The organism is Methylibium sp. (assembly GCF_035762065.1).
GTDB lineage: Bacteria > Pseudomonadota > Gammaproteobacteria > Burkholderiales > Burkholderiaceae_C > Methylibium.
On the sequence record NZ_DASTPW010000034.1, the window covers coordinates 1 to 57,671 of the forward strand.

General features: G+C 70.0%; 44 protein-coding genes (1 of these 44 running past the window's edge). 19 read left to right on the forward strand and 25 right to left on the reverse strand.

Features of this window, described 5'->3' with window-relative positions; translation table 11 throughout:
* Positions 1 to 147 precede the first annotated feature (147 nt).
* The 5 genes from VFR90_RS08930 to VFR90_RS08955 all read left to right on the forward strand — a co-directional run bounded on the left by VFR90_RS08930 (position 148) and on the right by VFR90_RS08955 (position 3,148).
* Complete coding sequence (locus VFR90_RS08930; RefSeq protein WP_524538612.1) at positions 148 to 522, forward strand: hypothetical protein; 375 nt, start codon at positions 148 to 150, stop codon at positions 520 to 522.
* 799 nt (positions 523 to 1,321) lie between these two features.
* Positions 1,322 to 1,660 (forward strand): cupin domain-containing protein, encoded by a 339-nt coding sequence (locus VFR90_RS08935; protein ID WP_326405766.1) that lies wholly within the window; start codon positions 1,322 to 1,324, stop codon positions 1,658 to 1,660.
* 129 nt (positions 1,661 to 1,789) lie between these two features.
* Positions 1,790 to 2,173 (forward strand): hypothetical protein, encoded by a 384-nt coding sequence (locus VFR90_RS08940; protein WP_326405767.1) that lies wholly within the window; start codon positions 1,790 to 1,792, stop codon positions 2,171 to 2,173.
* Positions 2,174 to 2,325: 152 nt separating this feature from the next.
* A complete protein-coding gene (locus tag VFR90_RS08945) occupies positions 2,326 to 2,655 on the forward strand; it encodes a hypothetical protein (protein WP_326405768.1) in 330 nt (109 codons plus the stop codon).
* Positions 2,656 to 2,965: 310 nt separating this feature from the next.
* Positions 2,966 to 3,148 carry a hypothetical protein gene (locus tag VFR90_RS08955; RefSeq protein WP_326405769.1) on the forward strand — a complete coding sequence of 61 codons (183 nt, stop codon included), beginning with the start codon at positions 2,966 to 2,968 and terminating at the stop codon, positions 3,146 to 3,148.
* A gap of 22 nt (positions 3,149 to 3,170) precedes the next feature.
* On the opposite strand, the gene VFR90_RS08960 is transcribed toward VFR90_RS08955, so the two are convergent.
* Genes VFR90_RS08960 through VFR90_RS08970 form a run of 3 tightly spaced genes read right to left on the reverse strand, consistent with a single transcriptional unit; the run spans position 3,171 to position 6,109 of the window.
* Complete coding sequence (locus tag VFR90_RS08960; protein ID WP_326405770.1) at positions 3,171 to 3,599, reverse strand: BLUF domain-containing protein; 429 nt, start codon at positions 3,597 to 3,599, stop codon at positions 3,171 to 3,173.
* A gap of 3 nt (positions 3,600 to 3,602) precedes the next feature.
* Positions 3,603 to 4,346 carry a GTP cyclohydrolase I gene (gene folE, locus VFR90_RS08965; protein ID WP_326405771.1) on the reverse strand — a complete coding sequence of 248 codons (744 nt, stop codon included), beginning with the start codon at positions 4,344 to 4,346 and terminating at the stop codon, positions 3,603 to 3,605.
* Between the two features lie 11 nt (positions 4,347 to 4,357).
* The gene (locus VFR90_RS08970; protein WP_326405772.1) at positions 4,358 to 6,109 is read right to left on the reverse strand and encodes an ATP-dependent DNA ligase; all 1,752 of its coding nucleotides are present in this window, start codon (positions 6,107 to 6,109) and stop codon (positions 4,358 to 4,360) included.
* A gap of 146 nt (positions 6,110 to 6,255) precedes the next feature.
* Here VFR90_RS08970 and VFR90_RS08975 point away from each other — a divergent pair, with 146 nt between their 5' ends.
* Positions 6,256 to 7,308, forward strand: coding sequence for a glycosyltransferase family 61 protein (locus tag VFR90_RS08975; RefSeq protein ID WP_326405773.1), 1,053 nt, complete (start codon positions 6,256 to 6,258; stop codon positions 7,306 to 7,308).
* A gap of 133 nt (positions 7,309 to 7,441) precedes the next feature.
* On the opposite strand, the gene VFR90_RS08980 is transcribed toward VFR90_RS08975, so the two are convergent.
* A complete protein-coding gene (locus VFR90_RS08980) occupies positions 7,442 to 8,488 on the reverse strand; it encodes a ligase-associated DNA damage response exonuclease (protein ID WP_326405774.1) in 1,047 nt (348 codons plus the stop codon).
* Between the two features lie 135 nt (positions 8,489 to 8,623).
* On the opposite strand from VFR90_RS08980, the gene VFR90_RS08985 reads away from it, so the two are divergent.
* The 3 genes from VFR90_RS08985 to VFR90_RS08995 all read left to right on the forward strand — a co-directional run bounded on the left by VFR90_RS08985 (position 8,624) and on the right by VFR90_RS08995 (position 12,100).
* Positions 8,624 to 9,001, forward strand: coding sequence for a DMT family transporter (locus VFR90_RS08985; protein WP_326405775.1), 378 nt, complete (start codon positions 8,624 to 8,626; stop codon positions 8,999 to 9,001).
* A 1-nt stretch (position 9,002) separates the two neighbouring features.
* Positions 9,003 to 10,451 (forward strand): UbiA family prenyltransferase, encoded by a 1,449-nt coding sequence (locus tag VFR90_RS08990; protein WP_326405776.1) that lies wholly within the window; start codon positions 9,003 to 9,005, stop codon positions 10,449 to 10,451.
* 71 nt (positions 10,452 to 10,522) lie between these two features.
* Positions 10,523 to 12,100, forward strand: a complete 1,578-nt coding sequence (locus tag VFR90_RS08995) for a hypothetical protein (protein WP_326405777.1) — start codon at positions 10,523 to 10,525, stop codon at positions 12,098 to 12,100.
* Here VFR90_RS08995 and clsB read toward each other — a convergent pair.
* The 9 genes from clsB to VFR90_RS09040 all read right to left on the reverse strand — a co-directional run bounded on the left by clsB (position 12,094) and on the right by VFR90_RS09040 (position 21,604).
* Entirely contained in the window at positions 12,094 to 13,410 is a 1,317-nt protein-coding gene (gene clsB, locus VFR90_RS09000) for a cardiolipin synthase ClsB (RefSeq protein WP_326405778.1), read from the reverse strand. The genes VFR90_RS08995 and clsB overlap by 7 nt on opposite strands.
* Positions 13,411 to 13,546: 136 nt before the next feature.
* Positions 13,547 to 14,362, reverse strand: coding sequence for an endonuclease/exonuclease/phosphatase family protein (locus tag VFR90_RS09005; protein WP_326405779.1), 816 nt, complete (start codon positions 14,360 to 14,362; stop codon positions 13,547 to 13,549).
* On the reverse strand, positions 14,359 to 14,814 hold the full coding sequence (gene nudB / locus VFR90_RS09010) for a dihydroneopterin triphosphate diphosphatase (RefSeq protein WP_326405780.1): 456 nt from the start codon (positions 14,812 to 14,814) through the stop codon (positions 14,359 to 14,361). Before nudB ends, VFR90_RS09005 begins: the two co-directional genes overlap by 4 nt.
* Positions 14,815 to 14,841: 27 nt before the next feature.
* A complete protein-coding gene (aspS, locus tag VFR90_RS09015; protein WP_326405781.1) occupies positions 14,842 to 16,647 on the reverse strand; it encodes an aspartate--tRNA ligase in 1,806 nt (601 codons plus the stop codon).
* Between the two features lie 110 nt (positions 16,648 to 16,757).
* Positions 16,758 to 17,417: a DUF502 domain-containing protein gene (locus VFR90_RS09020; protein ID WP_326405782.1), complete on the reverse strand. Its 660-nt coding sequence runs from the start codon at positions 17,415 to 17,417 to the stop codon at positions 16,758 to 16,760.
* Between the two features lie 20 nt (positions 17,418 to 17,437).
* Positions 17,438 to 17,836, reverse strand: coding sequence for an FmdB family zinc ribbon protein (locus VFR90_RS09025; protein WP_326405783.1), 399 nt, complete (start codon positions 17,834 to 17,836; stop codon positions 17,438 to 17,440).
* A gap of 71 nt (positions 17,837 to 17,907) precedes the next feature.
* Positions 17,908 to 19,356 (reverse strand): high affinity choline transporter 1, encoded by a 1,449-nt coding sequence (locus VFR90_RS09030; protein ID WP_326405784.1) that lies wholly within the window; start codon positions 19,354 to 19,356, stop codon positions 17,908 to 17,910.
* Positions 19,357 to 19,466: 110 nt separating this feature from the next.
* Positions 19,467 to 21,032 carry a ubiquinone biosynthesis regulatory protein kinase UbiB gene (gene ubiB / locus VFR90_RS09035; protein ID WP_326405785.1) on the reverse strand — a complete coding sequence of 522 codons (1,566 nt, stop codon included), beginning with the start codon at positions 21,030 to 21,032 and terminating at the stop codon, positions 19,467 to 19,469.
* Positions 21,029 to 21,604, reverse strand: a complete 576-nt coding sequence (locus VFR90_RS09040) for a hypothetical protein (protein ID WP_326405786.1) — start codon at positions 21,602 to 21,604, stop codon at positions 21,029 to 21,031. The genes ubiB and VFR90_RS09040 overlap by 4 nt, the downstream gene beginning before the upstream one ends.
* A gap of 119 nt (positions 21,605 to 21,723) precedes the next feature.
* On the opposite strand from VFR90_RS09040, the gene VFR90_RS09045 reads away from it, so the two are divergent.
* The 5 genes from VFR90_RS09045 to VFR90_RS09065 are packed head-to-tail and all read left to right on the forward strand — an operon-like array spanning position 21,724 to position 27,979.
* Positions 21,724 to 23,190: an undecaprenyl-phosphate glucose phosphotransferase gene (locus VFR90_RS09045; protein WP_326405787.1), complete on the forward strand. Its 1,467-nt coding sequence runs from the start codon at positions 21,724 to 21,726 to the stop codon at positions 23,188 to 23,190.
* Between the two features lie 37 nt (positions 23,191 to 23,227).
* Positions 23,228 to 24,625: a hypothetical protein gene (locus tag VFR90_RS09050; RefSeq protein WP_326405788.1), complete on the forward strand. Its 1,398-nt coding sequence runs from the start codon at positions 23,228 to 23,230 to the stop codon at positions 24,623 to 24,625.
* Positions 24,626 to 24,683: 58 nt separating this feature from the next.
* On the forward strand, positions 24,684 to 25,592 hold the full coding sequence (locus tag VFR90_RS09055) for a 2OG-Fe(II) oxygenase (protein WP_326405790.1): 909 nt from the start codon (positions 24,684 to 24,686) through the stop codon (positions 25,590 to 25,592).
* A 31-nt stretch (positions 25,593 to 25,623) separates the two neighbouring features.
* Positions 25,624 to 26,817, forward strand: coding sequence for a glycosyltransferase family 2 protein (locus tag VFR90_RS09060; RefSeq protein WP_326405791.1), 1,194 nt, complete (start codon positions 25,624 to 25,626; stop codon positions 26,815 to 26,817).
* Positions 26,818 to 26,833: 16 nt separating this feature from the next.
* Positions 26,834 to 27,979, forward strand: a complete 1,146-nt coding sequence (locus tag VFR90_RS09065) for a WecB/TagA/CpsF family glycosyltransferase (protein WP_326405793.1) — start codon at positions 26,834 to 26,836, stop codon at positions 27,977 to 27,979.
* Positions 27,980 to 28,093: 114 nt separating this feature from the next.
* Here VFR90_RS09065 and VFR90_RS09070 read toward each other — a convergent pair whose 3' ends face one another.
* The 5 genes from VFR90_RS09070 to VFR90_RS09090 are packed head-to-tail and all read right to left on the reverse strand — an operon-like array spanning position 28,094 to position 42,202.
* Complete coding sequence (locus VFR90_RS09070; protein WP_326405794.1) at positions 28,094 to 29,065, reverse strand: glycosyltransferase family 2 protein; 972 nt, start codon at positions 29,063 to 29,065, stop codon at positions 28,094 to 28,096.
* Positions 29,062 to 29,790, reverse strand: coding sequence for a 4'-phosphopantetheinyl transferase family protein (locus tag VFR90_RS09075; protein WP_326405795.1), 729 nt, complete (start codon positions 29,788 to 29,790; stop codon positions 29,062 to 29,064). Before VFR90_RS09075 ends, VFR90_RS09070 begins: the two co-directional genes overlap by 4 nt.
* Positions 29,787 to 30,866: a glycosyltransferase family 2 protein gene (locus VFR90_RS09080; RefSeq protein WP_326405796.1), complete on the reverse strand. Its 1,080-nt coding sequence runs from the start codon at positions 30,864 to 30,866 to the stop codon at positions 29,787 to 29,789. The genes VFR90_RS09075 and VFR90_RS09080 overlap by 4 nt, the downstream gene beginning before the upstream one ends.
* A 17-nt stretch (positions 30,867 to 30,883) precedes the next feature.
* Entirely contained in the window at positions 30,884 to 37,501 is a 6,618-nt protein-coding gene (locus tag VFR90_RS09085; RefSeq protein WP_326405797.1) for an SDR family NAD(P)-dependent oxidoreductase, read from the reverse strand.
* A gap of 15 nt (positions 37,502 to 37,516) precedes the next feature.
* Positions 37,517 to 42,202 carry a MupA/Atu3671 family FMN-dependent luciferase-like monooxygenase gene (locus VFR90_RS09090; RefSeq protein ID WP_326405798.1) on the reverse strand — a complete coding sequence of 1,562 codons (4,686 nt, stop codon included), beginning with the start codon at positions 42,200 to 42,202 and terminating at the stop codon, positions 37,517 to 37,519.
* An 802-nt stretch (positions 42,203 to 43,004) separates the two neighbouring features.
* Between VFR90_RS09090 and VFR90_RS09095 the strand changes: the two genes are divergently transcribed.
* Positions 43,005 to 44,708, forward strand: a complete 1,704-nt coding sequence (locus tag VFR90_RS09095) for a DUF1996 domain-containing protein (protein ID WP_326405799.1) — start codon at positions 43,005 to 43,007, stop codon at positions 44,706 to 44,708.
* 447 nt (positions 44,709 to 45,155) lie between these two features.
* A complete protein-coding gene (locus tag VFR90_RS09100; RefSeq protein ID WP_326405800.1) occupies positions 45,156 to 46,022 on the forward strand; it encodes a DUF1996 domain-containing protein in 867 nt (288 codons plus the stop codon).
* A 26-nt stretch (positions 46,023 to 46,048) separates the two neighbouring features.
* On the opposite strand, the gene VFR90_RS09105 is transcribed toward VFR90_RS09100, so the two are convergent.
* Positions 46,049 to 46,660: a PA14 domain-containing protein gene (locus tag VFR90_RS09105; protein ID WP_326405801.1), complete on the reverse strand. Its 612-nt coding sequence runs from the start codon at positions 46,658 to 46,660 to the stop codon at positions 46,049 to 46,051.
* 72 nt (positions 46,661 to 46,732) lie between these two features.
* Here VFR90_RS09105 and VFR90_RS09110 point away from each other — a divergent pair, with 72 nt between their 5' ends.
* On the forward strand, positions 46,733 to 47,461 hold the full coding sequence (locus tag VFR90_RS09110; protein ID WP_326405802.1) for a glycosyltransferase family 25 protein: 729 nt from the start codon (positions 46,733 to 46,735) through the stop codon (positions 47,459 to 47,461).
* Between the two features lie 10 nt (positions 47,462 to 47,471).
* On the opposite strand, the gene VFR90_RS09115 is transcribed toward VFR90_RS09110, so the two are convergent.
* Positions 47,472 to 48,344 (reverse strand): lysophospholipid acyltransferase family protein, encoded by an 873-nt coding sequence (locus VFR90_RS09115; protein ID WP_326405803.1) that lies wholly within the window; start codon positions 48,342 to 48,344, stop codon positions 47,472 to 47,474.
* Positions 48,344 to 49,237, reverse strand: coding sequence for a lysophospholipid acyltransferase family protein (locus VFR90_RS09120; protein ID WP_326405804.1), 894 nt, complete (start codon positions 49,235 to 49,237; stop codon positions 48,344 to 48,346). Before VFR90_RS09120 ends, VFR90_RS09115 begins: the two co-directional genes overlap by 1 nt.
* 204 nt (positions 49,238 to 49,441) lie before the next feature.
* On the opposite strand from VFR90_RS09120, the gene metK reads away from it, so the two are divergent.
* Complete coding sequence (gene metK, locus VFR90_RS09125; protein WP_326405805.1) at positions 49,442 to 50,623, forward strand: methionine adenosyltransferase; 1,182 nt, start codon at positions 49,442 to 49,444, stop codon at positions 50,621 to 50,623.
* 156 nt (positions 50,624 to 50,779) lie between these two features.
* Positions 50,780 to 51,781, forward strand: coding sequence for a LysR family transcriptional regulator (locus tag VFR90_RS09130; RefSeq protein WP_326405806.1), 1,002 nt, complete (start codon positions 50,780 to 50,782; stop codon positions 51,779 to 51,781).
* A gap of 13 nt (positions 51,782 to 51,794) precedes the next feature.
* Here the strand turns inward: VFR90_RS09130 and VFR90_RS09135 are convergent, their stop codons facing one another.
* From VFR90_RS09135 to VFR90_RS09150, 4 genes are all read right to left on the reverse strand, one after another.
* Positions 51,795 to 52,778: an HpcH/HpaI aldolase/citrate lyase family protein gene (locus VFR90_RS09135; protein ID WP_326405807.1), complete on the reverse strand. Its 984-nt coding sequence runs from the start codon at positions 52,776 to 52,778 to the stop codon at positions 51,795 to 51,797.
* Between the two features lie 30 nt (positions 52,779 to 52,808).
* Positions 52,809 to 55,604, reverse strand: coding sequence for a phosphoenolpyruvate carboxylase (locus tag VFR90_RS09140; protein WP_326405808.1), 2,796 nt, complete (start codon positions 55,602 to 55,604; stop codon positions 52,809 to 52,811).
* 34 nt (positions 55,605 to 55,638) lie between these two features.
* The gene (sucD, locus tag VFR90_RS09145) at positions 55,639 to 56,529 is read right to left on the reverse strand and encodes a succinate--CoA ligase subunit alpha (RefSeq protein ID WP_326405809.1); all 891 of its coding nucleotides are present in this window, start codon (positions 56,527 to 56,529) and stop codon (positions 55,639 to 55,641) included.
* A 69-nt stretch (positions 56,530 to 56,598) separates the two neighbouring features.
* Positions 56,599 to 57,671, reverse strand: partial view of a malate--CoA ligase subunit beta gene (locus tag VFR90_RS09150; protein WP_326405810.1) — the 3' portion only. Its footprint extends 97 nt past the window's final position; only the last 1,073 of its 1,170 coding nucleotides appear in the window; the start codon falls outside the window, past its right edge; its stop codon occupies positions 56,599 to 56,601.

The window sequence follows — 57,671 nt, forward strand, 5'->3', positions numbered from 1 at the left end:
TCGCCGGTCTCCAGTCGTGCTGGCTCTCTCGCTTGTTGGAACCGCATGTCTACTTTTGGCGGGTGTCGCATGGTTGGCGTCGTGATGCCCAACCTTTCGCTCCAGCGGACGGCTTCGCCGCCCGCTGAGCTTGTACGTTAGATGCCAATGCTCCCAAAGTCACGGTTTGCGCAGTTGGCGGTCTGCCTTTGGGTACTGCTGTGCGTGGCCGTTCTCGCGTTCGGGTTTGTTCAGCGCGGCGTTCATGACATGCCAGTCGCGTTCGCCTGGTTCATGATCATCTTGTCAGCGCCCGTAGGTCTGCTTATCGTCGCACTGATCGGCGTCGCTACGTCCGAAGCATCTCAAGCACTTGGGCTTGCATACCATCCATTCGTCAACCTGCTGCCACTTTGGGTAGCAGCGGTGATCGGTGGTTACGTGCAGTGGTTTGTGGCGGTGCCCTGGGTCGCGCGAAAAGTTTTTCGCCGCGGCCGCGCATCTAACCCGCTGTTGCAGCGGACCGCCTCCGGCGGCCGCTGAACGCCAACGTTAGTCGCGCGTAATTCATTCATTCCACGCAAACCGCTGTGTCGCATTCAGCCGCCGCGTCTCGCCAGAAGTTTTGCGCCATCGCCGCGCCGGGCTGTCCGTCCGTTGGCGGCCAGCGGTCGGGCCGTTCTTCGGGCCCGAGTTATTTGCGTTGGTCGGGCTTGTTGCTGCACTTCGGTTCCTCGCCACATTCGCACGCCGCGTCGCGCAGCATTTCCAGCTCGGTGGGCTCGTCCGCCCCGAATAGAAATATTTTTTCCGTGGCGTCGCGCGCGTCTAACCCGGCGCTCCAGCCGATGCCTGACGGCGCGGCTGACCTTCAACGTTAGGCGTCATGGAACACCAAGCATCCGTTCGGTATGAGCTATGGCAAGAGCCCGTGAGTAACAGCCTTAGCTTCTTCGATGAAACCAACACAACCGCGCGCGGGCTCTTGCAGCCTGGCGCCAAACTCATCTGGTCATGTACGGCCTCTTCGTGGGAGCAGGCGCAGGCCAAGAAGCAAGAATACCTGAGCTGGAACCCGTATGAGCCAATGCGGTAGCTGTCGAAGTAGCGGCCCTGAACATCGTGAAAGATGTTGATTCGCTCTCCATCGAATCTTGGCGCAAGCCGCTTGTCATACTCATTCAAAGTTTCCGGTGTTTGCGCATCAATCCCAGATCTGAGCCATGCACACAATGACGCCTAACCCTTCCATCGAGCTGACATGCCCCGGCAAGCCGGGTCATGCAGCTCATGTCAAACGTTAGGCGTCGGACAAGAATCCACGCAGCGCATACTTGGAGCCATGGCAATTCAACATGCAAGCTCCGGTCAGGTCATCGATGTGCGGCCTTTTGGCTCTCGCCTGCTGAGCGAGAAGACAACCGCGCTCTTCAAGTCTGAGCAGCTTGAAGTCATTCGCCTTGTGCTTCAGGCCGGCAAGTCGTTTCCCGAACATAGCGTTGCAGGGGAGATCACTGTGCAGTGCCTAGAAGGCCAGCTTGACTTCACTGCAGAGGGAAAGAGTCACCTCCTAAATGCCGGAGAAATGCTGTTTCTCGCTCGGGGTGTACCGCACGAAGTCACCGCCATCCAAGACTCCTCTGCGCTCATGACCATCGTTCTTTCAGTTCAGTCCCGTTGAGAGATCGGCGTGTGCTCGAAGAAGCCGACGCCTAACCCTTCCATCGAGAGGACGCCACAAGGGCTACGCCCCTGCGCCGCCTCTCATGTCAAACGTTAGATATCTCAACTATCCGTTGTGGAGGTGCGAGTGGAGGTCAAAGATGTTCTTACGTTGGCAGGGCTTGCGATAAGTCTGGGCGGCTTGGTCATATCGCTGGTGAAGCTTGCCCAGGAGCAGCGTAAGGCGAATGAGTTAAAGCAAGTCGAAAATGATGCGAAAGCTAGGTCTGAGAGGCGCACAGAGTACAAGCTGCGGATATACCAGCTGCTCATCGATGATCGCTTGACATTCGACGAGCTAGTTTCTCGATTCCGTGAACACACGCCGACAACTGAGATTGACCAGCTAGAACTGCGAAAGTGCATCTATGAGATGCTCGTCGAAGGCACGCTAGTCACGTTTGAGGACAAGACATACACGGCCGACACGATGAACGAGTACGACAATGAAGATGAGGATGACGATGGGTAGCCAGCTTCGAAGTTGAGTCGGGCAGGTTTAGCTTGGGCGAACTCCAGCCATTCCATCGAAGGGATGCCCAACCAGCTACGCCGGTTGGGCATCCCTCATGTTAAACACCAGGCCTCATGATGCGCCCAGCCACTTTCCATCCGCTTGCTGTTATGAGCGCGAGCTCGGTTGTCGGCGCCGTTTCTATCCCGTTTTTCAGCTTTGGTATAACCTTCACGCCGCAGAATTTAGCGGCACATGTCCTGCTCGCCAGCCCGTTTCTTGTTCTTTTGTTCGGCCACCTCTATCTGTGCACGTCCTGGCGCAGGAACATGGCCCTTGTCCTGGCTAACCTTCTTCTATGGTGCATTTGGCTGTTTGCGGCAGCAGTCATGTGGTACTTCCAGGCCGGCTGGTATGGGGTAGCAGTTTTTACTCCTGTCATGGCAGGAATTGCGGGTTTGTTGCTGCTTGCATCGCTGCGAATCAGGGAACCAGCGTGATGCTTTGTATCTGTCAAAAGACAGCATTGAAGCAGTCGCCGCGGAGCTTTCGCGGGCGATGCGCCAAACCCGATACGCCAATGAGCATGCCGCTTGCGCATGAGCTCTGAGTGAACGCGTCCGCCCGTTCTGCCCAGCCGTTTAGCCTGAACAGTTGTCGATCATCAACATGCATCTGCAAGGTGGGCGGCGATGAAGGGTGGCGGACCGGGCCTGCGGCCTCGCCACCACGCCCACGACGACACTACCTTCGTTATCGGACCCGACGGACACAACGTCGAAGTGGTCTGTCACGCGGCGGAGGCCTGAGGTGTTCGAGCTGCTCGGCGCGCTGTTGGCCTGCTACGTTGCTCACGCGATCTGGCGGGGCCGCGTCGCAGCGAAGGCCGGCGCAGGCAGCCGCGCGGTGCTGAGGGCGGAAACGCCGGGCTACTTCTGGACCGTGATCGCGATCTACGCCGGCCTGAGCCTGGCGCTGCTGTTCGTGTTCTGAGCAGGCCCGCGCCGGTGCGGGCCTAGCCGGCGCGGCCGATGATCGACGCGGTGGCGATCAGCTCTTCCAGCAGCGCCATCGAGGCCGCGCCCGAGACGCTGAACGGCTCCAGCAGCGGCCGCTCGCCGTACTTCAGCAGCACCGAGGGGTTGACCTTGGCCAGGTTCACCTGCCCCATCGTCCAGCCGGCGAAGCGGCGCTCGCTGATCTCCTGGAAGTCGAGGATCTGCACGTCCCTGTGGCGTTCGTCCGCGAGGATGCGGCCGTACAGCGCGTTGACCGCGAAGCGGCCGCCTTCGAGCACCTGCATGAAGACATCGCCGCCGTGGCACAGCAGCCCGGTGATGCCCATCGTGGGGTTGTTCGTGCGGCTCTTGCTCATGATCGAGTCGATCAGGTCGACCGACATCGGTCCGGCGGCACGGCTGGCGTAGAGCAGGCGCACGAGCATGGCTCAGGCTTTCCGGTGGTTGACGAGCGCAAGGAATTCGCGGCGCAGGTTGGCGTCCTTCAGGAAGCTGCCGCGCATCACGCTGTTGATCATCTTGGAGTCGAGGTCGCGCACGCCGCGCCACTGCATGCAGAAGTGATCGGCCTCCATCACGATCGCGAGGCCGTCGGGGTTGATCTTGTCGTGCAGCAGGTCAGCCACCTGCGTGACGGCCTCCTCCTGGATCTGCGGCCGGCTCATGATCCATTCGGTGAGCCGCGCGTACTTGGAAAGGCCGATCAGATCGGAGTGCTCGTTGGGCATCACGCCGATCCACACGCGGCCCATGATCGGGCAGAAGTGGTGGCTGCACGCGCTGCGCACGGTGATCGGGCCGACGATCATCAGCTCGTTCAGGTGCTCGACGTTCGGGAATTCCGTGACCGCCGGCTGCCGCACGTAGCGGCCCTTGAACACCTCGTTGAGGTACATCTTCGCGACGCGGCGCGCGGTGTCGCGGGTGTTGTGGTCGTTCTGGGTATCGATCACCAGGCTGTCGAGCACGCCGCGCATCTTGGCCTCGACTTCGTCGAGCAGCTTCTCCAGCTCGCCGGGCTCGATGAACTCGGCGATGTTGTCGTTGGCATGGAAGCGCTCGCGCCGCGCGAGGATGCGCTCGCGGATCTTGACGGACATCGGCACCCCTTCGTCACCGTCGGCAGCGGGCGCCGCGGTGTCGATCGAGCGCAGGGATTCGGGGGCGTTCATGGGCGGCGAGCTTACCGCCCGGCGTCGTTGCCGCCATCCGCAGGGACACCGAGCAACGTCTCCAGCGAGGCCAGCGTGTCGGCCTCGTGCAAAGGTTTGTCGGAGCGCACGCGCAGCATGCGCGGGAAGCGCACCGCGATGCCGCTCTTGTGCCGCGGGCTGCGCTGGATGCCTTCGAAGCCGAGCTCGAACACCAGCGTCGGCCGCACGCTGCGCACCGGGCCGAACTTCTCGACGGTGTGGGCGCGGATGGTGCGGTCGATCGCGTGGAACTCGGCGTCGGTCAGGCCCGAATAGGCCTTCGCGAAGGGCACCAGCTGCAGGCCGCCCGGCTGGGCCGGCTGGCGCGCGGCGATCGCGTCAGCCACCGCCTGCGCCTCGGCCGCGTCGCGCGGCGTGCGGTTCCATACCGCGAAGCTGTAGTCGGTGTAGAGGCTCGCGCGGCGGCCATGGCCGCGCTGCGCGTAGACGAGCACGCAGTCGACGCTCATCGGATCGATCTTCCACTTGAGCCAGGTGTCGCCCTTGCGGCCTTCCAGGCCGAGGCCTTCCTGTTTGCGGCGGCCGGCGCCGTAGGCGGCGTTGCGGTGCTTGAGCATCAGGCCTTCGACCGCGCGCGCTCGTGACGCGGCGCGCTGCAGGGCCAGCTCGCGCCAGCTGTCGCCGGTGACACGCGGCGAGACGATCCACGGCCGCCCTTCGAGCAGCGCCTCCAGCCGCGCGCGGCGTTCGTGCTGCGGGCGCTCGCGCAGATCGACGCCGGCCTCCTCGAGCAAGTCGTAGGCGACGAAGCGCACCGGCAGCTCGGCCAGCAGCTTCTTGCTCAGCAGCTTGCGGCCGATGCGCTGTTGCAGCTTCGCGAACGGCTCGGGGCTCGGGCGGCCGTCGAGCCATACGAGCAGCTCGCCGTCGAGCACCGTGCCGTCGGGCAGCTCGGCGGCGCGCTCGGCCACCTCCGGATAACGCTCGGTCACCAGCTCTTCGCCGCGCGACCACAGCCAGCTCTGCCCGGCGCGCCGCACCAGCTGCGCGCGGATGCCGTCGTACTTCCATTCGACGAGCCACTGCGAAGGCGGACCGAGCCGCGGCTCGAACTCGTCGACGCCGCCTTCGACCTGGTGCGCGAGGAAGAACGGGTACGGCTCGCCGGCCGCACGCGCCGCGCCGGCTTCCGCGGGCGCGATCAGCGCGGCGAAGCGCCGTTCGTCGGGGGCGCGCTTCGCATCGGTGTAGCCCATCATCCTTTGCGCGACGAGCTTCGCGTCGAGCCCTGCCACCTCGGCCAGCGCACGCTGCACCAGCAGCTTGCTGACGCCGACGCGAAAGCCGCCGCCGATCAGCTTCACCAGCAGGAAGCGCTCGTTGGCGTCGAGCTCGCTCCACCACGCGGTGAGCCGCGCCGCCTGCTCGGCCGGGCTTGCCTCACGCAGCGGCAGCAGGCGCTGCTCGATCCAGTCGGCCAGGCCCAGGCTGCTGCGCGCGGTGGGCGGCGGCAGCACCAGCGCGACGGTCTCGGCGAGATCGCCGACGGCCTGGTAGCACTCGTCGAACAGCCAGTCGGCGATGCCGGCCTGTTCGCAGGCGAGCTGGCGCAGCAAGGCGCTGGGCGCCGTCTGCCGCGGCTTGCCGCCGGCGAGGAAGTAGGCGGCCCAGGCGGCGTCGCGCGGCGCGGCGCGCTCGAAATAGCCGCGCAGCGCAGCGACCTTCGCGAGCGTGGAGGTGCTGGCGTCGAGTTCGGCGTATAGCCGGGCAAATGAGATCAATCGGTCAGTCTCGGCAACAGCTCATCGATCGGACGGGAGGCCCACCTGGGCATTCCGCTTGCCACCGTTGCCCGCCCCTCCATTGTTTCGGTTCGTCTTGCCGCCCGACGGGAAGCCTTGCCGTACTTTCGTCGCCAGGACCACCCATGTTGACCGCCGCGCTGCCGACCTTCAACCGATTTGCCGGCCGCCTCGGCTGGCGCAAGACCTACAACGAACTCAGCGAGCGCAGCTGGACGCTCGCGCCGAGCTGCGTGCGCCACGAGCCGCCCTGCCTCTACGACCCGGCCGACCTTGCGCGCGTGGTCGGCTACGTGCCCTACTCCTCGCCCGAGCTGGAGCGCGAGCGCATGGAAGGCGGCCGCCTCGAACACGGTGCCTGCCGCGCCCACCTGCTGCGCGACGTGGCGCTGATGAACGGCCATCTGTTCCGCCCCGGCATGACCTTCATGCTCTCCGACGGCCCGGTGCCCTGGGCCGCGAGCGAGCCCGAGGAGGAGCGCGAGAGCGCGGTGCTCGCCTCGACGCACTTCGGCTTCCGCTACTTCGGCCACTGGGTCGGCGACGACCTGCCGATGCGCATGGTCGCCCGCGACGTCGGCGAGCCGGTCACCTGGAAGCAGCCGCTCACCGAGCATCAGGTCGGCTACGGCAGCCGGCTGGGGCTGGAGGTCGAGGCGCTCGGCCCGGTGCGTTTTCGCGAGCTGATCGTCGTCGACGATCGCGGCCAGAACATGGACAAGCGCCGGCGCTGGCAGGAAATGCGCGCGCGCCTGCACGGCTGGCGCCGGCCCGAGGCGCACGCCGGCGTGATGCTGGTGCGCGGGCTGACCGGCGAGCGCCGGCAGCTGCTGAACGAGGAAGCGGTCGCCGACGCGCTGGTGGCACGCGGCTTCCGCATCGCCCGCCCGGGCCAGCAAACGACGGCGGAGCTGATAGAAGCCTGCGCCGGCGCGCGCGTGGTCGTCAGCGTCGAAGGCAGCCAGAACGCGCACGGCCTGCTCAACATGGCCGACGGCGGCACGATGATCGCGTTGCAGCCGCCCAACCGCTTCGGCAACGTCTACAAGGACCGCTGCGACTGCCTCGGCCTGCGCTACGGCTTCGCGGTCGGCCATGCGGCCGAAGGCGGCGGCTTCACGATCGACATCGACGCGCTGCAGCGGCTGCTCGACCGCGCCGCCACCTTGGCGCATTGATGTCGACCACCCCCGTTGCGGCTTCGCCGCTCCCCCTCCAGGGGGCCCCGCTGGCGGACTGGCGAGGCCGGATCCGCGGCGGCTGCCAGGTTGGCGTTGTTCTTCGCATCGGATCGCGCGAGTTGCGGCGCGGCTAGCCTGTGGTCGGCTCATCCTTGTCCAGCACCTCGTCGCCGTACTCCGTCTTGAAGGCGCCGGCCTCGTAGCCCAGCTCGGCGAGCCGGCGGACCATCACCGCCTCGTAGCCGTGCGTGACGATCACGCGCGTGCAGCCGGTCGCCTCGATCGCGCGGTGCAGGCCGGGCCAGTCGGCGTGGTCGCTGAGCACGAAGCCGCGATCGACGCCACGGCGCCGGCGCGCGCCGCGCAGCTGCATCCAGCCGCTGGCGAAGGCGTCGCTGCTGCCGTCGCCCACGCTCGCGAAGCGCCGCGTCCACACGCTGCCGGCGACGCTCGGCGGCGCGACGATCAGGGCGCGCGCGAACGCGGCCTTGTCCTGCACCTCGCTGACCAGCCGGGTCGCGGGCAGGGCGACGCCGGCCTCGCGGTAGGCGCGGTTCAGCGGCTCGACCGCGCCGTGCACCAGGATCGGCCCGATCGACGCATCGACGCCGGCCAGCATCCGCTGCGCCTTGCCGAAGCTGTAGCCCATCAGCAGGCTCGGCCGGCCGGCGGCGGCGTTGGCGGCCCACCAGGCGTCGATCGCCGCGAAGATCTCGCGCTGCGGTCGCCAGCGGTAGATCGGCAGGCCGAAGGTCGATTCGGTGATGAAGCAGTCGCAGCGCACCGGCTCGAAGGGCGCGCAGGTCGGGTTGGCGTCGTGCGGGTCGTCGCCGGCGACGAAGTAGTCGCCCGAGGCGACCCAGACGCGCCCACGGTGCTCGACGCGCAGCTGCGCCGAGCCCAGCACGTGGCCGGCCGGGTGCAGGCTCAGGCGCACGCCGCGGTGCTCGATCGCCTCGCCGTAAGGCAGCGCCTGCAGGTCGATCGCCCCGAGCCGCGCGCGCAGCACGCCGGCGCCGGGCTCGGCCGCGAGGTAGTGGCCGTGGCCGATGCGTGCGTGGTCGGCATGCGCATGCGTGATCACCGCGCGATCGACCGGCCGCCACGGGTCGATGTGGAAGTCGCCCGGCGGGCAGTACAGGCCCTCGGGGCGTTCGACGATGAGGTCGGCGTGCATGAGTAGGCGTGGATGGCTCGGGCCGCGCAAGGCCGCCGCAACGCGAGGAGCGAAGCGCCAATTTGACACGCCTGCAGCGGCGCGCGCCCTCCGGCGCGCGCATGGCGGTCGAGATAATTCGTCGTTGGAGGGACGATGAATCGAACGACGCTTGGGCTGATCCTTGTCAGCGTGGCCATGTCTTCAGGCGCCCAGGTGCTGCTGAAAACGGGGATGGGCCATCGCAAGGCCACCGCCTCCGAATCGGTCAACGCCCTGATGCACGGTGTGTTGAACGCGGCCTTCAGCCCGTGGGTGCTCGGCGGCTTGGCGCTCTACTTCGCGAGCACCGTCGTCTGGCTCGCGGTGTTGAGCCGCACGCCGGTCTCGACGGCCTACCCCTTCGTCGGCCTCGGTTTCGTCATGACGATGCTGCTCGGCTGGGCGCTGCTGCACGAAAGCCTGTCGCCCGCCAAGCTCGTCGGCACGCTGCTGGTGGTGGCCGGCGTCGCGCTGATCGCGCAAGGAGGCTGAGATGTCGGCACTGCCCCAGCCCTCGGTCGCGTTGCCGCTGTGCGTCGATTGCGACGGCACGCTGATCAAGACCGACCTGCTGCACGAGTCGGTCCTGCTGCTGCTCAAGACGCAACCGTGGCTGCTCGCGCTGCTGCCCGTATGGCTGCTGCGCGGCAAGGCGCACCTGAAGGAGCAGATCGCCGCGCGCGTGACCCTCGATGCCGCCACGCTTCCCTACGACGAGCGGGTGCTCGAGCGCATCCGCGCCGCGCGCGCCGCCGGTCGCGAGACGGTGCTCGCGACCGCCTCGACGCTGTCGCAGGCGCAGTCCGTGCAGGCCCAGCTGGGCCTGTTCGACCGCATCGAGGCGACGCAAAACGGCGTCAACCTCTCCGGCGAACGCAAGGCCGAGCGCCTCACGGCGCTGTACGGCGTGCGCGGCTTCGAGTACGCCGGCAACGACACCGCGGACCTCCCGGTGTGGCGCCAGTCGGCCGGCGCGATCGTCGTCGGCGCTTCGCGCTCGATCGTGAAGGCGGCCGCGCGCCAGGCGCCGGTGCTCGAGACGCTGACGCGCGCGCGGCCGACGCTCGCGCTCTACGTGAAGGCGATCCGCGCGCACCAGTGGCTGAAGAACCTGCTCGTGTTCGTGCCGCTGCTGGCCGCGCACCGGGTGGGCGACCAGGCGGCGCTGCTCGCTTCGGCGCTGGCCTTCCTGGCGTTCGGGCTGTGCGCTTCGGCGGTCTATGTGGTCAACGACCTGTTCGACCTGGCTTCCGATCGCCAGCACGTGCGCAAGCGGCGGCGGCCGTTCGCGAGCGGCGCGCTGCCGGTCGCGCACGGCATCGCGCTCGCGCCGCTGCTGCTGCTGGCGGCGGGTCTCGTATGCAGCCTGCTGCCGGCGGCCTTCTCGCTGACGCTCGCGCTGTACTTCCTGCTGACCAGCGCCTACACCTTCTCGCTGAAGAACCGCGTGGTGGTGGATGTCGTCGTGCTCGCGCTGCTGTACACGAGCCGGCTGATCGCGGGCTCGGCCGCCACCGGCATCCTGCCGTCGTTCTGGCTGCTGGCGTTCTCGGTGTTCCTGTTCTTCAGCCTCGCGATCGTCAAGCGCTACGCGGAGCTGCTGGTCGCGCTGAAGGCCGAGAACGACTCCCTGCCGGGTCGCGGCTACCGGGTCACCGACATGCCGGTGCTTCTGAGCCTGGGCGTCGGCTGCGGCAACCTCGCCATCCTGGTGCTCGCGCTGTACATCCACAGCCCCGACATCGTCGGGCAGTACCCGAACCGGAACGTGCTGTGGCTGGGCGTGCCGCTGGCGCTCTACTGGATGTCGCGGGTGTGGATGAAGACGCACCGGGGCGAGATGCACGACGACCCGGTGGTGTTCGCCGCGCGGGACTGGCAGAGCTGGCTGGTGATCGCCGTGGTGGCCGCGCTCGCGGCGGTGGCCGGCCGCACGTGGTGAACGCGCCGGGGCCCGCCGTCTCGGGCGGGCCCGACCGGAGATCGCCGCACCTGCCGCTCTTTGAAGCCGCGGTGCTCGCGCTCGCGCTGTTCGCCGCCTGGCGCTTCGCCAGCCGCTGGGCGATCGAGGGCGACGACCTCAACGTGCTGTTCGGCATGCAGCACCTGGACGTCCTGTCCACAGCCTCGGTCTACCGCTACGGCTGGCAGCCGCTGGCCTACGACCTGTTCTTCGCGGCGATGCGCGCCGGCCTCACCGCGCAGGGCGCGCTCGCCTTCGGCGCCCTGCTGGGCGGCGCGGGCTTCGCGCTGATCGTCATCGCGGCGGTCGATCTCTACCGGCGCGCCGCACCCGGGCGGCCCTGGGGGCGTGCCGGCCAGGCCGCGCTGATCGTCGCGGTCGCCTGCCAGGAGCTCTGGATCACCGCGCTGTACTTCAACACGACGGCGCTCGGGCTGCCGTTCTTCGTGGTGGCGCTCTGGGCAGCGTTGCGCAGCGGGCTTGCGGCGCCGGGCTCGGCCGCGTCAGCGGCCGCCCGCGGCGCCCTGGTCGGCGCCAGCCTCGCGGTGGCCAGCCTGATGCGGCTCGACTACGCGACCGCCGGCGCGCTGCTGCTGTTGCTGCTCGGTCAAGGCCCGCAGCGCGGCGCAGCGATCGCCGCGTTCGCCGCCATGCTGGCGCTCGCCTTCGGCGGCTTCGCGCTGCTGCGGCCCGAATGGCCGCAGCTGATCTTCGACGTCGTCACGCGCTACGGCGGCGAAACCTTCCCCGGCTGGACCGCCTACAAAAGCTTCCTGGTGCTCGTCGCCACCGCCGGCACCGGGCTGCTGGCCGTGCTGCTGGTGCTGCCGGGTCACGGCTGGCGGCGCCTGCGCGCGCTCGCCACACCGCGCTGGCTGCTGCTGTGGCTGTCGATGCTGCCGATGCTGGTGCCGGCGCTGAACCTCTACTCCGGCAAGTACCTGATCCCGGTGCTGGTGAGCCTGCTGCTGCTGGGATTTCGCGGCTGGGGCCGACAGCTGCCGGGTGGGCGCGCCGCCCCTTCGCCGGGCGCGCCCTCGGCCTTGCGACTGGGCCTGGGGTGGACGCTGGTGGTGCTGCTGTGCGTGGGCGGCCTGTCCCATCCGCGCGACGTGAAGCGCACGCCGGTCGCCGCCTGGTTCACCGCCCCCTTCGAGATCGACACCCACGACGGCATCCGCTACGTCGGCTTCTTCGCGCGCACCGCGCGCGAGTTCGCCGACTCGCAGACGGCCCACGAGAACATGCGACTGATGCGCGACCTCGGGCGCGCGGTGCGCGAGCGGCTCCACGCCGACGCGGCCAACCCCTGCCCGCGCGAGCTTGTGCTGGCCATGCCGCCACGAGTCTGGTTCTGGGCGCCGATCCTCGTCGAGCTCGGCCAGCCGGGCTGGCGGCTGGCCGACTGGCGGCACGAGCACAGCGCCAGCTTCGTGTTCGGGACGGCCGGCGCGCCGCGCCGGCTCACCCTGCATGGCCCGCAAGCGCCGGTCGCCGGCGCCGCGTCGACGCTGATCGACCTGTCGGACATCTACGCCCGCGGCGAAGAGAGCGCGACCGACTATGGCCGGCGCAAGCAGGCCGAACTGGCCCGCGCGCCGGTGTGCGCCGTCGTCGCCGCTCAGTAGCGGCCGGTGGCACCCGCCGCGCGCAGGTAGAGCCGCGCGATCGAGGCGACGAAGCCGCGCCGCAGCCAGCGGCGCCATCCGGCCAGCGGCAGCGGCGCGGTGATCTCGCGGGCGGCCGCGAAGTCGCGTTCGAGTTCGGCGGCGAGCTGGGCGACGAAGCCCGGATCGTCGACGACGACATTGGCCTCCAGGTTCAGCAGCAGCGACAGCGGATCGATGTTCGAGCTGCCCACCGTCGCCCAGCGGTCGTCGACCCGCGCCACCTTCGCGTGCAGGAAGGCGGGCATGTACTCGAAGACGCGCACGCCGCGCGCCAGCAGCTCGTCGTACAGCGCTTGCGCGGCGAGCTGCGCGACGCGGTAGTCCGGCTTGCCCTGCAGCAGCAGGCGCACCTGCACGCCGCGCCTGGCCGCGGCACGCAGTGCGCGCAGGAAGGCGCGGCCCGGGTAGAAGTAGGCCGAGACGATGTCGATGCGCTCGCGCGCCTGGCGGATCGCGGCGACGTAGCTGTGCTCGATCGCGCGGCGCTGACGCAGGTTGTCGCGCACCAGGAAGGCGAGCCGCGCCGGCGCCAGCGCGTCGCCGCTCGCACCGTTGGCCGGCGCGGAGCCGATGCCGATGCGCTGCAGCAGGCCGCGCGCGCGCTGCACCGGCCGGCCGCTCTTGGCCACCGCACGCACGCGGTCGCGCCAGTCGCGCCCCCAGGCGGCGCGCGTCCACACCGCCCGCAGCGTGTGCAGCACCGGCGCGACGACCGGGCCGCGCAGCTCGACCGCGTAGTCCAGCCGCGGCGCATCGCCCCAGCCGTGGTGCAGGTCGTGCCGGTCGTCGATCAGGTTGATGCCGCCGACGAAGCCGTGCTCGCCGTCGATCGCGCACAGCTTCTGGTGCAGCCGGCGCAAGTGGCTCGGCTGCAGCCACGACCACCAGCCGTGCATCGGCCGGAACACCGCGAAGCCGACGCCGGCCGGCTCGAAGCGCGCGCGCAAAGCGGCCTGCGAGTGCAGGCAGCCGAAGCCGTCGACGACGACGCGCACGCGCACGCCGCGCGCCGCGGCGGCGAGCAACGCGCGCGACACCGCCTCGCCGCTGGCGTCCTCGTCGTAGATGTAGGTGGCGAGCCAGACGTCGCGTCGCGCCGCGGCGATGGCCGCGCACATCGCCGGGAACAGCGTGTCGCCGCCGCGCAGCAGCCGGATGGCATTGCCGCCCGACCAGGTCGCCTCGCGTTCGCCGTACCAGGCGAATGGCGACCGTGCAACGGCTCGCGCTCGGTTGCCGTCCACGTCGGCACGCGGCGGGTCGCTCACATCAAGGGCCCGCCAGGACCTACCGGCGCCGCGTAGAGCGGAGGGGGTGGCACCAGCAGCCGCCGCGGATCCGGCTTGGCCGGGCCGCCAGCGGCGCCCCCTCGGGCGGGAGCGGCGAAGCTGCAACGGCGGTGGGTCATGTCGCCCGCTCGAACTCCGCGACCAGCGGCAGGTGGTCCGACATCCGCGCCCAGTTGCTGCCGCGCGGCACGAAGGTCGAGGTGCAGCGCAGGCCGCGGGTGTAGATGCGGTCGAGCGCGAACACCGGGGCGAGCGAGGGGAAGGTCATCGAGCGGCTGCGCGCGGCCGGCTCGCGCGCGGGCGCTTCCGCGCGTTCAAGGCCGTGCCGGCGCAGGGGAGCGTCGAGCCGCTCGCCCCAGTCGTTGAAGTCGCCGGCGACCAGCACCGGCATGTCGCGCCGGCCCGTGCGTTCGAGGTAGTCGCCCAGGCGTTCGACCTGGCGCACGCGGCTGGTGTGGCTCAGGCCGAAGTGGATCACCACCACGTCGACCGTCTCGCCCTGCCACTGCACCGGCACGTGCAGCAGGCCGCGTTGTTCGAAGCGGTGGTCGGAGACGTCGTGGTGGCGCACCTCGCCAAGCGGCCAGCGCGACAGCAGCGCGTTGCCGTGCTCGCCGTCGCGCGTCTTCGCGTTGGTGCGGTAGGCGACCTCGTAGCCGTCGGGCGCGAGAAAGTCCGCCTGCCCTTGCGCAGGCCAGCCGAACGAGGTGCGCTGGAAGCGGCGCGCCTCGCCGTGGTGGAAGTGGCGCACCTCCTGCAGGCAGACGAGATCGGCATCGAGCGCCTCGATCGCGAGGCCGAGGTTGTGGATCTCGAGCCGCTTGCCGGGGCCGACGCCGCGCACGCCCTTGTGGATGTTGTAGGTGGCGACGCGCAGCCGATGGCTGTCGCCTTCGGTCGGCGGCACCGCCGAAGACCGCAGCGGGTTCATGCGCCGGCCGCGAGCCGCTGCGGCAACTGCAGGATGGCCTCGGCATTGCTCGGCGAGAAGCAGCGGTCGGCGGCCTCGCGCCATGGCAGCCACTCGTAGCGCAGATGCTCGCGCGGCGCCAGCACCACCGGCGTGCCGGGCGCGACGGCCAGGCCAAAGACGTGCTCGGTGTTGTGCGTCACGCCGGGAGCGTAACGGTGGCGCCACACCGGATAGATCTCGTAGACGTTCGCCAGGTCCCAGTTCACCAGCTGCGGCTCGGCAAACACGATGCCGGTTTCCTCAAAGACCTCGCGCCGGCAGGTCTCGGTCAGCGGCTCGTCGGGCGCGTCCTTCGAGCCGGTGACGCTCTGCCAGAAGCCGGGGCGGTCGGCGCGCTCGAGCAGCAGGACGTCGAGCGCCGGCGTGTGGATGACGACGAGGACGGATTCGGGGATCTTCGGCGGGCGCACGGCCGGTCCTCGTCGTCGCGCCGATCCTCAGCCCTTCGCTCCCGCCGGATTGCGCAGCCGGATGTGCAGCTCGCGCAGCTGCTTCTCGTCGACCGGGCTCGGCGCATGCGTCAGCAGGTCCTGGGCGCGCTGCGTCTTCGGGAAGGCGATCACGTCGCGGATGCTCTCGGCCCTGGCCATCATCGTGACGATGCGGTCGAGGCCGAAGGCGAGCCCGCCGTGCGGCGGGGCGCCGTACTGCAGCGCGTCGAGCAGGAAGCCGAACTTCTGCTGCGCTTCCTCAGGGCCGATCTTCAGCGCGCTGAACACCTTGCTCTGCACCTCGGCGCGATGGATGCGCACCGAGCCGCCGCCCAGCTCCCAGCCGTTGAGCACCATGTCGTAGGCCTTCGCGATGCACCGGCCGGGGTCGGTGTCCATCAGGTCCTCGTGGCCATCCTTCGGGGCGGTGAAGGGGTGGTGCACCGCCGCCCACCGATCGTTCTCCTCGTCGTGCTCGAACATCGGGAAGTCGGTCACCCACAACGGCGCCCACTTGTCCTCGAACAGGCCGGCGGTCTTGCCGAAGTCGCTGTGCCCGATCTTCACGCGCAAGGCGCCGATCGCGTCGTTCACCACCTTCGCCTTGTCGGCGCCGAAGAACAGCAGGTCGCCGTTGCGCGCGCCGCTGCGCGCCAGCGTCTCGGCGATCGCGGCGTCGTGCAGGTTCTTGACGATCGGGCTCTGCAGGCCCTCGCGGCCCTTGGCCACGTCGTTCACCTTGATCCACGCCAGTCCCTTGGCGCCATAGATCTTGACGAACTCGGTGTAGCCGTCGATGTCGCTGCGGCTGAGGCCTCCCTGCACTTCGCCGCCGCCGGGCACGCGCAGCGCCACCACGCGGCCGCCCTTCGCCTGCGCTGGCGCCGCGAACACCTTGAAGTCGACGTCCTTCATCACGTCGGTCAGCTCGGTGAACTCCATCTTCACGCGCAGGTCCGGCTTGTCGCTGCCGTAGCGGCGCATGGCCTCGGCGTACTTCATCACCGGGTAGCCAGGCAGGTCGACGCCGATCGTGCTGCGGAAGACCGAGCGGATCATCCCTTCGAACATGCCGCGGATCTCTTCCTCGTTCATGAACGAGGTCTCGATGTCGATCTGCGTGAACTCGGGCTGGCGGTCGGCGCGCAGGTCTTCGTCGCGGAAGCACTTGGTGATCTGGTAGTAGCGGTCGAAGCCCGCGACCATCAACAGCTGCTTGAACAGCTGCGGCGACTGCGGCAGCGCGAAGAACATGCCCTCGTTGACGCGGCTCGGCACGAGGTAGTCGCGCGCGCCTTCGGGCGTGCTCTTGGTGAGCATCGGCGTCTCGATGTCGATGAAGCCGTTGGCGTCGAGGAACTTTCGAACCTCCATCGCGACGCGGTAGCGCAGCATCAGGTTCTTCTGCATCGCCGGGCGGCGCAGGTCGAGCACGCGATGCGTGAGCCGCGTGGTCTCGGAGAGGTTGTCGTCGTCGAGCTGGAACGGCGGCGTGACGCTCGGGTTCAGCACCTCGATCTCGTGGCACAGCAGCTCGACCTTGCCCGAGACGAGGTTGGCGTTCTCGGTGCCGGCCGGCCGCGCGCGGACCTTGCCGACGATCTTCAGGCAGAACTCGTTGCGCACGCCTTCGGCGGCCTTGAACATCTCGGCCCGGTCCGGATCGCAGACGACCTGCAGCAGGCCTTCGCGGTCGCGCAGGTCGATGAAGATGACGCCGCCGTGGTCGCGGCGCCGGTGGGCCCAGCCCATCAGGGTGACGGTCTCGCCCATCAGCTTCTCGCTGACGAGGCCGCAGTAGGTGGTTCTCATGAAGGTGGCACTCCGTGGATCGGTGGCTTGCGCGGCGCGCGAGGCGCCGCGTGGAGGTTCGGCTCTGGCGGGCCGCTCGGCCCTGACGGATGAGCGCTTGCCGGAAGCGCTCACCCGGCCAGGTTTCGCACCGGCTCGTTGACGACCCGCGGCAGGTGCAGCGGGGGCGCGACGACACCCATCGAGATGATGTACTTCAGCGCCTCGTCGACGCTCATCTGCAGCGCGATCACGTCGGCGCGCGGCACCATCAGGAAGAAGCCGGAGGTCGGGTTGGGCGTGGTGGGCACGTACAGGCTGAGGTACTCGCCGTGCAGGTGCTCCGCCGCCTCGCCGCCCGGCCGGCCGGTGACGAACGCGATGGTCCAGGAACCCGCGCGCGGGTACTGCACCAGCACCGCTTCGCGAAAGGCGTTGCCGCTGCTGGAGAACAGCGTGTCCGACACCTGCTTCACCGAGCTGTAGATCGACTTGACGATCGGAATGCGGTTGACCAGCCGCCCGCCCTGGGCCAGCGCCCACTGGCCGGCGATGTTGGTCGCGAACACGCCGGTCAGCAGCAGGCCCAGCAGCATCACGATCACGCCGAGGCCAGGGATCTCCTTCAGCTTCTCGAGCGGCTCGGCCGCGGCTGCCGGCAGCACGGCCTGCGAGGCGCTCAGCAGCCAGGCGAACACGCCGTCGAGCAGGCCCAGCACCGAGTGCAGCACCCAGATCGTGATCGCCAGCGGCAGCCACACCAGCAGGCCGGCGATGAGGTATTTCTTCACTTCGGACTTTCGTGCGCGCGTCAGGCAGACGACGAGCCGCCCGCCGGCGGGCTCGGCGCCGGCGCTGGCGCCGGGGCCGGCGAGGCGGCGGGTGCCGCCTTCGACTCGGTCTTGTTTTCGGTCTTGCCGTCGGCCTTCTTCTCGGAGTTCGCCTCGCCGGCAGGCTTGGCGTCGGCCTTCGGGCCGTCTTCGGCCGGCTTGCCCGCCTCGTCGGCCGGCTTGGCCGCGGCCTGGCTGCCGTTGCGGAAGTCGGTGACGTACCAGCCCGAGCCCTTGAGCTGGAAGCCCGCCGCGGTCACCTGCTTGCGGAACGCCTCGGCGCCGCAGGCCGGGCAGGTGGAGAGCACCGGGTCGGAGATCTTCTGCAGCACGTCCTTCGCGTGCCCGCAGGCTTCGCAGCGATAGGCGTAGATCGGCATGGTCTGGCTTCTTCGGACGAAGCCGCGAGTGTAAGTGGCCGACCCCGGCGGGCCGGCGATGCCGGGCCGCCTCAGGCCTGCGCGCCGACCACCTGCTGCGTGCTGCCCTGCCGGTTCCGCAGCGCCTGCGGCGCGAGCGAGCCGACCAGCATGCCGGCCACGGCCGCAAGGAAGCCGGCGAGCTGCGCCGGGAAGGCCTCGCCGACCGGCGTCGCCATGAACAGCACCCAGGTGACGATGCCGAGTGCGATCGAGAAGATCGCCCCCTGCGTCGTCGCGCGGCGCCAGTAAAGGCCGGCCACCAGCGGCACGAAGGCGCCGACCAGCGTGACCTGGTAGGCGCTCGAGACCATGTCGTAGATGGGCGTGCCTTCGGAGGCGATCGCGTAGGCGCAGACGAAGGCGCTGAAGACCAGCACCGCGATGCGCATCGTCATCAGCGATTCGCGGTCGCTCTTCTTCGGCACGAATTGGCGCCAGATGTTCTCGACGAAGGTGACCGAGGGCGCGAGCAGCGTCGCCGAGGCGGTCGACTTCAAGGCTGACAGCAGCGCGCCGAAGAACAGCACCTGCATCACGAACGGCATCTGCGTGAGCACCAGCGTGGGCAGCACCTTCTGCGGGTCCTCTTCGATCAGCGCGGCCGCCTGCTCCGGCATGATGATCAGCGCGCTGACGACGAGGAACATCGGCACGAAGGCGAAGCCGATGTAGGCGAGCCCGCCGATCACCGGCCCCTTGGTCGCGGCGCCCACGCTGTTGGCCGACATCACCCGCTGGAAGACGTCCTGCTGCGGGATCGAGCCGAACATCATCGTCATCGCCGCGGCGATGAAGAAGGCGATCTGCGTGAAGCTGGGCTCGGGCAGGAAGTTGAACAGCTCCTTGCTCGATGCGAGTGCGATCACCTTGTCGGCGCCGCCGGCGAGATCGGCCGCGAACACCGCGATCGCCGACAGCCCGACCACGAGGATGATCATCTGCACGAAGTCGGTCACCGCCACCGACCACATGCCGCCGAACAGCGTGTAGGCCAGGATCGACAGCGTGCCGATCACCATGCCCAGCGGGATGCTGATCGCGCCGTTCGACAGCAGGTTGAACACGAGCCCGAGCGCGGTGACCTGCGCGGACACCCAGCCGAGGTAGCTCAGGATGATGATCAGCGAGCACACGATCTCGATGCCGCGGCCGTAGCGCTCGCGGTAGTAGTCGCTGATCGTCAGCAGGCTCATCTTGTGGAGCTTGGCCGCGAAGAACAGGCCGACGAGGATCAGGCAGGTGCCGGCGCCGAACGGATCCTCGACGACGCCGTTCAAGCCGCCCTGCACGAACTTCGCCGGGATGCCGAGCACCGTCTCGGAGCCGAACCACGTCGCGAAGGTGGTGGTGACGATCATCACCAGCGGCAGGTGGCGACCGGCGATCGCATAGTCGGCCGAGGTCTTCACGCGCTTCGCGGCCCATAGGCCGACCGCGATGGTGACGAGCAGGTAGACGACGACGAGGGTCAAGAGCATGGCGGCGGGCTCCGGGCGAAAGGCGCGTCAGAAATGCGCGGCGAGTATCTCTTGAGGCCGTCGGCGCGAGCCGCCGCGGACCGCCGGTATAGCGCCGGCCGCCGGGGTGCTCAGGACGGCAGGAGCTGCCACGCCACCAGCGCACTGAGCAGCGCCAGCACGCCGATGGCCGCGACCGCCGCCAGCTTCAGCAGCCGCACCGCGCGGCGTTGCTCCACCAGCAGCGCGCGCAGCACCTCGCCCTGCTCGTGCGCGACGCGCCCGGAGGCGGTGGCCGCGAGCGCATCGTGCAGCAGGCGCGGCAGCTCGGGCATCAGCTTCGCGTAGCGCGGCGCCTCGTCGCGCAGCCGCTCGACCAGGCCGCGCCAGCCGACCTGCTCGTCCATCCAGCGTTCGAGGAAGGGCTTGGCGGTCGACCACAGGTCGAGCTCCGGGTCGAGCTGGCGTCCGAGCCCCTCGATGTTGAGCAGCGTCTTCTGCAGCAGCACAAGTTGCGGCTGGATCTCGACGTTGAAGCGGCGCGAGGTCTGGAAGAGCCGCAGCAGCACCTGGCCGAGCGAGATCTCCTTCAGCGGCCGGTCGAAGTAGGGCTCGCACACCGAGCGGATCGCGCCTTCGAGCTCGTCGACCCGCGTGCCCTTCGGCACCCAGCCGCTTTCGACGTGGAGCTCCGCGACGCGCTTGTAGTCGCGCCGGAAGAAGGCGATGAAGTTCTGCGCGAGGTAGTCCTTGTCGCTTTCGGCCAGCGTGCCGATGATCCCGAAGTCGAGCGCGATGTAGCGGCCGAAGCTCGCGGGATCGAGGCTCACCTGGATGTTCCCCGGGTGCATGTCGGCGTGGAAGAAGCCGTCGCGGAACACCTGCGTGAAGAAGATCGTGACGCCGTCGCGCGCGAGTTTCTTGAAGTCGACGCCGGCCGCGCGCAGCCGTTCGACCTGCCCGATCGGCACGCCGTGCATCCGCTCCATCACGATCACGCCGGGCGTGCACAGGTCCCAGAACATCTCGGGAATCATCACGAGGCCAAGCTGCGCCATGTTGCGGCGCAGCTGGGCCGCGCTGGCCGCTTCGCGCACGAGGTCGAGCTCGTTGTGCAGGTGCTTGTCGAATTCGGCGACGACCTCGCGGGGCCGCAGCCGCCGGCCGTCGGCCGACACCCGCTCGACCCAGCCGGCCAGCGTGCGCATCAGCGCGAGATCCGACTCGATCACGCCCAGCATGCCCGGGCGCAGCACCTTCACCGCGACCTCCCGGCCCCCGTGCAGCACACCGAAGTGCACTTGGGCGATCGAGGCGCTCGCGACAGGCTCGCGATCGAAGCTCGCGAAAACCGCCTCGATGGGCCGGCCGAAAGCCGCCTCGATCAGGCCCACGGATTGCCCTGCCGGGAAAGGGGGTACTTTGTCTTGCAAACGAGCCAACTCGTCGGCGATGTCCATGGGCAGCAGGTCGCGCCTCGTGGACAGCACCTGTCCGAACTTCACGAAGATCGGGCCGAGCCGTTCCAATGCCTCGCGCAGCCGCTGGCCGGGCGGTGCGTCGAGCCGGCGGCCGAAGCGCACGATGCGCGCGGCGATGCGCAGCCGCCGCGGCACGAAGCTGGAGATCAGGAGCTCGTCGAGCCCGTAGCGCAGCGCGGTGAAGGCGATGAAGCCCAGCCGCAGCAGATGCCTCATCGTGGGGCCGCGGCGCCCGCGTCGGGTGCGCCCGGCTCCCGACGGCGGCGCGCGGCGGCCGCCAGGCCTTTCATCGCGACGACGGCAGCGCCGGCGGCCGTCGCGATCCAGCGCGCCGGCACGTCGCCGATCACCCGCGCAAGATCATGCTCGGCGTCCCAGCGCAGGTGCTCGGCAAGCCAGGCGATGTCGGCCGCGAGCGCGGTATCGCCCTGCACCTGCGTCTGCGGCCGCGCCGCTTCGGCCAGCATGCGCGCGGCCGCGAGCGGCGCGGGCAGGTCGACCGTGATCGTCAGCGCGTCGGCGGCGGCACCTTCGTGGGCGACCGGCAGCGCTTCGAACAAGCCGGCCGGCGTCACGGCGAGCCGCAGCGCGGGCGGCTTCGGCCACGGCCCCGGCCGCGTGAGCCAGTCGATCCGCAGCGTCTTGCCCGCATGAACGACGAGCCGCTGAGAAGCTGCTTCGTCGCCCCGCAGCACATGATTCAGCGCGAGGATCGCGCGGTCGATGAACGGGGGCCAGAACGACGCTTCGAGCGTCGCCCCCAGCGAGGCCGCGAGGGAGTCCAACATCGCGAAGATTCTAGGGGGGCGCCGCGTGCAATCCCGCACAAGCGCCGGTCGGCGCGGACGAGTGTCCCTTTACCCCGGGGTGGGGGGTCCTCGGCTTTGTCGCCAGAATTCGCGGCCTGATGGACATGCTGTCTTCCTCGACCGAGCGCGCCGGCCCGTCGCGCGGCGCCACCGCCTTGCCGCCCATCCGCATGCTTGAGGACCGTCCCGTCCAGAGAACCTTCGACAACGCGCCGCAATCGGTGACGGCCTTCGTCGCGGCGTTGCTCGAGCCGACGCTGACGGTCGCCTGCTTCCTGCTCGTGACGCTGGGCCACGGCGAGCCGATCGTGCGCTCGTCGGTGACGCTGTGCCTGCTGGTCTTCGCGCTGACCTTTCCCGGCCGCAACCGCTTCCGCGACAGCCGGTTGAAGTCGGCGATCGACATCCTGATGTCGTGGGCGAGCCTGCTGTTCATCCTCGCGCTGTGCGGCTACGCGACGCGCAGCCTTCACTTCTTCCGCCAGGACGTGCTGATCCTGTGGGGCGTGCTGACGCCGGTGTCGCAATGGGTCGCGGTGCTGATCGGCAAGCTCATCCTGGAGCACCAGGCCGCGCTCGCGCACAACCGCAGCTCGGCGATCATCGTCGGCGCCGGCCCGCTGGGCGTGAAGGTGGCGAAGGCGCTGCAGGGGCGCGGGGATCAGACGGTCGACGTGGCCGGCTTCTTCGACGACCGCACCGACGATCGCGTCGAGGCCGAGGCCAGCCCGAACCGGCTCGGCACGCTGGCCGACGTCGCGCCCTTCATCACCCGCCACGGCATCCGCGAGGTCTACATCACGCTGCCGCTCGGCTTGCAGCCGCGCATCGTGCAGTTGCTGGAGTCGCTGCAAGGCACGACGGCCTCGCTGTTCTTCGTGCCCGACGTCTTCGGCATCAGCATCATCCAGGGCCGGCTGCAGGATCTGAACGGCGTGCCGGTGGTGGGCATCTGCGAGACGCCGTTCACCGGCACGAACGAGCTGCTGAAGCGGCTCTCCGACATCGTGCTTGCGTCGATCATCCTGGTGCTGATCTCGCCGCTGCTCGCGGCGATCGCCATCGGCGTCAGGCTCAGTTCGCCGGGGCCGGTGATCTTCCGGCAGAAGCGCAACGGGCTCGACGGCGAGGAGATCACCGTCTACAAGTTCCGCTCGATGCGCACCACCGACAACGGCCCGGTTGTCAAGCAGGCCACGAAGGACGATCCGCGCGTCACGCCCTTCGGCGCCTTCATCCGCAGGACCTCGCTCGACGAGCTGCCGCAGTTCGTCAACGTGCTGCAAGGGCGCATGAGCATCGTGGGGCCGCGCCCGCATGCGGTCGCGCACAACCAGATGTACCGCGAGCTGATCAAGGCCTACATGGTGCGGCACAAGGTCAAGCCCGGCATCACGGGCTGGGCGCAGGTGAACGGGCTGCGCGGCGAAACCGATACGATCGACAAGATGCGTGCGCGCGTCGAGTACGACCTCGAGTACCTGCGCAACTGGTCGCTCGGCCTCGATCTGCAGATCATCTTCCGCACCGTGCGGCTGGTGATCTTCGATCGGCATGCGTTCTGAAGTCCTCGCTCACCGACCCAACTCCAAAGGAGACGCCATGAAGCGCCCTGACACGCTCTCGATCCGCATCGCCGGCCGCCGCATCGGGCTGCTGCCCTGCCTGTTCGCGGCCGGCGCCCTCGTCGCCGGCGCTTCGGCGCAGGCCCAGTCGAGCCCCTACTCGCTGCTGATCGGGCAACGCTTCGGCGTCGACTCCAACATCTTTCGCGTGTCGAACAACGAGCAGCGCGACTACTACTCGCTGACCTCGGTGACGGTCGGGCTCGATCAGCCGATCAGCCGCCAGCGCCTCTACGCGAGCGCCACCGCCGACTACACCGCTTGGAAGGGCAACGACCAGCTCAACGGCCCGGGCTACAACGTGCTGGCCGGGCTCGGCTGGGAGGTCGGCTCGCGCCTGACCGGCGACGTGCGCTTCAACCTGCGCCAGGCGCAGGCCAACCCGGCGGACTACGGCGCGCTGTCGGGCATCGCGAGCCAGAAGAACCGCGAGCGCTCGGGAACCTTCGACTTCCGCGGCGCCTACGGCGGCATCGGGCTGCTGGCGATCGAGACGCTCTACAACCACACCAACATCGACTACTCGAACGACGCCTTCGCGACGCGCGAGCGCAAGAGCGACACCCTCGGCGCCGGCCTGCGCGTGCGCCAGACGCCCGATTTGAACTACGGCTTCATGTGGCGCGAGACGCGCGGCGAATACCCGCGCGGCGTCGTCGTGCCGGGCGGCTTCCTGCGCGACGAATACGACCGCCGCGACATCGACCTGAGCGCCGGTCTGCGCCTGAGCGAGCTCACCGCCTTCTCCGGCCGCGTCAGCTACACGAAGGAAGACCACGACCAGATCGCCGCACGCAGCTTCAGCGGCGTGACCGGCGAGATCGCCGCCGTCTACCGCCCCACTGGCAAGCTCGAACTGGGCGCGAGCCTGTCGCGCGACACCGGCTCGGGGAACCAGAGTTCGCAGCTGGCCGCGATGACTGGCGCCGGCACGACCGGCAGCACGGGCGGCACCCCGACCGGCACCGCGACCGGCACGCCGGGCATCGTCACCGGCGGCACCGGCCTGACCGGCGGCACGACGAGCGGCACCACCGGCACCGGAACCGGCACCTCGGGCTACCTCACCGACGCCCGCGTGTCCGACCGCATTCGCGTGAGCGCGCAGTGGGACGCGACCGCCAAGGTCCGCGTCAACACCGCCCTTACCTACGCGCGCGAGCGCTACGACACGCTGTTCGTCACCGGCACGACCGGCAGCTTCGGGCAGGAAAAGGGCAGCACCCGCGCCGCGATGCTCGGCGCGCGCTACGAGTTCTCGCGCGCGATCAGCTTCGAGTGCGGCGTCGGCTACGAATCGCGGGACGCCGGCGCGCTGGTCAACGACTACGACGCGACCACCGGCTACTGCGGCGCGGCCTTGCTGCTGCAGTAGGCGCTTCAAGGGCCGCGCCTCGGCGCGGCCTCATCCACCCCTCCTCTTCACCGTCGCCATGAGTGCTTCCGCCGTAACCCTGCCGATCGACCACCACGACGGATTCACCATGGACCCGGCCGAAGCGCGCGGCCTCGGCCAGCTGCTGGCCGACGACTACGCGAAGGCCGACCCCTTCCCGCACATCGTCATCGACGACTTCCTGCCACCCGAGCTGATCCGCAAGATCTTCGAGCACTTCCCGCGCGAGAAGCTCGACAGCGACACCGTCTTCGAGCTCGGCTACGGCGGCCACCACAAGCGCCAGGTGATGCCGGAGGACTGCGACGGCTTCGTGCGCGGCTTCTTCCACTTCATGAATTCGCGGCCGATGCTGCAGTTCCTCGAAGGGCTCACCGGCATCGACGCGCTGATTCCCGACCCCTACTTCACCGGCGGCGGCTTCCACGAGACCTCACGCGGCGGCAAGCTGGGCATCCATGCGGACTTCCGCATCCACGAGCAGCTGAACCTGCAGCGGCGGATGAACCTGCTGATCTACCTAAACGAGGACTGGGACGACGCCTGGAAGGGCCAGCTCGAGCTGTGGGACAAGGGCATGAAGGAATGCCGCGCGCGCGTCTCGCCGCAATGGAACCGCTGCGTCGTCTTCAGCACCGACGCCGACACCTGGCACGGCCACCCCGACGAATTGCAGACGCCCGACCACGTGAAGCGCCGCTCGATCGCGCTGTACTACTACACCGCGAGCAAGAACATCTATCGCGAGGTGCCGAGCCTGTCGACCATGTACCAGGCGCGGCCCGAGGACGACATCTCGATCCGTCGCGAAGCGCGCAGCTTCCGCGCCGAGCAGTACCTGCGCGACTGGGCGCCGCCGATCATGGTGCGGGCGGTGCACAAGCTCGGCCGCATCCCGGGCAAGCTCCGCCGCAGTTTCGGCAGCTTCGGCGGCGCGGGCAACTGAGCCGCACGGCGCGGCGCGGTCGGGCCACGCGATGAGCGCGATCGAGCTCGCCTGGAGCGCCATCACCGCGCTCGCGGCGGTGCCTGCGCTGGTGCTGCTGGTGCAGGTGCTCGCGTCGATCGGCGCTCGCGCGGCGCTCGGCGGCAGCCGCGACGATCCTGCGCCGCGCCCGCGCATCGCGGTGCTGATGCCGGCCCACAACGAACAAGCCGGCATCGCCGCGACGCTCGCCAGCATCACACCGCAGCTGCGCCCGGGCGACCGGCTGCTGGTCGTCGCCGACAACTGCAGCGACGACACCGCGGCGATCGCCCGCGCGGCCGGCGCCGAAGTCAGCGAGCGCCACGACACGCAACGCCGCGGCAAGGGCTATGCGCTCGATCACGGCGTGCGGCATCTCCAGGCCGATGCGCCGGAGATCGTCGTGATGCTCGACGCCGACTGCATCGCGCACCCCGGCTGCATCGACGCGCTGGTGCGTGCCTGCAGCACGACGGGTCGCCCCGCGCAGTCGCTGTACCTGATGGAAGCGCCGCCCGGCGCGGGCCTGAAGCTGCGCGCCGCGCAGTTCGCCTGGCGGGTGAAGAACCAGGTGCGCGCGCTCGGCCTCTGGCAGCTCGGCGGGCCTTGTCAGCTGATGGGCACCGGCATGGCCTTCCTGTGGACGGCGATCCGCGAGGCACCGCTCGCGAGCGGGCATCTGGTCGAGGACATGCAGCTCGGCGTGGACCTCGCGCTCGCCGGCACGCCCCCGCGCTTCGAGCCGCGCGCGCTCGTCACCAGCCGCTTCCCCGACACCGAGGCCGGCGCCGCCGCCCAGCGCAAGCGCTGGGAGCACGGTCACCTGACGACGCTGCTCGGCGTCGGCCCCCGCCTGCTGCTGGCCGGCCTGCTGCGCGGCCGCTTCGGGGTCGCGGCGCTCGCGCTCGATCTGATGGTGCCGCCGCTCGCCTTGCTGCTGCTCGCGCATCTCGGGCTCGCCGCGGTGAATCTCGTCGCCTTGCCGATCGCGGGCTGGATGCTGCCGCTCGCGCTCAGCCTGGGCGCGCTGCTTGCTCTGGTTGCCGCCGTGCTGCTTGCCTGGCGGTTTCACGGGCGCGACCTGCTCAGCGCCGCCGAACTCGGCAGCGCGCCCGTCTACGTCCTTCGCAAGCTGCCGATCTACTCGGCCTTCCTGTTCCGCCGCCAATCGCAGTGGGTGAGAGCCAAACGTGAGAATGAATGAGCTGCCGGAAGACTCGATGCACGAGCCTTCGCTCGTGGTGCATCGCGTCGGCCGCGCGCCCTTGGACCTGGGCCGCCCGCTGCACTGCGTGTTCGGCCTGGTGTTCGATGCGGTGACGATCGACGAAGCGCTGGCCCGGCTGCGCCGCGCGGTCGAACGGCGGGAGCGCTGCTTCCTCTCGACGCCTAACCTCAACTTCGCGATTGCCGCGCAGCACGACGCGGCTTTTCGCGATTCGGTGCTGCGCAGCGACCTGAGCGTCGTCGATGGCGCGACGCTGCTGCGCTTCGCGCGCATGCTGCGCGTGCCGCTGCCCGAGCGCGTCGCCGGCTCCGACCTCTTCGAGCGCCTCCAGTCCGACCCGCTCGACGGCCGCGCGCCGATCAAGGTGTACTTCTTCGGCGGCCCGCCGGGCATCGCCGAGCGCGCGGCCGGCAAGCTCAACGCTGCCGACGGCGGGATGCGCTGCGTCGGCTTCGCGTCGCCGGGCTTCGGCAGCGTGCAGGAGATGAGCGACGCGAGGACGATCGAGCGCATCAATGCGAGCGGCGCCGATTTCGTCGTCGTCGCGCTCGGCGCGAAGAAGGGCCAGGCGTGGATCGAGCTGAACCGCGAACGGCTGCAGGCGCCACTGGTGAGCCACCTCGGCGCAGTCGTCAACTTCGTCGCCGGCAGCGTGCAGCGGGCGCCGCGCTGGGTGCAGACGACCGGCTTCGAATGGCTGTGGCGCATCAAGGAAGAGCCGGCGCTGTGGCGCCGCTACTTCGACGACGCGCTCGCGCTGCTGCGCTTTTCGATGACGCAGGTGCTGCCCTCGATGGCGAACCGGCTGCGCTCGGGTCGCGTCGAGCGCGCGAGCCGCATCGAGCCGCACCGCCGCGACGCCGTGCTGCGGCTCGCGCTGCACGGCTGCTTCACCGGCGAGGCGCTGCCCGCGCTGCGCCGCGCGATCGCCGAGGGGCTGCAGGCGGGCCTCGCGGTCGAACTCGATCTGCGGCCGACGACCGCGATCGACAGCGGCTTCCTCGCGCTCGCGCTGATGCTCGACGCCTGGCAGGACGAGGCCCGTGCGGTCGTCCCCGGCAGCATGACCGCACCCGCGCTGCAACGCACCGCGCATCGCTTCGGCGCGATGTCGCTGCTCGAAGACCGCGCGCTTTGATCGACCCAGCCCGGTGCGGCTTCGCCGCTCCCCTGCAACGGGGCGTCGCTGGCGGCCCGGCGGAGCCGGATCCGCGGCGGCCGCCGCCCGCGGACGGTGCGCTTCGGCCGATGGCTACTTGTATTCGATCAGGCCGCCGCGCCGCTTGAGCAGCGCGAGCCGCGCATAGCGCAAGGCGCCCTGCGCTTCGGGAAACTTGCCGAGCACGAGGAACAGCGCCCGCGCGCCGCGCGCCTCGCCGCCGCGCAGCGCCAGCCGCGCGACCTGCAGCGGGTAGGCGAGCAGCGGCAGCAGCCCCATCCATCCGAACGCCGCGACGCCCACCATCGCCGCGAGCGGTGGCCCAAGGCTCCATGCCAGCGCGCTCTTCAGCGGCTTGACCCAGTGCCGCTCCGGCGGCGCGCCGTGCAGCCGCGCGCCTTCCGCGTAGGCGTAGCCGGCGCGCGTGCTGCGGCGCCACCATTGGCCGAAGCGCGTCATGGCGGCGTCGTGCAGGGTCATCTCGGCGGCCACGCAACGGATCTGCCAGCCGCGCTGGCGCAGGCGGATGCACAGCTCGGGTTCTTCGCCGGCGATCAGGTCGTCGCGGTAGCCGCCCACTTGCGCCAGTGCCTCGGCGCGGAACATCACGTCGCCGCCGCAGGCCTTCACCAGGCCCGGCGGGATCGTCCATTCGATGTCGCACAGCCGGTTGTAGATCGACGCCTGCGGAAAGCGCTCGCGCCGCCGGCCCAGCACCGCGGCGAGCGTCGGCTCGGCGTCGAGCGCGGCCCGCGCCGTGTCGAGCCAGCCGGCGGCGACTTCGCAATCGCCGTCGACCATCTGGATGAAGCGCACGCCCGGCAGCTTCTCGCGCACCCGCGCGACGCCCGCGTTGCGCGCGCGCGCGGCGGTGAAGGGCTGGCGCATGTCGAGCTCGACGACATCGGCGCCCAGCACGCGCGCCGCCTCGACCGAGCCGTCGGTCGAACCCGAATCGACATAGACGAGGCAGCCGACGCGCCCCTGCACCGAAGCGAGGCAGCGCCGCAGCCGCTCGCCTTCGTTGCGGCCGATCGCGACCAGCGCCAGTTCGCCGAGGCTCATGCGCGGCGCGCGCGCACCTGCCGCGCCAGGGCCGCGACGCAGCCAGGGCCGGCGTCGACCTCGGTCGCCTCGACCGCGAGCACGCCGTCCGGCGTCGGGATCGTCACGCGCGTCCATTGGGGCGCGGGCGCATCGCCCGGGTCGAGCCGTCCGCCGTCGAAGCTGCCCGCGGCGATGCTCAGGCCGCTGCCGATCGCCTTCAGGCAGGCCTCCTTGCGCGCCCAGATGCGCAGGAACAGGCGGTCGCGCTGCCGTGATCCAGCGGCAGCCAGCGCCTCGGCCTCGCGGCGGCAGAAATGCTGCGCGGCCAGCTCGGCGGCATCGTCGATCGGCCGCAGCAGCTCAAGATCGACGCCGATCTCGCCGCCCGGCGCAACCGCGATCAACGCGACATCGCCGCTGTCGCTCAGGTTGAAGGCCGGCGCGTCGGCGGGGCCGGCGAGCCGCGGCTTGCCCTGCGCGCCGAAGTCGAAGCGCAGCGCGGCCGGGTCAGCGTCGAGCGGCGCGGCCAGCAGCCGGCGCAAGGCGACATGCGCGGCGCGGTAGCGCTGCTTCGAGGCGTCGAAGGCGAAGCGTTCGGCACGCGCGCGCTCGTGCTCGTCGAGCAGCGCGAGGTCGTCGCGCGACAGCGGCTGCGCCAGATCGATGCGCCACAGCTCGAAGCCCGCCGGCGCGGCGAGCGGCATGCAGGCGGCCGGCGGCGCCGCCGCGGCAGCCGGCTTCATCGCCCGCGCGCCGGCGCGCCGGCCGCGGTCAATGCCGCGTTCCCCGGCAGGCCTCCGTGCAGCAGCGCGCTGTGCGAGACGAAGTCGGCGGCCAAGCGCGGCGGGTCGGTGTCGGGCTTGCGCTGCAGCGCGCGGCGCGCGCGCCAGCTCAAGTGCGCGACCAGCCAGGCCGCGTCGACCAGCATCGCGTAGGCACGGCCGTGGTTCTTGACGAAGTAGCGGCGCCTGGACTCGAACCAGTACGCCGGCATGCGCTTCTTCATCACCTTCTCGCCGGTGACGCCGGTGCTGGCGCCGGCGATGTGCATCACGCGGCTCGCCGGCACGTACCAGCTTTGCCAGCCGGCGCGATGCGCCTGGAGGAAGAAGTCGGTCTCCTCGTAATAGAGGAAGTAGCCCTCGTCCATCAGCCCGATCGCATCGAACACCTCGCGGCGCACCATCATGCTGGCGCCGGGCATCCAGTCGACGGCGACCGGCCGGTCGCCCATCGGCCGCAGCACCGAGCGCGAGCGCAGCAACCTCGACAGCGGCCCGAAGCGCGCGCCGCCCTCGAATTCGCTCCACACCGTCGGGAAGCGGAAGGCATAGGGCCAGGCCGAGCCGTCGTCGTTCTCGAGCGCGCTGCCGACGATGCCGACTTCCGCATGCGCCTCGGCGAAATCGACCAGCGCGCCAAGCGCCCCGGGATCGACCCGCGTGTCGGGGTTCAGCATCCAGAACCAGGCCGGTGGCTCGGGCTCGGCGAGCGCCGCGCGCACCGCGAGGTTGTTGCCGTAGGCGAAGCCGCCGTTCACCGCGGACGGCAGCACGCCGGCCCAGGCCGACCAGCCGCGCTCGCCGATCGCCTGGGCGATCGCTTCGGCCGAGCCGTCGCCCGAGGCGTTGTCCACGACGACCACCCGCGTGCCGGGCCGCTGCGCGACCTCGTCGGCCAGCGAGGCGAGGCAGTCGATCGCGAGTTTCGCGGTGCGGTAGTTGACGATGACCACGCGCACGTCGCGGTTCGCGCGCGTCGCAGCCGGCCCTTCGCGACGCGCGCTCGCGCCGTCCTGCACGTCTCGACGTGCGCTCATCCCTTCCATCTTCGGCATCAGTCGATCGTCGCGGCGTCGCGGGTGCGCTGCTCGGCCGGCAACGAAGGCTTGCCCGGCAGCAGCGGCACCGCCTTCGCCAGCGCACGCTCGAGATGCGCGCGCATCTGCTCGGCGAGCACCGTCACGTTGCTTCCCTGCAGCATGCTCGAGTGGCCGCCGGGAATGTCGACCGCCTCGATGAAGCCGTCGACGCGCGCGCCCCAGCCGAGCAGCGGGTCGGAGAACTTCTCGACATAGGGCGCGTCGGCCGCCGAGCCGTCGCCCTTCATCGCGCGGTAGACCACCACCTCGCCACCGCTGAAGCGGCCTTGCGGCTGATGCTCGAGGTGCGCGTGTTCGTAGAGCTTCAGGTAGCTGATCTCGGCTTCGTCGGCCGCCGAGTCGCCGGCCTCGCCCGCATGGCGCAAGGCCTTCACCTTGTTCGCGTTGTTCATGCGTTCCAGCCGCGCCTGCATCTCGTAGCGCACCAGGTTGTGCGTCTTGCGCAGCATCGTCGGCACCGCCTTGCCCAGGCGCGCCAGCGCCGAGTCGCCCTCGTCGCCCAGCGAGCCGAGGAAGCGCTGCAAGCGCTGCTGCGCGACGTGGAAGCGACGTTCCTCGGCATGCACGTCGGCCGCATCGATGATGCCGACGTAGAGCGTGCGCTCGCCAGCCTCCTGCAGCTGGCGCGCCATCTCAAACGCGATCACGCCGCCCGCGCACAGTCCCGTCAGCAAGTAGGGGCCGTGCGGCTGGACCTTGCGGATCTGTTCGATGTGCGAGGCCGCCCAGTCGGCGATGCGCGTCTGCACGAAGCTGCCGTCGGGCCGCATCTCGGGCTGCAGGCCGTAGACCGGGTGGCCCTCCTGCAACTGCAGCGCGAGCGTGCGGTACAGCAGCGTCTCGCCGTTGCCGTCGTGCACGAAGTAGATCGGCAGCTTGTCGCCGCCCGGCCGGATCGGGATCAGCGTGCGGCTTCGCGTCGCGCCGGCCGGCGCCGCGACGATGGCCTTGCCGTCGCCGGCTTCGCCGGTGGCCGTCGCCGCGCCCGGCGGCTCGATCAGCGCGGCCAGCGTCTCGACCGTCGGCGCTTCGAGCAGCGCCGTCAGCGCGAGCGGCTTGCCGGTCTTCTTCTTGAGCTTGTTGATCACCTGCACCGCGAGCAGCGAATGGCCGCCGAGGTCGAAGAAGTTGTCGGCCGCGCCGACGCGCTCGACCCCCAGCAGCTCGCCCCACAGCTGCGCGATCAGCTTCTCGGTCGGGGTGGTCGGCGCCTTCCAGTTCGCCGCGGCCTCGCCGCTCGGCGCCGCGCTCGCCTCGGCCTGCTGCGGCTTGCTCAGCTGCGCGAGGAAAGCCTCCAGATCGACCGGCGACACCGCGACCTGCGGCCCCTCGCCCCAGGCGAGCACGCGCTCCAGCACCTCGGCGCCTTCGGCGGTGCGCAGGCCGTCGCGCAGGCCGGCGACGAGCATCTGGTTCGCGATCGCCTTCGGCTTGGCCGCGGCCGGGGCGGCCTCGGCGCCGCTGTTCGAACCGCGCGCCAGCAGCGCCTTGTCGCGCACCCGGATCATCGTGAAGTCGGCGATGTCGACGACGACGCGGCCCTGGTCGTCCTGGATCGTCACGTCGTAGACGGCCAGGTCGTCGGTCGCGTCCTCGTCGCGCTTCAGGCGCACGTGGCTGGAAAGCTTCGCGGTCAGCGGCCCGTAGACCTTCAGGCTGCCGTAGGAGGCCGGCACGTAGAAGTGCTCGCCCTCGTCGAAGCCGGGAATCAGCGCCTGCGCGCCGGCGGTCGCCATGTCCATCAGCGACGGGTGCAGCGGGAAGTCGGCGAGATCCGCGCTGAAGGCGGCCGGCAACTCGAGCGAGATCAGCGCCTCGCCATCGCCGTAGTCAACCCGCCGCATGTTCGACCAGCGGGGGCCGAACAGCAGGTGCGCCTGGTGCTCGAAGCCGTCGAAGCTCTTCGAGCGCTTCGTGCAGCGCGCGGCGATCGTCGCCGCGGCCTCGGCCTTCGGCGCCGCGCCGTCGATCGCCACGACGCTGCCGCGCACGTTCTCCGTCCACGGTTGAGCGGGCGGCTGGCCCTGCGCATCGACCGTGCGGCTGACCACGCTGAACGCGAACTCGCCGGCACCCGAAGGGTCGTGCGAACGCAGCCGCACCCGCAAGTCCTTCTCTTCGCCGGCACGCACCGCGAACGGCGCGAGGAAGGTCACGTCGCGCAGCTCGACGGCGCCCGGCGTGCCGTTCACGCTCACGCTCGGCCGCGTGAACGCGGTGCGCACGATCTCGAGGTAGCCGGTGCCCGGGATCAGCGCCTCGCCGCCGAGGATCTGGTGCTCCTCCAGCAGCCAGTGCGTGCGGCGCGAATAGCGCTGCGCGTAGACGCGCTCCCCGGGGGTGTCGAGCAGACAGCGATCGACCAGCGGGTGGCCGATCGTCGTCGCGTTCGACTCGTCGAGCTCGTCGCCCGCCAGGCCGAGCTGGTGCGCGAGTTCGGCCGCCATGCCGACCTCCGCCCACTGGCTCCAGTCGATCGCGACGGTGTAGCTCGCGTCGCGCAAGTGGCGCTCTTGCGCGTAGGCGTCGAGGAAGGCGTTCGCGGCGGCGTAGTCCACCTGCCCGGCCAGGCCGGCGAAGGCGCTGATCGACGAAAACAGCACGGTGAAGTCGAGCGGCTGCTTCGCGTCGGCGAAGGCCTCCTCGAGCGCCAGCGTGCCGAGCAGCTTCGGCGCGAGCACGCCGGCCGCGGTGGAGGCTTCCTTCATCAGCGCGACGCCGTCGGCCAGCACGCCCGCGGTGTGCAGCACGCCGTGCACGGTGCCGAAGCGCGCGCGCGCCTGGCGCACCGCGGCCTTCATCTGCGCCGCGTCGGCGACGTCCGCCGCGCAGACGAGCACCTCGGCGCCAAGGTTCTCGAGCGCCATCACCTGGCGGATGCGGCGCGCGGTGGCCGGGTCGCTCGCGGCCTGCGCGAGCTTCGAAGGCCACTGCGCCCGCTCGGGCAGGCCCTTGCGGCCGATCAGCACCAGCTTCGCCTTGACCCGCTTCGCCAGGTGCTCGGCGATCGCGAGACCGACGCCGCCCAGGCCGCCGGTGATCAGGTAGACGCCGTGGGTGCGCCACAGCGGCAGCTGCGCATCGCTCACCGCGGCGATCGGCGCCGGCTCGATCGCTTGCGTCCAGCGCTGGCCGGCGCGGTAGGCGAGCACGTCCTCGTTCGACGGCGTGGCGATCTCGCGCAGCAGCGCGTCGAGCAGCAGCGCTTCCTGGCGCGAGCCGGGCGCGGGCGCATCGATGTCGATGCTGGTGCAGCGCAGGTTGGGGAACTCCTTCGGCAGCACCTTGACCGGGCCGAGCAGCGTCGCCTTCGACGGCACGAGATCGGTCTCGCCGGCGACGCGCTGCAAATGGTCGCTGAGCACGACGAGGTGCAGGTCCTCGCTCAGGTCCTCGCGGCCGATGGCCTGCGCCAGACGCAGCAGGCTGTAGAAGCCGAGCTCTTGCATCTCCTTCGCGGCGGCGAGCGTCGCGGGCGGGCGGTTCGCGCCGGTCAGCGTCCAGGCGTGAACGATGCGCGAGGGCGCGCGGCCGTCGGCCACGAGCGCGGCGATCAGCTTGTCGTAGTCGCTCGCGACCGCGGGGTTGATGGTGTAGCGGCCGGCCTCCTCGCGCCGGTAGGTCTTGCCCACGCGCACCAGCGTGGGCGGCTGGCCTTCGTCGCGCAGCCGCTCGACGAGGCGGGCGGTGAAGGCGGAGCCGTCGGCGAAGACGAGCGTGTGCCGCTTCGCGGCCTCGGCCGGATCGGGCCGCGCGATCACCGACGCGCTGCGCTTCCACACCGGCTGGTAGAACCAGCTGTCGAGATCCTTGCGCTTGTGCAGCGAGCGGTCGGCCGCGGCGACGACGCCGGCGCCCTGGCCCGGCTCGACCCAGTGGCGCTGGTGGTCGAAGCGGTAGGTCGGCAGCGCGACGCGCAGGCGCTTTTCGCTGCCCTTGAACTTGTCCCAGTCGATGCCCGCGTTCAGCGCCCAGAGCCGGCCGAGCGCGGTGAGGACGTAGGCCTGGTCGTCGACGGCCTCGTCCGGATGCCGCATCGAACTGAGCACCGGCTGCTGCGCGGCACGCGCCGGATGCTGGCGGGCCAGGCTCGCCATCGTGCGGCCGGGGCCGACTTCGAGCAGCACGCGCGTGTCGTCCTTCAGCAGCTCCTGCAGGCCGTCGGCAAAACGCACGGTGTGGCGCAGGTGGCGCACCCAGTACTGCGGGTCGGTGGCTTCGGCCGGCGTGATCCAGGTGCCCGAGAGGTTGGAGACGAAGGGCCGCACCGGCGCGCTCATCTTCACCCGCTGGAAGAAGGCGCCGAACTCCGCGAGGATCGGCTCGAGCATCGACGAGTGGGCCGCGACGTTGATGCGCACCCGCGCGGCTTCCACGTCCTGCTCGGCAAGCTTCGCCTGCAAGGCCTCGATCGCCGCGACCGGCCCGCCGGCCACCGTCATCTTCGGGCCGTTGATCACCGAGATCGACAGCTCGCCCGAGACCTCGGCCATCAGCGGCAGCAACTGCGCCTCGCCCATCGGCACGCTGAGCATCGCGCCTTCGGGCAGCGTCTCGAACAGCCGGCCGCGCAGCTCGACGATCGTCAGCGCGTCGGCCAGGCTGAACACGCCGGCCAGATGCGCCGCGGTGTACTCGCCCATGCTGTGGCCGATCATCCCGGCGGGCTCGACGCCCCAGCTCATCAACAGCCTGGCCTGCGCGTACTGGATGGTCAGCAGCGCCGGCAGCGCGAGCGAGGGCCGCGCGAGCTGCTCGGCGGCGACCAGCTCCTGGCCCGGGGCGGGAAACAGCACCGGGCGGATGTCGGTCTTGACCTGCGTCAGCAGGATCTGCAGGCACTCGTCGACCGCGGCCTTGAAGACCGGCTCGCTGCGGTACAGGTCGAGGCCCATGTTGGCGTGCTGCGCGCCGCCGCCGGCGAACATGAAGGCGACGGCTCGCGGCGTGCCTTCGAGCGCGGCCTCGGTGTGCACGCGCACCGGCTCCTTCGGCGCCGGCACGTGGGTGAGCGCGGCGATCGCGTCGGCGCCGTCGTCATCGCCGCGCACGGCGACCACGCGGCGCAGCTTCATCGCCTGGCGGCCGACGCGCAGCGTGTGGGCGACATCGGCGAGGTTCAGGCCCGGATTCGACTTGAGGTGATCGACGAGTGCCGCGGTGTTCGCATCGAGCGCCGTCTGCGTCTTCGCCGACAGCTGCAGCAACTGCCACGGCCGCGACGGCCCCGAGGCACCGCGCCTCGGCGCTTCTTCCAGCACGATGTGCGCGTTCGTCCCGCCGACGCCCAGCGAGCTCACGCCCGCGCGCCGCGGCACGCCGGCCGGCGGCGTCCACGGCTTGAGCGCGTGGTTGACGACGAAGGGGCTCTTGTCGAAATCGCACGCCGGGTTCGGCGACTTGAAGTGCAGCGTCGGCGGCAGCTCCCTGTGCTGCATCGCGAGCGCGACCTTGATGAAGCTCGCGACGCCGGCCGCGGTGTCGGTGTGGCCGATGTTGGACTTGACCGAGCCGATGCCGCAGTAGCCCGTCGCGTCGCTGGTCTGGCGGAAGGCCTGCGTCAGCGCGGCGATCTCGATCGGGTCGCCCACGGGCGTGCCGGTGCCGTGCGCCTCGACGTAGGTGACGCTGTCGGCCGGCACGTCCGCAAGCGTGAGTGCTTCGGCGATCGCCTGCGCCTGGCCGTCGACGCTGGGCGCGAGGTAGCTGACCTTGCCCGAGCCGTCGTTGTTGATCGCCGAGCCCTTGATGACCGCGTGGATGTGATCGCCATCGGCGAGCGCGTCGGCCAGCCGGCGCAGCACGACGACGCCGCAGCCGCTGCCGAACACCGTGCCTTGCGAATCGGCATCGAAGGCGTGGCAGTGGCCGTCGGGCGAGAGGATCTCGCCCTCCTGATATAGGTAGCCGTGGCGGTGCGGCATCTCGATCGTCACGCCGCCGGCGAGCGCCATGTCGCATTCGCGGTTCAGCAGGCTCTGCACGCCGGTGTGGATCGCGACCAGCGAGGTCGAGCAGGCGGTCTGGACGTTGACGCTCGGGCCCTTGAGGTTGAGCAGGTAGGAGACGCGGGTGGTGAGGAAGTCCTTGTCGTTGCCGGTGTGGCGCACGAGGAAAAAGCCGACCGCCTTCATCAGCTTCGGGTTCGTCATCAGGTTCAGCGGCATGTAGGCGTTGTGCCCCGAGCCGCCGAAGACGCCGATCGAGCCCTTGAAGCTTTCGGGCGTGTGCCCCGCGTTCTCCAGCGCTTCCCACGAGCACTCGAGGAAGTGCCGGTGCTGCGGATCCATGATCGACGCTTCGCGCGCGTTGAAGCCGAAGAAGCCGGCGTCGAACTGCTCCATGTCGGGCATCACCGCGCCGACCTTGACGTAGTTCGCATCGGCCAGCAGCGCCGGATCGACGCCCGCGGCGAGCAATTCGTCGTCGGTGAAGGTGGTGAGCGACTCGATGCCGTTGCGCAGGTTGTGCCAGTACTCGGCGAGGTTGCGTGCCCCTGCAAAACGCCCGGCCATGCCGACGACGGCGATGTCGGTGTCGAAGCCGGGGTTGTCGTTCGGGTCGTCGGTCATGCTGCTCACTTGGTTTTACTCACGGTCGGCGCTGACGGCCTGGCGCGCGCCGCGCCGGTTGGCCATCGCGGCACGGCGGCCGGCGGCCCGGTCCTGCCCCTGCTTCGCCGCGGCGCCCTCGTCGGCGCCAGCCTGCGAAAGATAGGCCGAAAGCCCGGCGATCGTCGGGAAACGGAAGATGTCGGTGATGGACAGCTCGCGCTGCAGCGCCTCCTTCAGGCGCCGGTGCGTCTGCACCGCGAGCAGCGAGTGGCCGCCGAGATCGAAGAAATTGCTGCGGGTGCCGACTTCGTCGAGTTTGAGCACGTCGCGCCAGATCGAAGCGATGGTTTCCTCGAGGTCGCCGGTCGGCGCCACGTAGGCCGCGGCCTCTTGCGCGACGGCGGCGCGGTCGGCCTCGGGGGCGGGGAGCGCCTTGCGATCGATCTTGCCGTTGGGAGTCTGGGGCAGTGCGGCGAGCGTGACGAAGTGCGAAGGCAGCATGAAGTCGGGCAGTCCGACCTTCAGGTGCTCGCGCAGTTCCGCCGCCTTCGGCGACTGGCCCTGCGCCGCTGTCACGTAGGCGACGATGCGGGTGTCGCCCGGCGTGTCCTCGCGTGCGACGACCACGGTTTCCAGCACGCTCGGGTGCGACAGGATCGCCGCCTCGATCTCGCCGAGCTCGATGCGGTAGCCGCGCACCTTCACCTGATGATCGAGCCGGCCGAGGAATTCGAGCGTGCCGTCGGCGCGCTGGCGCGCCAGGTCGCCCGTCCGGTACATGCGCTCGCCCGGGCGGAACGGGTTCGCGAGGAAGCGCTCGGCGGTGAGTTCGGGGCGGTGCAGGTAGCCGCGCACGACGCCGGCCCCGGCGATCACCAGCTCGCCCGGCGTGCCCGCGGGCAGCGGCTGCTGGCGGCGATCGAGGATGTAGATCTGCTGGTTGACCAGCGGCCGGCCGAGCGGGATGGCAGGCTCGTCCGGCTGCACCGCGTGCACGGCCGACCAGATCGTCGTCTCGGTCGGGCCGTACATGTTCATCAGCGTGCCGCCGATGGCCTTCGTCAGGTCCTTCGCGAGCGATGCGGGCAGCGCCTCGCCGCCGACCATCATCCGCTTCAGCGACTTCATGCCGGGGGCTGCGGCCTCGTCCATCACCAGCATGCGCGCCATCGACGGCGTGCACTGCAGGTGCGTGACCGCATGGCGCTTCATCAGCGCGGGCATCGTGTAGTCGCCGGCCGCGGCACGCGGCGGCAGCGAGAGCTTGCGGACCTCCGACAGATGCGGCAGGTGTTCGAGCACCGACGCCGAGTCGACGCCGAAGTCGATCAGGCAGGCGACGTCGTCGACGCCGATGCCCTTGAGCTTGTCGACGATCGCCGCGCACTGCTCGGGCGTGCCGAACAGGCCGCTGCCTTCGTAGTAGCGCTCGAAGCTGTGTTCGAGCAGCGCGTCCATCTCGTCCTTGCCGAGGCTTTGCAGGTCGACGGCCTGCGCCGAGGTGTCCATGCCTTCGCGCTTCTTGAACGCGGGGAAGCTCCAGGCGTACTGCTGGATCAGGTTGACCGAGCTGCGCAGGTATTCGATCAGCGGCTGGCGCACCTTGGCGCGCACCGCCTGCTCGTCGGGGCCGACGAAGGTGTGCAGCATCAGCGAGACGTAGCCCTCGCCCGCGTGGCCGGCGTCCTTCCAGGCCTTGCGGTAGGTGGCGAGCTTGCCTTCGAGCTCCTCGATGCTCTGGCCCAGCAGGTGGGTCAGCATGTGCGCGCCGAGGCGCCCGGCCGCCGCGAAGGTCTCGGGGTTGCCCGCGGCCGTGACCCACACCGGCAGTTCCTTCTGCACCGGCTTGGGCAGGATCCTGACCTCCACCGCGTTGCCTGTCGCGCCGGGGAAGCTGCAGGCCTCGCCGCGCCACAACTTGCGCACGGTCTCGATGCCTTCGAGCATCACCTGCTTGTTCTTCGCGAAGTTCTCGGGCTTGAGCACGAAGTCGTTCGGCTGCCAGCCGGACGCGAACGAGATGCCGACGCGGCCGTTGGAGATGTTGTCGACGACCGACCACTCCTCGGCGATGCGCGCCGGGTGGTGCAGCGGCAGCACCACGCTGCCCGCGCGGATGCCGATGCGCTGCGTCACCGCGGCGATCGCGGCGCTCGTCACCGACGGGTTCGGGTACAGGCCGCCGAAGGCGTGGAAATGCCGCTCCGGCGTCCACACGGCGGCGAAGCCGTGGGCGTCGCCGTACTTCGCGCCTTCGAGCAGCAGGTGGTACTTGTTCGTGACCCCTTCGGATTCGTCGCTGGAGAAGTAGAAGAGGCTGAAGTCGATCGGCTTGTGCGCGTTCGGCCCGCGCACCGGGGCTGCGGCGGCACGGTCCTCGCCGGTCGCCACGACCACGCTGTAGCCGCGCGTGAGCGTCCACACGAGCTCGAGCACCGAGATGTCGAAGCTCAGGCTCGTGACCGCGAGCCAGACGCCGGGTTCGTCTGAACCCAGGTGCCGGTCCATGCCCTCGAAGAAGTTGACGACGTTGCGGTGCTCGACCATCACGCCCTTGGGCTTGCCGGTCGAGCCCGAGGTGTAGATCGTGTAGGCGACGTGCTGCGGCTCGGCGCCGCCGTCGAAGGGCTCGGCCGACTCCTTGGCGATCTGCGGCCAGTCGCGGTCGACGCACAGCACCGCGCCGCGGTGCTTGGGCAAGTCGGAAAGCGCGCGCTCGTTGGTCAGCAGCACCTGAGCCTTCGAATCCTCGAGCATGTAGGCGACGCGGTCCTTCGGATAGCTCGGATCGAGCGGCACGTAGGCGCCGCCGGCTTTGTGGATGGCGACCAGCGCGACCATCATCTCCACCGAGCGCTCGCAGGCCAGGCCGACGAGCACGTCGGGCCCGACGCCGAGCGCATGCAGCCGGCGCGCGAGCTGGTTCGAGCGGCGGTCGAGCTCGGCGTAGCTGATCTGCCGGTCTTCGCAGATCACCGCGGCGCGGTCCGGCGTGCGCTGTGCCTGCTCGGCGATCAGGCGGTGCAGGCAGACCCCCGCGCGGCTTGGCGCGTCGGTCGCGTTCCACCGGTCGATGACGAGCGCGCGGGTCGGCGCGTCGAGCAGCGGCAGCTCGGCGACGCTGCGCGAGCCGTCGGCCACGGCGGCGGCGAGCAGCGTGGCGAAGCTGGCCTGCAGGCTCGCGACGGTGGCCGCCGGCAGCAGGGCTTCGTCGTGCAGCCAGCGGCTTTGTGTGCCGTCGGCGGTGAAGGCGACCAGCAGCTCGTTGCGCGCAAGCGCGTGTGCGTCGGCGAGCGTTTCGACGACGCACACCGCCACCGGCAGCACGCGCGGATCGCCGGCCAGCGCCTGCGCGCGCAACTCGGGCACGCGAGCGACCAGATCGTTCGCGAAGCTGCCGCGCTTGTGCAGCTCGGCGGTCTCGGCGGCGAGCGCGTCCGACAGGCGCGAGAACGGCTGCGCAAAGTCGATCGACGCGCGCAGCGGTACCTGGGTCGCAAACCACGGCGCGCAGCCGTCGGTCAGGCTGCGCAGATGCGCGTCGGCATGGCCGAGGTCGAAGGCGTCCTTGTCGGCCAGGCGGGCGAGCGTCGCCACCAGCGCTGCCACCAGCGTGGCGGCGTCGGCCTTCGTGCCGATCACAAGATCTGAGCCCCGCTTGACGCCGCGGGCCGCGACGCTGCGGTCGATCTGCGGCAGCTCCAGCGGCGCGCGGCTCTCGAGGCGCGCTTGCCAGAAGCCTTCGTGCGTGGCAACGGCGGCATTGATCCGCGTCAGCCGCGCGGCCGCCTCGCCGTCAACGGCATCGAAGCGCGCGCCGACCGAGAGCCCGAGCTTCACGGCCGCTTCCCGCGCGCTCAACGCCGCGCCACAGGTCTGCTCGATACGCAGGAGGCGAAGGTCGTGCGTCGAAGTCGAGACGGTGATCGCCGCCTCGTCGATCGCGACCACCGTGCCGGGCGCCAGGGTGCTCGCGGCCTCGGCAACGGCGACTTCCCGGACGATCACGCCCTGCCCGTTCGCCGCGGCCTTCGCGCTGGCGACCGGGTTGGCATACGCGCCGAAGTCCAGGGCACGCACGAGCGTCGCACAGGCTTCGGCCCCTTGCGACCACGGCAGCGCTGCGGCCGCGGCGGGCCGGTCCTTGCGACCGTAGTAGCGCGCCAGCGGCTCGGCCTGCGGCACGGCTTGCAAGGCCCCGGAGGCGAGGCCGTCGATCATGGTCTCGAAGCTGTCGATGCCGGCTTCGAAGCACTTGGTGTTGAGCGTGAGCGCGGTCTCGCCGGCGGCGATGTCGAAGCGCCGCTGGATGTAGAGGCCGCCGGCGTCGACCTCGGCGGTCATTGCATGCCACGTCACGCCGTGCGCGGCCTCGCCGTTGAGCAGCGCCCAGACGGGCGTGTTCAGGCCGGCGTACTCCGGCAGCGGGCCGTCGTGGAAGTTGATCGCGCCGCGCGTCGGTAGCGCCAGAGCCGCTTCGGGCAGCACCGAAAGGTTGGTGATGCTGAAAAGCCAGTCGAACGGCTGCAGATCGGTCGCGGCGACCAGCGCCTTCGCATCGCGCAGCAGGCGGATGCCGCGCTCGGCCGCCCACTTGCGGATCGCGACGCGCTGGCTCACCACGGCGACGACTTGATGGCCGCGCTGCTCGAGTGTCTGCGCACACTGGATCAGCAAGGATTCGGAGCCGACGAGAACGCAACGCCAGGAGGTAGTCATGCTTGCCTTTGGGTGAACGGGACTGCGAGCGAGCGCCACGACGAAGGCCAGGCCGCATGGCTCGAGCGCCCGACCCTCGACGGCGCTCGACATCGTCGTTGATCTGGTTACCGCTGCCGGCGAACCGGCCGCATCCCCCGGACCGATGCGTGCGAACTTCGGCACGCGCCGGGCGAGGCGAATTATTCGTGGCGCTTCACGAGGCGCCTCCCCCGCTTTTCGGGTACGGCCGTTGGTTGCGCGCCGCGCCGTGAAGTTTGCAAGCTTCGCGGGGGAGACCGTCCCGCATCGTGAAGCGACTTCGCTCGGTCTAGGCGCTGTCAACCCTGCTTCGAGGGGCTCGATTTGTAACTTTCGTTCGGCCTTGCTTCACCTGCAAGAAGTGCGTCGAGTTGCAGGCGCGAACTGCCACACGAACGGCCGCCCGCATCGCGGTACGTAGGCGCGCGACTACAGCCCGCCAAGTCACCGCCTCACACCGGTTCCCCCCCGATTCCAGGGGGTCGTCGCCTCGACCGTCCGCCCGCAACCGAACGCCCGGCCGGTTGCTGCACTGCGTCAGCGCCGCCGTTACATCGTCGCAGCCCCGTTACGGCCCCCTGCGCCCACCCACCGACAGTGCACTCCATCGCACTGCCAGACCCATGCGCTTCGCCGCGCTCCGGTCGGGCAGTCGCAGCCAGCAAGGCGGGTGGCGGGGGCAGAACCCCCGAGTTCGAGAGTCCTTCGAGCGTCCACCCCCTGTCTTCGCGCGGTGCCGACATCGGTCGCCGCCCTCGCAACGGAACAGGTGGAGTGAACGATGAAATTTGCGCGTCTTGCGGTGGCCGAAGCCGTGACCGTCCTGCTGGTGGCTGCCTGCGGCGGCTCATCCTCGACCGATGAAGTGCCGGCCGATGCCGCCTCGATCACGCTGACCGAAGCCGAGCAACTGAGCCAGGCCGAGCGGGTCCGTGTCGGCAACGGCGACTCGACCGCGCCTGCGCTGACGGTCACGACGCAGGGCAGCATCAGCCTGTCGGGCGCCGTGTCGCTGGGCGGCACGATCACCGACAACGCGGCGGTCTACCGCGTCAGCTGGAGCAACGACCGCGGCGGCAGCGGCCGCGCCGCGCTTTCCGGCAGCCCGCGCCAAGCCACCTGGGCGATCGGCAGCATCCAGCTGCAGTCCGGCAGCAACGTGATCACGCTGACGGCGGAAGACGTCGCCGGCAACACCCGCTCGATCGCCGTGACCGTCAACCGCGACGGCTCGGCCGCCCCGGCACCGAGCCCCGTGCCTTCGCCTACCACCGCAACCTGGCAGCAGGTCGCGCAGGAAGGCGGTTCGTTCAACCTCACGAAGACCTCGACCGTGCGCTACGGCGTCGACGGCAACTTCGCGACGCGCAGCCTGGGGGCCAGCAGCTGGAACTGCAGCAACGCCACCTTCGGCGATCCTGCCGTCGGTCGGAACAAGGTCTGCCAGGTCGCGATGTCGGCCCCCGCCCCGGCACCCGCCGCGCCTGCCCCGACTCCTGCGCCGACCGCTTCACCCGCCCCGGCGCCCGCGCCGACCAGCGCTCCGGCACCGGCGCCCACGCCGGCTCCGGCTCCGGCTCCGGCGCCGTCGGTCACCAGCGCAATCACCGCGGTGGTTGCCTCGCTGATTCCCGGGGCGGCCGGCGGCTCGGCGGACCGCCGCATCAACAACAGCGGCGAGATGCCCTACCGCGACCACGACGGCATGGGCGCCTTCCGCACGGTGTGCCAGTACAGCCACATGAACTTCGACGACCCGCTGGTCTACCCCGGCCAGCCGGGCCGTGCGCACCTGCACGTGTTCTTCGGCAACACGGCAGTCACGGGCAACAGCACGCCGGAGTCGATCCGCAGCAGCGGCAACGGCAGCTGCCGCGGCGGCATCGTGAACCGCTCGTCCTACTGGGTGCCGGCGGTGATCGACACCCGCAACGGCGCGCCGATCCGCCCGGCGGCCGACGCCGACATCTACTACAAGACCGGTTACGGGCTGTTCGGCCAGAACGCGGCGGTGCGGCCCTTCCCGGTCGGCTTCCGCATGATCGCCAGCGACTCGAAGAGCCAGGTCCAGCAGGAGCACGCCTACTTCGAGTGCAACGGCAGCCGGGCCAACGGCATCCCGAACTGCGCCGGCGGCGAGCTGCGCCAGATCGTCGAATTCCCGCAGTGCTGGGACGGCGTCAACCTGAGCAGCCCCGACCACCGCTCCCACATCGTCTACGCGCGCAACGGCAGCTGCCCGTCCACGCACCCGGTGCACACGCCGGAGATCACGATGATCGTCAAGTACAACGTGCCGTCGAGCGGCGCGTCCACCTGGCGCCTGTCCAGCGACATCAACGGCGCGCCGGCCGGCAGCTCGGGCCACGGCGACTGGGTCAACGGCTGGGAACAGGATGTTCTCGAGACCTTCGTGTCCCGCGTGATCCGGCAAGGCCTGTCGGGCGGCTCGCACATCGTCGGCGACGGTCGCACGATCTACTGATCGACGGTCGAGCGCCGATCCAGACGGCGCGCGGCGGGTCACCGCCACGCGCCGTCTTCATTGGCGAATGCACATGCGACCCGGCGCGCGTGACGCAATGCCGGCGACTGGTTGCAACGCCTTGCGCCCGGTGTGTGACGACCGGTAAACGCCACCGGTTGGCAACGAGCATGCCTGCATACTCGGCGGCTTCTTCAGGCTCTACGCTTGCCCATGTTGAAGTCGCGCTCACCCTTGATCGGTCGCATCTCGGTTTGTGCCGTGGCGGTTCTGTTGACCGCCTGCGGTGGCGGTGGGGGTGGCGGTGGCAGCGATGCAGGAAGCAGCATCGCGGCCCCGGCCTCGAGCGGCGGTGCTGGGTCCGGTTCGGGGGGGAGCGGCGGGAGCGGATCCGCTTCCGGCGGATCGTCCGCTGGCGGCACGACGACCTACGTCGACGCCGCGCGCGTGCCCGCCGCCAAGCCCGGCGCGACCGACCGCCGCATCCAGTTCCGCGGCGACACGCCGTACCGTGACCCCGACGGCATGGGCGCCTTCCGGACGGTGTGCGACTACAGCCACATGAATTTCGACGATCCGCTGGTCTATCCCGGCCAGCGCAACGCCACGCACCTGCACGTGTTCTTCGGCAACACCGCGACCGACGCGAACAGCACGCCGGAGTCGATCCGCACCTCGGGCGGCAGCAGCTGCCGCGGCGGCATCGTCAATCGCAGCAGCTACTGGGTGCCTGCGATGATCGACACCCGCGACGGCCGCCCGATCCAGCCGCGTTCGGACATCGACGTCTACTACAAGACCGGCTACCTGCTCGGCACCTTGCTGAACGGCTCGGTGCAGCCCTTTCCGGCCGGCTTCCGGATGATCGGCGGCGACTCGAAGAGCCGGGTCGCGCAGCGGCACATGTACTACTCGTGTCACAACGGCAGCGGCGATTCGCCGACCATCCCGAACTGTCCGGGCGGCGAGCTGTGGCAGATCGTCGAGTTCCCGCAATGCTGGGACGGCCGCAACCTCGACAGCCCCGATCACCGCAGCCACGTCGTCTACCCGAGCGGCGGGCGCTGCCCGGCAAGCCACCCTGTGATGCTTCCGCAGGTGTCGTACCACGTGAAGTACGACGTGCCGGCATCGGGCGCAAGCACCTGGCGGCTGTCGAGCGACATCGACGGCGCGCCGGCCGGCAGCTCCGGCCACGGCGACTGGGTCAACGGCTGGGAGCAGGAGGTGATGGAAACCTTCGTCTCGCGGATCGTCAACCTCGGCCTGTCGGGCGGCTCGCACATCGTCGGCGACGGCCGGATCATCTACTGATCCGCTTGGCCCCGGCGCGCCGGCACTCAGCCGCTGCGCGGGGGCGCGACGGTCTCGGTCGGCAGGTTCAGCAGCGCCCGGGGGATCACGTAGCGCGCGCCGTGCGGCGCAGTCCACTCCAGGCGCACCGGCAGTCGCGCGGCATCGAGGCCATCGACCTCGACGGTGATCGGGTAGAAGCGGCCGGCGACCATCTCCAAGCCCTTGGCATCAGGCGCATCGGCATGCACGTCGGCGCGCGAGACCAGCACCCGTGCTTGCGCCGGCTGCACGTGGAAGCGGTAGACGCCGTTGGTCGGCGCCTTGATCCAGCCGCTCCAGCGGATCGAGCGCGGCGGCGTCGCTCGCAGCGATTCGGGAAGATCGGCGCTGCCGGCGAAGTCGACCGCGGCATCGGTGCGCGTCAGCAGCGGCTCGCCCCTCCAGCCGGGCTCGGCGAAGTACTGCGCCTGCAGGCCGACGCCGACGACATTCGCCGCGCTGCAAAGTTCGGCACGCTGGCTGCTGGGTTCAAGGCTGGCCGGTGTCGGCACCGCCGTCTTGGACTGCGGGCCACAGGCCGCGAGGACCGTGGCGCACGTCAGCGCGCACAGGGTGGCGGCACGTCGCTCGCCGCTGGGTCCACCATCGGATCGCATCGGGGAATTATCGGCGCCGTCGGCGATCATCCCGCTCGCACCAGGGCCTTCGATGCCAAAGGACACATCTTGTTGGCGACACCGCATCCGCTCGAACAGTTCGACCGCATCTTCGTCATCAACCTCGCGCACCGAACCGACCGCCGGCGCGAGATGGACGAGCAGCTGCGGCGCATCGGCCTGTCGCTCGAGTGGCCGCGCATCACTGTCTTCGACGCGGTGCGGCCCGACGGCCCCGGCAACTTCCCGACGCTCGGCGCACGCGGCTGCTTCATGAGCCACCTCGGCGTGCTGCGCGAAGCCCAGCGCCTCGGCCTTAAGCGCGTGCTGGTCTGGGAAGACGACCTCGACTTCACCGACGACTTCGTGCAAGTGCTCGAGAGCATGCGCGGCGAGTTCGACGCACAGCCCTGGTCGATGTTCTACGGCACCTACCTGGCCCCGGAAGGCGCGCCGGCGCCCAGCGGCCTCGTGATCCGCGCCGAGCCGACCACGCGCCTCGTCAACACGCAGTTCATGGCCTTCCAGGGCGATGCGATCGCCGCCGCCGCCGATCACCTCACGCTGATGATGAACCGCGCGCCTGGCCATCCCGAGGGCGGGCCGATGCATGTGGACGGCGCCTTGAACTGGTTTCGCCGCGCGCATCCCGAGCGGCTCGTGCTGCTCGCGGCGGAGCAGATGGGCTACGAGCGGCCCTCGCGCACCGACGTGCACGAACTCGCCTGGTACGACCGCGTGCCCCTGGTGCGCGACGTGGTCGACGGCCTGCGCAAGCTCAAGCCCAGCCGCGTCGCCTGAACCGCGGACTTCAGCGGTAGAGCGAGGACGCGCCGGCCGGGCGCGTCTTGAAGCGCTTGTGGACCCAGAGGTATTGCGCCGGGTTCTCGAGGATGCGCTGCTCGATCCAGCGGTTCATCCACGCGGTGTCGGCCTCGGCGTCGGCCGTCGGAAAATCCGGCCAGGGCTCGTGGAAGCGCACGCGCCAGCCGGCGCCGCCGGGGAGCATCTCGGCGATCACCGGCTGCACCTTCATGCCGAGCAGACGCGCCATCCGCGAAGGCGCGAGCAGCGTCGCCGCCGGCACGCCGAAGAAGGGCACGAAGGCGGCGTCTTTCGCACCGAAGTCCATGTCGGGCAGGTTGAAGAAGCCGGCGCCTTCCTTGATCGCACGGATCAGCGGCTTGGCCGTCTCGTTGCGGGCGAAGATCTTCGCGTTGCCGTGACGCAGCCGCGCACGCTTGAGTGCCGCGTCGAAGACCGGATTGCTCTGCGCCTGGTAGATCGACGAGCCCGGCCGCGCGATGAACAGCTGGATCGCCGCGCCGGCGACGTCGAGCCCGAGGAAGTGCGGTGCCAGCCACATCACCGGCGCGGCGTGCGTGTCGGCGAAGTCGACCGGCCCTTCGATGTGCATCAGCCGCTTCAGCCGCGCCGGCGACGCGTACCAGAGCAGCGAACGCTCCAAGATGCTGCGGCCTAGCCAACCGAAGTGGTCGCGCGCCAGCGCCACGCGCCTTGCTTCGCTCCACGCGGGCAGGCACAGCTCCAGGTTGCGCAGCGCGATGCGGCGGCGCGAGCCGGCCAGCCACCATGCGACGCGCCCCACCCCCCGGCCGAGCGCGGCGAGCACGGGCAGCGGCAGCCAGTGCAGCAGCCAGAGCAGCACGAGCACCGCCCGCATCAGGCGCCCTCGCCCGGCGCGGCGCCCGGCCCGTCGCGCCGCGGCTGTTTGTAGCGGTGGTAGCCCCACAGGTACTGCTCGGGGCACTGCAGGATCAGCCGCTCCATCGCGCGGTTGATCGCGCTCGCGGCCTCGACCGGATCGGCCGGCAGCGCGCCCGGATCGCTGACGCGCACGAGGTAGCCGGCACCGCGCGGCAGGCGCTCGCCCCACACCACGAGCAGCGCCGCGCCGCTTTGCTGCACCAGCCGCGCCGCGAGCGTCATCGTGTAGGCCGGCTTGCCGAAGAACGGCGCCCAGACGCCGAGGCCCTCGGGCGGCACCTGGTCGGGCAGCAGCCCGACGACTTCGCCGCGCTTCAGCGCACGCAGCATCTGGCGCACGCCGGCCAGCGTGGCCGGCGCGGCGTCGAGCCCGGGCCGCCGGCGCGCCTGCTCGACCAGGGGGCGCAGCCAGGGCTTGCGCGCCGGCCGGTACAGCACCGTCATCGCGCCGCGGCCGGCGCCGTAGCGCTGCGCGTAGGACTGCCCGATCGCCTCGAAGCAGCCGAGATGCGGCGTCAGCATCACGAGGCCCCGGCCCGCGGCCTGCGCCTGCTCGATCAGCTCGCCGCCTTCCCAGCCGACCGCCACCGGCAGCGGCGCTTGAACCGGCCGCAGCCACAGCGTCGGCAGCTCGGTGAGCATCCTTCCGGCCGCACCGATCGCCTCGCGCGCCTTCGGCCAAGGCACGCCGGCCTGCGCGGCGTTCGCGCGGAAGCGGCGGCGATAGGTCGGCGAGGCGAGGTAGACCAGCCAGCCGAGCGGCCCGCCCACCGCATGCAGCAAGCGCAGCGGCCAGCTCGACAACATCCGCAACGCGGCGATCAGCACCAAGGGCAGGGCGCCGCTCATCCGGCTTCGTGAGGCTTGAGGTGCATCGCTAGAATCGCGGCGTCGCCGAGTTAAGGAACTACTTGCGGGGCGATCGCGGCACTCCACGGCCGCCGGGCTGCATCAAGATCGGTCGATCAAGACGCGCTCAACAAACCGCTAAAGCGTTCGCCGCTTCCTCCCCGATCGGCAACGCGAGTTGCAACAACCGATGGAGTTTAGACAGTGGCGAACGACTTCCTTTTCACCAGCGAATCCGTCTCCGAAGGTCACCCCGACAAGGTGGCCGACCAGATCTCGGACGCGATCCTCGATGCGATCTTCACTGAGGACCCGCGCAGCCGCGTGGCCGCCGAGACGCTGACCAACACCGGCCTCGTGGTGCTCGCCGGCGAGATCACGACCAACGCGCACGTCGACTACATCCAGGTCGCGCGCGACACGATCAAGCGCATCGGCTACGACAACACCGAGTACGGCATCGACCACAAGGGCTGCGCGGTGATGGTCTGCTACGACAAGCAGTCCAACGACATCGCCCAGGGCGTCGATCACGCGAGCGACGATCACCTCAACACCGGCGCCGGCGACCAGGGCCTGATGTTCGGCTACGCCTGCGACGAGACGCCCGAGCTGATGCCCGCGCCGATCTACTACGCGCACCGTCTCGTCGAGCGCCAGGCGCAGTTGCGCAAGGACGGCCGCCTGCCCTTCCTGCGGCCCGACGCGAAGAGCCAGGTGACGATGCGCTACGTCGACGGCAAGCCGCACAGCATCGACACGGTCGTGCTCTCGAGCCAGCACAGCCCCGACCAGAGCGAGACGCCGACCAAGATGAAGGGCAGCTTCGTCGAGGCGGTGATCGAGGAAATCATCAAGCCGGTGCTCCCGAAGGAATGGTTGAAGGAGACCAAGTACCTGATCAACCCGACCGGCCGCTTCGTCATCGGCGGCCCGCAGGGCGACTGCGGCCTGACCGGCCGCAAGATCATCGTTGACACCTACGGCGGGGCCTGCCCGCACGGCGGCGGCGCCTTCAGCGGCAAGGACCCGAGCAAGGTCGATCGCTCGGCGGCCTACGCGGCGCGCTACGTCGCGAAGAACATCGTCGCGGCCGGCCTGGCACGGCAGTGCCAGATCCAAGTGGCCTACGCGATCGGCGTCGCGCGGCCGATGAACATCACCGTCTACACCGAAGGCACCGGCGTGATCAGCGACGACCAGCTCTCGAAGCTGGTCGCGGAGCACTTCGACCTGCGGCCGAAGGGGATCATCCAGATGCTCGACCTGCTGCGGCCGATCTACGGCAAGACCGCGGCCTACGGCCACTTCGGGCGCGAGGAGCCTGAATTCAGCTGGGAGCGGACGGACAAGGCGGCTGCGCTGCGGGCTGCGGCCGGGCTGTAAGCCCGGCAGGAGCGAAGCGCTTCGGCCTTCCGCGACCTCTCCATCAAGGCGACCTCCGGGTCGCCTTGTCGTTTCTGCGGAGCCCGATCCGGCTTCGCATCTCCGAAAGTCCCGGCATCGCCTGCCTAGGCTCGAAGCTCGCTTCCACGCCCCGCCATGCCGCCGCCCGCCAACCCGCTGAAGAACGCGACCTTCCGCCAGCTCTCCGCCTTCCACGCGGTCGCTCGGCTGGGCAGCGTGTCGAAGGCTGCCGAGGAAATGCACCTGACGCAGCCGGCGGTGTCGATCCAGCTCGGCATCCTCGAAGACGCGGCCGGCACGCCGCTGCTCAAGCGCAGCGCCCGCGGCGTCAAGCTCACCGAAGCCGGCGAGCTGCTGGCCGGCTATGCGGCGCGCATCCTCGGGCTGTGGCGCGAAGCCGGCGAGGCGATGGCGCTGCACTGCGGCGACATCGCCGGCCTGCTGCGCATCGGCGCGGTCACCACCGCCGAGTACCTGCTGCCACCGCTGCTGCTCGAATTCGTCCGCGAGCACCCGCAGGTCAAGGTGAAGCTCTCGGTCGGCAACCGCGCCGAGATCGTCGGCCTGCTCGCCGGCCAGGAGATCGACCTCGCGATCATGGGCCGTCCGCCCGCCGAGCTGAAGACGGTTTCGGCCGCGTTCGCGAAGCATCCGATGGCCTTCGTCGCGGCGCCCACGCACCCGTTGATGAGCGGGCGCCGGCTCGGGCTGGATGCGCTCGCCGACGCGAACCTGCTGGTCCGCGAACGCGGCTCCGGCACGCGCACGACGGTCGAGCAGCTCTTCAAGGACGCCGGCGTGGCGCTCGCGATCGGCACCGAGATGTCGAGCAACGAGGCGATCAAGCAGATGTGCGCGGCCGGCTTCGGCATCGCCTTCCTGTCGCTGCACGCCTGCGTGCTCGAACTCGAGACCGGCCGGCTCGGCCTGCTGCCGATGGCCGAGCATCCGGTCGAGCGCGACTGGTACGTGATGCACATCGCGTCGAAGACGCAGCCCGCGGTGGCCGCGGCCTTCGAGCAGTTCCTACGCGTGCACGGGCAGGCGTGGATCCACTGGCGGCTCGAGCAGATGCAGGCCAAGGCCGGCACGGCCGAACCGACGGAGCGCAAGAAGAGCGTGCGCAGCGCGGCCTGAGCCGCGCCTTCGATCAGCGCTCCCCGGCCCCGCCGATCGCCTCCGCCTTCGCGATCAGCGCCTCGGCCATGCGGATGCTGGCGATGTCGATCAGACGGCCGTCGAGCGAGACGGCGCCCTTGCCTTCCTTCGCCGCCTGCGCCATCGCATCGAGGATGCGGCGTGCCTTCGTCACCTCGGCCGCGCTCGGCGTGAACACCTCGTTCGCCAGCGCGATCTGCGAGGGGTGGATCGCCCACTTGCCTTCGTAGCCGAGCACTGCTGCGCGGTTGGCCGCGGCCTTGTAGCCGTCGGGGTCGCCGAAGTCGCCGAAGGGGCCGTCGACCGGGCGCAGGCCGTAGGCGCGGCAGGCGACCATCATCCGCGTCTGCGCGGCGTGCCAGGGGTCGGTCCAGAAGGTCTGGCGGTTGCCCTGCTCGTCCTTGTCGCTCAGCACGACGCTGTCCTTGTGCACGCCGCCGATCACGGTGGTGCGCGCGCGCGTCGAGGCCGCGTAGTCGGCGACGCCGAAGCTCATCGCCTCCAGCCGCTTGCTCGATTGCGCGATCGCCTCGACGTTGGCCATGCCGAGCGCCGTCTCGATCAGCACCTCGAAGCCGATGCGCTTCGTGCGGCCCTTGGCGTTCTCGATCTGCGTGACGAGCATGTCGACCGCGTACACGTCGGCAGCGACGCCGGCCTTCGGGATCAGGATCATGTCGAGCCGCGGGCAGGCCTCGACGATGTCCACCACGTCGCGGTACATGTAGTGGGTGTCGAGGCCGTTGATGCGGATCATCATCGTCTTCGTGCCCCAGTCGACCTCGTTGAGGCCCTGCACGATGTTCTTGCGTGCCTGCGCCTTGTCGTCGGGCGCGACGGCGTCTTCGAGATCGAGAAAGACGATGTCGGCGGCCGACGCCGCCGCCTTCTCGAACATCGCGATCTGCGTGCCCGGCACGGCGAGCTCGCTTCGGTGCAGGCGCGGGGTGGCTTGTTCGACGAGGGTGAAGCTCATGAGCGGGTCCTTTGGGTTCGTGAAGCTTGGCTAGCCGGTCGCGCCGAGGCCGGCGGCGGCGCAGTGGATCGACATCAGGAAGGCGGTGCGCACGTCCTCGTCGCCCCCTTCGCGCACCGCGCGCAGCAGCTGCACCTGCTCGCGGCTGACCTGGTTCATCGTCTGCAACCGGCGCAGCAGGCGGCGCCGGTGTTGCGGGAAGCGCTCGGCCAGCTCGCTCGCGCCGCTGACCTTCAGCACCATCTCGCAGGTGAGCCGGTACTCCGCCTCGATCGCCGCGAAGATGGGCTCGCGCAGGCTGGCGTCGTCGATCAGCCCGGCGAATTCGCGCGCGATGTCGAGGTCCACCGTCAGCAGCGTCTTCTCCACCTCGTCGATCACGGTGCGGAACAGCCGCGCCTCGCGGAACATGCGTTGCAGCAGTTCCAGGCCGCGCTCCTTGCGCACCTCGACGAAGGCCGCGAGCCCCGAGCCCAGGCCGTACCAGCCGGTCAGCATGTGGCGGTTCTGCGTCCAGGCGAACACCCAGGGGATCGCGCGCAGGTCGGCCAGCGTGCGCGCCTGCGTGCGGCGCGCAGGGCGCGAGCCGATGTTGAGCAGCGCGAGTTCCTCGAGCGGGCTCGATCCCTGCAGGTAGGCGAGCAGCTCCGGCCGCTCCATCAGCTTGCGGTAGGCCGTCCAGCTGACGCCGGAGATCGCCTCCATCGCCTCGTCGAACTCGTGCTTGGGCACCAGCGCGGCCTCGCGCTCGGCGAGCAGCACGTGCTGCAGCACCGACGACGCGAGCAGCTCGACCTGATGGTGCGCGGTGCCGCGGTTCGCGTACTTGTACGAGACGACCTCGCCCTGCTCGGTGCAGCGGTAGCCGCCGCGGATCGACCCCGGCGGCTGCGCGGCGATCGCGCGCCCGGTCGGCGCGCCGCCGCGGCTGACCGAGCCGCCGCGGCCGTGGAAGAACGCGATCTTCACGCCGAGCTCTTCGCCGAGCCGCGTCATCGTCGCCTGCGCCTTGCTCAGCTCCCAGTTCGCGGTGAAGTAGCCGCCGTCCTTGTTGGAATCGGAGTAGCCGATCATCACTTCCTGCACGTTGCCGTGCGCCCTGAGGCTGCGCTGCACCAGCGGCACCGCGAGCAGCTCCTTGAGGATCGCCGGCGCGCGCCGCAGGTCCGGGATGGTCTCCAGCAGCGGCACCACCGGCAGCGTGCAGCGCTCGGTCGCGTTGGCGTCGTTGAAGAGCCCCGCGTGCTTCGCGAGCAGGTAGACACCCAGCACGTCCGCCGCGCTGTGGGTCATCGAAAGGATGAGGGTGCCGAAGGCTTCGCGATCGCAGCGATCGCGCAGCTCGGCGACGGTGCGGAAGGTCGCGATCGTCTCGCGCGCCTCGGCCGACAGCGTGGCCGCGTCGACGGCGCGCGCTTCGCCGCCGAGCGGGCGGCTCAGCTCGGCGAGCAGCCAGTCCTTCCACGCGGCGCTGTCGGCGGCGGGCGCACGGTCGCCGTTGCGCCACTGGCCGTAGAGCTCGCCCAGCGTCGCGTTGATGCGGATCGTGTTCTCGCGGATGTCGAGCCGCACCGTCGCGAAGCGGAAGGTCCGCACCTCGCGCAGCAGCGGCGCGATGAAGCTCTGGGCGAGCGTGGCCGCGCCGGCGTCGTGCAGCGCGCGATGCATCGCCTCGATCTCGTCGATCAGCGCATCGGCATGCGCGTAGCCGTCCGCCGCGGTGGTCTGGCGTTCGACGGCATCGATGGGCGCGCCCTGATGGGCGCTGTAGGCGATCGTCGCGTCGAGCTTCGCGAGCATGCAGGCGATGAACTGCCGGAACAGCTCGCCGGGGTTGCGCTGCGCGATGCGTTCGCCGTCGGCACGGCGCGCAAGCGCGGCCTTCACGAGCGCGCGGAAGCCCTCCGGCAGCTCGACCTGCCGCTCGCTGATGCTCAGGTTGCGCGCCAGGTCCGCGAGCCGCGTGCGGTAGCGGCGCAGGCTGGCCAGGCGCATCTGCCACAGCGTGTTCCTGGTGACCTCGCTGGTGACGAAGGGGTTGCCGTCGCGGTCGCCGCCGATCCACGAGCCGAAGCCGAACACCACGGGCAGCTCGATCGCCTCGCCGGGAAACTGCTTCGCGAACGCGGCTTCGATGCGGCCGTAGAGCTGCGGCACCACGTCGAACAGGTTCTCGTCGAAGAAGTACAGGCCCCAGGCCACTTCCTGATCGACCGAAGGCTTCTCCAGCTTCAGCTCGCCGGTGAGCCAGAGCAGCTCGATCTCGTCGGCGACCGCGCGCATCAGGTCCTCGCGCTCGCGGTCGGTCCAGCGCGGCGACTCCAGGTCGAACAGCTTCAGGTAAATGCGCCGATGCCGTTCGAGCACCGTGACGCGCTTCGCCTCGGTCGGATGAGCGGTGATCACCGGGCGGATGCGCAGGCCGCACAGCGCCTCGCGCACCTGCTGCGCGCCGAGCCCCGCGAGCGCGGCCGCGTGGAACACGTGCGCGAAGCTGCCGCGCACCTGCTCGTGACCGCGGGTGCGTTCGAGCTCGCGCCGCCGGCGCATGTCGCGGTTCTGCTCGGCGATCGCGAGCAGCTGGAACCAGATCGCCTGCGCCTGGATCGTGCGGGCGAGCAGCCGCGTGCTCATCGGCGCTTGCGCAGCTTCGCCGCGCATCAGGCGCGCGACATCGGGCTCGTGGCGCTCGATCACGCCGAGCAGCGCCTCGCGCAAGAGCTCGGAGCGGCCGAGCGCATCGGCCGCCTCGGCCTGCGCGGCCGATTCGTCCGGGTCCGCGAGATCGGGGCGCGGCAGCGCGTTCAGTGCGAGCGGCACGCCCATGGCTCGCCTCGTGTTCGCCGTCGCCGATGCAGCGTCAGTGCACGCGCGCAAGCGCCTGCCCGACGGTGGCACCCAGCTCGGCCGCGCTCGGCGAGACCAGCAGCCCGTAGCCGCGCATGATCTCGGCCTTCTCGCCGGCGGTGTCGCCGGCCGCCGAGATGATCGCGCCCGCATGGCCCATGCGCCGGCCCTTCGGCGCGGTGAGGCCGGCCACGTAGCCGACGACCGGCTTGCTCATGTTGGCCTTCACCCAGGCCGCGGCTTCCGCCTCCTGCGGGCCGCCGATCTCGCCGATCATGATCACGGCCTTGGTCTCGGGGTCGCTCTCGAAACGCTCGAGGTGATCGAGGAAGGAACTGCCGTTGATCGGGTCGCCGCCGATGCCCACGCTGGTGGTGACGCCGATGCCCAGCGCCTTCATCTGCGCCGCCGCTTCATAGCCCAGCGTGCCGGAGCGCGAGACGATGCCGACGTTGCCGCGCATGTAGATGTTGCCCGGCATGATCCCGAGCATCGCCTTGCCGGCGCTGATGATCCCGGCGCAGTTGGGGCCGACGATCGTCGTGCGCTCGTCCTTCGCGTAGCGGCGCAGGTAGCGCTTGACGCGCATCATGTCCTGCGCCGGGATGCCGTCGGTGATGACGCACACGAGCTTCAGGCCCGCGTCGGCGGCTTCCATCAGCGCGTCGGCCGCGAACGGCGGCGGCACGAACAGCAGGCTCGCCTCGGCGCCGGTCTTCTCGACGGCGTCCTTCACGGTGTTGAACACCGGGCGGTCGAGGTGCTTCTGGCCGCCCTTGCCCGGCGTCACGCCGCCGACGACGTTGGTGCCGTAGGCGATCATTTCCTTGGCGTGGAAGGTGGCCTTGTCGCCGGTGAAGCCTTGGACGATGACTTTGGTCTTCTCGTCGATCAGGATGCTCATGCGTGCTGCTCCTCGTTGCTTGGTTCCCTGTCCCGCTCGGCGGGACAGGGCTGGGTGAGGGTGTCGGCGTCAAGCGGGCGCGTGTTCGCGCGCGGCGGCCACGGCCTTCTGCGCGGCCTCGGCGAGCGAGTCGGCGGTGATGATCGGCAGGCCGCTTTCGCGAACGATCTTCTGGCCCTCTTCGACGTTGGTGCCTGCGAGCCGCACGACCAGCGGCACGCGCAGGCCCTTGGCGGCCTGCACCACGCCTTGCGCGACCCAGTCGCAGCGGTTGATGCCGGCGAAGATGTTCACCAGGATCGCCTTCACGTTGCGGTCCGAGAGCACCAGGTTGAAGGCGTTCTGCACGCGCTCCGGCGAGGCGCCGCCGCCAACATCGAGGAAGTTCGCCGGCTCGCCGCCCGCGTACTTGATCAGGTCCATCGTCGCCATCGCGAGGCCGGCGCCGTTGATGATGCAGCCGATGTCGCCGTCGAGGCCGACGTAGTTCAGCCCGTGCTGGCCGGCCTGCGCCTCGCGCGGGTCTTCTTCCTGCACGTCGCGCATCTCGGCGATCTGGCGGCGGCGGAACAGCGCGTTGTCGTCGAAGCTCATCTTCGCGTCGAGGGCAAGCACGCGCTGGTCCTTGGTGACGACCAGCGGGTTGATCTCGACCATCGTCGCGTCGAGGTCGCGGAAGGCGCGGTAGCAACCCATGATCGCGGTCACCGCCTGGCTCACCTGCTTGATGTTCAGGCCGAGGCCAAAGGCGATCTCGCGCGCCTGGAAGGGCTGCATGCCCACCGCCGGCTCGACCTCGATCTGCAGGATCGATTCCGGCTTGGTGTGCGCGATCTCCTCGATCTCCATGCCGCCTTCGGCCGAGGCGATCACGCGGATGCGCTCGATCTTGCGGTCGAGCACGAAGCCGAGGTAGATCTCGCGCTCGAAGGGCTCGGCCACCTCGACGTAGAGGCGGTTGACCACCTTGCCCTGCGGGCCGGTCTGGTTGGTCACCAGCGTCGCGCCGAGCATGGCCTTCGCCGCGCTCGCCACTTCCTGGTAGGTGCGGCACAGCTTCACGCCGCCGGCCTTGCCGCGGCCGCCCGAATGGATCTGCGCCTTCACGGCCCAGTGCCAGCCGCCGAGCTCGGTGGCGGCAT

Excerpts from the sequence above, each read along its gene's own strand:
- VFR90_RS09075 (WP_326405795.1), bottom strand. The coding sequence starts at position 29,790 with ATGAAGCCGGCTGCCGCGGCGGCGCCGCCGGCCGCCTGCATGCCGCTC.
- VFR90_RS08935 (WP_326405766.1), top strand. The coding sequence starts at position 1,322 with ATGGCAATTCAACATGCAAGCTCCGGTCAGGTCATCGATGTGCGGCCT.
- VFR90_RS08990 (WP_326405776.1), top strand. The coding sequence starts at position 9,003 with ATGTCGGCACTGCCCCAGCCCTCGGTCGCGTTGCCGCTGTGCGTCGAT.
- VFR90_RS08985 (WP_326405775.1), top strand. The coding sequence starts at position 8,624 with ATGAATCGAACGACGCTTGGGCTGATCCTTGTCAGCGTGGCCATGTCT.
- VFR90_RS09050 (WP_326405788.1), top strand. The coding sequence starts at position 23,228 with ATGAAGCGCCCTGACACGCTCTCGATCCGCATCGCCGGCCGCCGCATC.
- VFR90_RS09105 (WP_326405801.1), bottom strand. The coding sequence starts at position 46,660 with ATGCGATCCGATGGTGGACCCAGCGGCGAGCGACGTGCCGCCACCCTG.
- VFR90_RS09120 (WP_326405804.1), bottom strand. The coding sequence starts at position 49,237 with ATGAGCGGCGCCCTGCCCTTGGTGCTGATCGCCGCGTTGCGGATGTTG.
- VFR90_RS09070 (WP_326405794.1), bottom strand. The coding sequence starts at position 29,065 with ATGAGCCTCGGCGAACTGGCGCTGGTCGCGATCGGCCGCAACGAAGGC.
- VFR90_RS08930 (WP_524538612.1), top strand. The coding sequence starts at position 148 with ATGCTCCCAAAGTCACGGTTTGCGCAGTTGGCGGTCTGCCTTTGGGTA.
- VFR90_RS09055 (WP_326405790.1), top strand. The coding sequence starts at position 24,684 with ATGAGTGCTTCCGCCGTAACCCTGCCGATCGACCACCACGACGGATTC.
- VFR90_RS09005 (WP_326405779.1), bottom strand. The coding sequence starts at position 14,362 with ATGAACCCGCTGCGGTCTTCGGCGGTGCCGCCGACCGAAGGCGACAGC.
- aspS (WP_326405781.1), bottom strand. The coding sequence starts at position 16,647 with ATGAGAACCACCTACTGCGGCCTCGTCAGCGAGAAGCTGATGGGCGAG.
- VFR90_RS09090 (WP_326405798.1), bottom strand. The coding sequence starts at position 42,202 with ATGACTACCTCCTGGCGTTGCGTTCTCGTCGGCTCCGAATCCTTGCTG.
- VFR90_RS08960 (WP_326405770.1), bottom strand. The coding sequence starts at position 3,599 with ATGCTCGTGCGCCTGCTCTACGCCAGCCGTGCCGCCGGACCGATGTCG.
- VFR90_RS09045 (WP_326405787.1), top strand. The coding sequence starts at position 21,724 with ATGGACATGCTGTCTTCCTCGACCGAGCGCGCCGGCCCGTCGCGCGGC.
- VFR90_RS09095 (WP_326405799.1), top strand. The coding sequence starts at position 43,005 with ATGAAATTTGCGCGTCTTGCGGTGGCCGAAGCCGTGACCGTCCTGCTG.
- folE (WP_326405771.1), bottom strand. The coding sequence starts at position 4,346 with ATGAACGCCCCCGAATCCCTGCGCTCGATCGACACCGCGGCGCCCGCT.
- VFR90_RS08975 (WP_326405773.1), top strand. The coding sequence starts at position 6,256 with ATGTTGACCGCCGCGCTGCCGACCTTCAACCGATTTGCCGGCCGCCTC.
- VFR90_RS08945 (WP_326405768.1), top strand. The coding sequence starts at position 2,326 with ATGAGCGCGAGCTCGGTTGTCGGCGCCGTTTCTATCCCGTTTTTCAGC.
- VFR90_RS09130 (WP_326405806.1), top strand. The coding sequence starts at position 50,780 with ATGCCGCCGCCCGCCAACCCGCTGAAGAACGCGACCTTCCGCCAGCTC.
- VFR90_RS09065 (WP_326405793.1), top strand. The coding sequence starts at position 26,834 with ATGCACGAGCCTTCGCTCGTGGTGCATCGCGTCGGCCGCGCGCCCTTG.
- VFR90_RS09060 (WP_326405791.1), top strand. The coding sequence starts at position 25,624 with ATGAGCGCGATCGAGCTCGCCTGGAGCGCCATCACCGCGCTCGCGGCG.
- VFR90_RS09115 (WP_326405803.1), bottom strand. The coding sequence starts at position 48,344 with ATGCGGGCGGTGCTCGTGCTGCTCTGGCTGCTGCACTGGCTGCCGCTG.
- VFR90_RS09025 (WP_326405783.1), bottom strand. The coding sequence starts at position 17,836 with ATGCCGATCTACGCCTATCGCTGCGAAGCCTGCGGGCACGCGAAGGAC.
- VFR90_RS09135 (WP_326405807.1), bottom strand. The coding sequence starts at position 52,778 with ATGAGCTTCACCCTCGTCGAACAAGCCACCCCGCGCCTGCACCGAAGC.
- VFR90_RS08980 (WP_326405774.1), bottom strand. The coding sequence starts at position 8,488 with ATGCACGCCGACCTCATCGTCGAACGCCCCGAGGGCCTGTACTGCCCG.
- VFR90_RS09085 (WP_326405797.1), bottom strand. The coding sequence starts at position 37,501 with ATGACCGACGACCCGAACGACAACCCCGGCTTCGACACCGACATCGCC.
- ubiB (WP_326405785.1), bottom strand. The coding sequence starts at position 21,032 with ATGAGGCATCTGCTGCGGCTGGGCTTCATCGCCTTCACCGCGCTGCGC.
- sucD (WP_326405809.1), bottom strand. The coding sequence starts at position 56,529 with ATGAGCATCCTGATCGACGAGAAGACCAAAGTCATCGTCCAAGGCTTC.
- VFR90_RS09080 (WP_326405796.1), bottom strand. The coding sequence starts at position 30,866 with ATGAGCGCACGTCGAGACGTGCAGGACGGCGCGAGCGCGCGTCGCGAA.
- VFR90_RS09140 (WP_326405808.1), bottom strand. The coding sequence starts at position 55,604 with ATGGGCGTGCCGCTCGCACTGAACGCGCTGCCGCGCCCCGATCTCGCG.
- VFR90_RS09030 (WP_326405784.1), bottom strand. The coding sequence starts at position 19,356 with ATGCTCTTGACCCTCGTCGTCGTCTACCTGCTCGTCACCATCGCGGTC.
- VFR90_RS09040 (WP_326405786.1), bottom strand. The coding sequence starts at position 21,604 with ATGTTGGACTCCCTCGCGGCCTCGCTGGGGGCGACGCTCGAAGCGTCG.